Source organism: Solimonas aquatica, assembly GCF_900111015.1.
In the GTDB taxonomy this organism is placed as follows: domain Bacteria; phylum Pseudomonadota; class Gammaproteobacteria; order Nevskiales; family Nevskiaceae; genus Solimonas; species Solimonas aquatica.
In genome coordinates this window covers 223,771-281,441 of record NZ_FOFS01000003.1, presented here as the reverse complement: position 1 = coordinate 281,441, position 57,671 = coordinate 223,771, and the positions used below count along the sequence as shown (strand labels likewise).

Below are 57,671 nucleotides of genomic sequence, written 5' to 3'. Positions count from 1 at the left end.
CACAAGGTTCTGCCAAGATGAGAAACGAGGAGCACGATCCCTCGCGGATCGAAGCAAGCGTGGCACTCCAGGGCGGCGCGGCGGTTCGCGGCCGGACACTGCAGGGCTTCCATGACCTGGTACTCAGCCTCAAGGGCGATCCCGGGGTCTTGCTGCGCGAGTCCGGCATAGACGCAGCGGCGCTCGATGACCAGCACGGCTTCATCGCCTTCCCGGCCATGAGGCAGCTGATGGAGCGCGCCGCGCTGGAGCTGAATTGCCCCGACTTCGGCCTGCGTCTGGCCGCCTTGCAGGCGGCGCAGGGCGCCACCCGCATTCTCGGGCCGCTGGATGTGGCGATGCGCAACTCGCCCACCCTGGGCGATGCCTTCCGCTACTGCGCCGAACACATGAGCGCCTGCAGCACCGCCATCCGCATCGCACTCGAAGAACTGCCGCGCGAACGTCGCGTGTTGATGCAGTTCGAGCAGCTGGCGAGTGCCGAAGCGGCGATGCCGCAGAGCATCGAGCACGGCCTGGCCGCCACCCAGTACGCCACGCGCGCCTTGAGCGGTGGCCGCGCCAATGCAAGGGAAGTCTGGTTCACGCATGAGCCGATTGCGCCGATGGCGGTGTACCGCGCCAGCTTCAACGCCACGGTGCGCTTCAATCAGAGCGTGACCGGATTGTTCTTCAACGCCCAGGATCTGGCCCTGCCGGTGCCGGAAGCCGACCCGCAGCTCTACGAAATCGCCACCAGCTATATCGACGACCGCTTCCCCGCCGCGACCAGCAGCCTGGGTTCACGGGTGCGGGCGATGATCTCGCGCCTGCTGATCGAAGGCGACTGCAGTCCCGAACGCGTCGCCTCGGCGCTGGGCCTGCATCTGCGCACGCTGCAAAGACGCCTGCGCGAGGAAGGGCTGTCCTTCGAGGCCATCAAGGACGGGGTGCGTCGCGACGTGGCCCTGCGCTATCTGCAGCAGCCCGACATCCCGCTGGTGAAAGTCACGGAGATTCTCGGCTACTCGGAAACCTCCGTGCTCTCGCGCAGCTGCCATCGCTGGTTCGCGGCCTCGCCACGCCAGCTGCGCAATGAGCTGACGCGCTGAGCGCGCGCGCCGCGTTCAGAACACCTCGGCCAGCAAGCCCTGCATCGCCGCCCAGGAACGCCGATCCGCGGCGGCGTCATAGGCCATGGCCGGCGACTGACGGGTGGCGGCATCGCGATTGGTGAAGCTGTGCACGGCATTGCCGTAGACGATGAGCTGCCAGTCCACGCGGTCCCGGCGCAGCTCCGCTTCCACCGCCGCCATGTTTTCCTTCTTGATCAGCGGATCGTCCGCGCCCTGGCAGAGCAGCACCTTGGCCTGGATCTTCTGCTCGTCGCCTGGCAGCGGCGCCAGCACGCCGGCGTGAAATCCGACGATGGCCTTCAGCGGCGCGCCGCAGCGCGCCAGCTCCAGACAGGTGGCGCCGCCCAAACAAAACCCGATCGCGGCCAGGCGCTGCGCATCCACCGGCGTCTGCGCCTGCAGGGCCGCGAGCGCGGCCTGCGCGCGGGCGCGCCAGTCGGCGCGGTTCTCGAACAGGGGCTGCAGATGGACGCGCATGCTGGCCACGTCCTCATACACCGCGCCCTCGCCGTGCAGATCAGCGGCCAGCGCCACATAGCCCAGCTGCGCCAGACGCTGCGCCCGCTCGCGGGCGTGGTCGGCCAGGCCGAAGGCATCGGGAAACACCAGCACGCCGGGCGCCGGCTGCGTCGCGGCTTCATCCCAATACAGCTCGCCCAGGAAGCGCCGGCCGGCGCCGCGATACACGACTTGCTGTGATTTCATTTCCAAGCTCCTCGGACGCACCGCTCAGTCTTGCGGCAAGGCCTCCAGCACCGCCCGCGTATCGCGTCCCAGCTCCGGCGGCGCGCCGGCCACCGCACCGGGCGTACGCGAAAACCAGGTGGGCACACCGGGAAAACGCATCTGGCCCTGCGGCGTATCCACAGACTCGAAGAAACCGATGGCATTCAGATGCGCATTGTCGAACAGTTCCCCGGGCGTCCGCAGCGGCGCGGCGGGAATGCCCAGCTCGCGCAGCAGGTCCAGCCACTGCTGCGTGCTGCGCTGCGCGAAGGTCTGCGCCAGCAAACCGTAGACCCGGTCGATGCATTGCGCGCGCTGCGCCAGGGTCGCCAGTTCCGGCGTCGCCCAATCCGGTTTCACGGCTTCGACGAACAGCGACCAGTGCTTGTCGTTGTAGATCAGTGCCGCGATGTGGCCATCGCGGGTGCGGTACGGACGCCGGTTGCGCGCCACCGCGCGCGGATAGTGCGCCGCGCCCAGCGGTGGCGTGAACAGCGCGCCATTGGCATGCTCCACCAGCATGAACGAAGCCATGGTTTCGAACATGCCCACTTCCACCTCCTGTCCTTCGCCGCTGCGCGCGCGATGAAACAGCGCCATCATCGTGGCATACAGCACGGTCAGGCCCGCCACCTTGTCGGCCATGATGGTGCCGACGAAACCGGGCTCGCCGGTCAGCATCTGCTGCACGGCAGTGAGTCCGCACTCGGCCTGGATGGTGTCGTCGTAGGCGGGCTGATCCGCCTCCGGACCACGGCGGCTGTAGCCGTAGCAATTGGTGTAGACGATGTCGGGCCTGAGCGCCGCCACCTGCGCGTAATCGAAACCCAGCCGGGCGATGGCCTTGCCGCGCATGGAGTGGATGAACACATCGGCGGTCTTCACCAGCGCGCGCAGCGCCGCCTTGCCGGCCTCGCTGCGCAGATCCAGCACCACGCTGCGCTTGCCGCGATTGACGTTGGCGAACACCCCGCTTTTGCCCGGCACCGGCGCCACCGAGATATAGCGGGTGTTGTCGCCCTCGGGCGGCTCGATCTTGATCACCTCCGCGCCCATGTCGGCCATGATCTGCGTGCAGTACGGACCCATCACCATCGCCGTGAGATCCAGCACGCGCAGACCGGCCAGAGGCCCCCGCCGCCCTTGGGAACTCGCCATGAAACCGGCTCCTCGACTGATTGGAAGTGGCGGCGATTGTTTCACGATGGCCGTACCGATTCCAGTTCACTGGTTTAATATCCGTACATCATTCCTTTCGCAGCGCGAGACCCAGACCATGGACTTTTCCCTGAGCGGCGACCAGCAGAACATCCGCGACACCGTGCTCAAGCAGTGCCAGCAGTTCAGCCCCGAGTACTGGCTGGAACGGGACCGCGACGGCGTGTTTCCCCACGAATTCTTCAAGGCCATGGCCGAGGCCGGCTGGCTGGGCGTGGCGATGCCGGAGAACGTGGGCGGCGCCAATCTGGGCATCGCCTCGGCGGCGATCATGATGCAGGCCGTGGCCGAGGCCGGCGGCGGCATGAGTGCGGCCTCGGCGATCCACGGCCCGGTGTTCAGCATGCAGCCGGTGGCGCTGTTCGGCAGCGAGGAACAGAAGCAGCGCATGATCCCGCCGGTGCTGCGCGGCGAGCAGCGCATCTGCTTCGCGGTCACCGAGCCCAATGTCGGCCTGGATACCACCAGGATCAAGACCCGCGCCGAAAAGCGCGAGGGCGGTTATCTGGTCAACGGCGAGAAAATCTGGATTTCCGTGGCGCAGGTGGCCAACAAGATGATGCTGCTGGCGCGCACCACGCCGCTGGATCAGGTCAAACGCAAGACCGATGGCCTGTCACTGTTCTTCACCGATCTGGACCGCAGCAAGATCGAAGTGCGGCTGATCCACAAGATGGGCCGCCATGCGGTGGATTCCAACATGCTGTTCATCAATGATCTGTGGATTCCGGAAACCGACCGCATCGGCGGCGAAGGCGATGGCTTCAAGATCATCCTGCATGGCCTGAATCCCGAGCGCATCCTGCTCGGGGCCGAGGCCATCGGCATCGGCCGCGCCGCGATTGCCCGCGCCGCGCAGTACGCACGCGAGCGCATCGTCTTCGACCGTCCCATCGGCATGAACCAGGGCATCCAGCATCCGCTGGCCAAGTGCTGGGCACAGCTGGAAGCGGCCAACCTGATGGTGCTGAAGGCCGCCACCCTGTTCGACCAGCATCAGGATTGCGGCGTGGAAGCCAATGCCGGCAAGTACCTCGCGGCCGAAGCCGCCTTCGAAGCCTGCCACACCGCCATGCTCACCCTGGGCGGCATGGGCTACGCACAGGAGTACCACATCGAGCGCCTGCTGCGTGAAGTGCTGATTCCGCGCATCGCACCGGTGAGTCCGCACATGATCCTGAACTTCCTGGCCGAGAAGGTGCTGGATCTGCCGAAGTCCTACTGAGCCACGCGCACGGCACGGCCCTGCGCAATGGCGCGCACCGGGCGGTGCGGAATGGATTTTCCGGTAAGACAGCGGCAAGCCGGCTGGCCTACCATGTGCGACGTCGTGTCGCTGCGAAACCGGAGAGCTGCCATGTCCAAGTCGAGACTGCTGACGCTGCCACTGTTCGTTGCCGCCCTGATTCTGATGGGATGCCTGATGTCATCGCCGCGGGCCGTTGCCGAGGGCAGCGGTCAGGTTACCGAACGCACCCTGCGCATCGGCGGCCTGGACCGTACGTATCTGCTGTATCGCCCCACCTCGCTGCCGGCCGGCAAGCCCGTGCCGCTGGTGGTGGCCCTGCACGGCGGCGTCGGCACCGGCAAGATCATGGAAGACATGACGCACTTCGATAATGTCGCCGACGAGCACGGCTTCATGGTCGCCTATCCCGATGGCATCGCCCGCGCCTGGAACGCCGGCAGCTGCTGCGCCAAGCCCATGCAGGACAATGTCGACGACGTCGGCTTCGTCCGCGCGGTGATCAACGATGCAAAAGCCATTGCCCCCATCGACGCGCGTCGCGTGTACGGCACCGGCTTTTCCAACGGCTCCATGCTGCTGCACCGCATCGCCTGCGAAGCGCCGGACACCTTCACCGCCATCGCCGCCGTCTCCGGCGGCATCATGGTGCAGAGCTGCACCCCCAAGCGCGGCATCCCCGCCCTGCTGATCCAGGGCCGCGCCGATCCGCGCATTCCCTGGGACGGCGGCGTGTTCGAAGGCAGCTTCCGTCCTTCCATCGCGCAGATCGTGCAGAGCCTGGGCCAGCGCAATCAATGCAGCACGCAGGACGATGTGGTCTCCGAGGAAAGCGGCGTGCAGTGCCGCACCCTGCGCGGCTGCGCCAGCGGCGACGAGGTGACCTGGTGCGGCATCGCCGGGGCCGGCCATCAATGGGCCGGCGGCCGCACCTTCCTGCCGCGCTTCCTGGGCCAGAACAATGATCGCTGGGACGCCAGCGAAAAGATCTGGAGCTTCTTCTCGCGCTATCCCAAGAGCTGAAAGCCGCCACACGCTGCTGGCCACGACAGCCCGGCTTTTCAGCCGGGCTTTTTATTGCCCGCCGGGACACAAATCGCAGCCTTCACAGAGCGCCTGCCCGGACGCGAGCCCGGACATACTCCGCCGCAAGCGTCCGCAGCGCCGCGCCAGATCGAACGGGCGCGCCGCACGGACCAGACCCGCCGGCCACGTCAGCAGGCAACAAGGGCCTCGTGAGGAGAACAACATGCGATACCAGTGCCGGCGCCGCCCGGCAGCGTCTGTCCTGCTCGCCGCACTCAGCATCAGCCTCGGCGCCTGCGGCGGCTCCAGCCCGGTGGACCAGCCTGCACCCAGCGCCAGCGTTCCCGGGAGCAGCGCCGCCAGCACACGCTGCACCGCGCTGGCCGCGCTGCAGTTGCCCGACACCACCATTGAATCCGCCAGGCTCGATCGCGGCGGCGTGGTGCTCAAGTATCTGCAGGCCGGCAGCATGCCGGAGAACTGCGTGGTCACCGGCACCATCGGCGCCTATACCTCCGCGTATACCAATCCCGACACCGGCAGCAATGCATACGGCACACGCTTCGAACTGCGTCTGCCCAGCAACTGGAACGGCCGCTTCTTCTTCCAGGGCGGCGGAGCGGCCGATGGTTATCTGGCACCGGCGCACGGCCCCATTCCCGGCCAGACCGCCACGCTCACCGGCAATTCGCCGCAGACGCCCGCACTCTGGCGCGGCTACGCGGTGGTGAGCACGGATGGCGGCCACGACAGCGGCAGCACGCAGGCCGCCTCGCTCAAGGCCGGCTTCGGCGTGGACCCGATGGCGCGCATCAATTACGGCTACGGCGCCATCGGCCAGGTGACACCGATCGCCAAGCAAGTCATCCAGCAGTACTACGCCAGCGCGCCCGCCTACTCCTACTTTCTCGGTTGCTCCAAGGGCGGCCAGGAGGCGATGCAGGCCCTGCAGAAATACGGCGATCAGTTCGATGGCATCGTCGCCGGCGATCCGGGTTTTCGTCTGCCGCATGCCGCCGTCGCCGAAGCCTGGACCACGCAGGCGCTGGCCGAAGTGGTGCTCACGGATCATCCAGGCGCGGTGGACAGCAAGGGCCATGCGCTGCTGTACAGGGCTTTCTCGAACGCTGATCTGGAACTGATCCGCAAGAGCGTCCTGGAAAGATGCGACACGCTCGACGGCCTGGCCGACGGCATGATCTTCCAGGCGCAAGCCTGTCTCGGCCAGTTTGAACCCGCCAGCCTGCAATGCACGGGACGCAAGACCTCGAGCTGCCTGAGCGCCGCACAGGTGCAGGGCCTGCACACGATCTTCGCCGGCGCACAGCGCCGCGATGGCAGCGCCATCTACGCCGCCTTTCCCTACGACACCGGCATGAACGGCAGCAATGGCTGGGACCTGTGGAACCTGGGCGCACTGCCGCTGGGTTTCAACACCGCACTCAATGCCACGCTCGCGCAGCAATCCAGCGCTTATGTGTTCAGCACGCCGCCCAATCCCGATCTGGACGTGTTCAGCGTGAACATCGACAGCTTCGCGCAGTCCATCACCGCCACCTCCGGCGACTACCGCACGTCCGCGATCGGCTTCATGGCAGCCACGTCCACCGATCTGCAGAAATTCCGTGCGCACGACGGCAAGGTGATCTTCTTCCACGGCGGCAGCGATCCGGTGTTCTCGCCGCTGGACACCATCGACTACTACCAGTCGCTGAGCAAGACCTACGGCGGCAGCACGCGCGACTTCGCGCGCCTGTATCTGGTGCCGGGCATGAACCACTGCTTCGGCGGCGATTACACCGCCGACTACTTCGACACCCTGGATGCGATCAGCAACTGGGTGGAGAACGGCGAGGCGCCGGAGCGCATCATCGCCAAGCCCAGCACCGCCTCATCCAGGCTGCCGAAGCAGCTCACCCGCCCGCTCTGCCCTTATCCGCAGTATGCGAAGTACGAGGGCAGCGGTGCGGTGAACGACGCCGCCAGCTTCAGCTGCGCGGCGCCTTGAAGCCATCACGCGCCTGATCGCAGGGACAGGCAAAAGCGCGGGGATGCGCTTTTGCATCACCTTCATCAAGGATTCGGATTCACCGCGCGTTCTTCGGACTTGGCGTCCGACTTCGCGGTGGCGACATCGGCCTCAGCCTGCTTCTTGCAGACGCTGCGCTGATCGCCGCTGAACGCGCCGCACTTCTCGATGGCCACCTGGTAGTCGGCATCGGCCTGGACGATGCGGACCTTGCGCGTGGCCTCGGCCGATTCGCGCGTCAGCCGTTCGTTGGCCTTGTCGGCCTTCTGCTGCGCGTCCATCGTGCTTTCGTTGGCATCGCGGGCGGCCTTGGCGATCTTCTCCGCGCCCTTGACCTGCGCATCCACCACTGCCGCCTGCGTCTGCTCGGCCGAGACCTGGCGATCGCAGCCGGCGGTGGCGAAGCTCAAGATGCCGATGGCAAGCAGCGCGACCGGGCCTTTCTGGATGGTGTTCATCGTCATTCCTTGGAGTAGTACTGGAGTCCTGCAAATCGATCGAGGGCTTCCGCGACGCGCTCAGTCCTCGCCCGATACGTTTTTCATCAGCCCGGCGGTATCCGGATGCGAGTGCACGCCGTAGTCGCCGGGCTGCAGCGGACCGTGCGGATTGCTGGAATAGCCATTGCCGCGATCCGTCGCCGGCGCCTCGCGCGGGCTGCCGACATGCTCGGTTCTGACGCCGGCGATGGTGATGTCGACACCGCCCCACTCGGCATGCTCGCTGAGCTGGATCGGCAGAAAGAATTTCAGGGGTTCGCCGCGTTCGAGCATCGCCTTTGCCATCGGGCTCTTCAGGAACGATTCGGCGAACAGGGTCGCGTCGGCGGCGCTGATGCCGAGCGCATAGCCGGCGGCGGTGAGCACGCCACCCGCACCGTCGCCATTGCTGGCGGGAACGGGATGATGTCCGGACGGCGTCGGCGGAAATTCCGCACGAGCCTCATGCCAAGTCTGGGCGATGGTCGCCATGATGATCCTCTCTTTCGTGGAGGCCGGCGCTGCTGCGCAAGCGCGGGAAGAAACCGACGGCAGGCGGCGCAGTACCACTGCCACCTTCAGCCCGTCACCCGAAGCCATCGCGACTGGCGGATGGACTCAAGGCCAATCTAGGCCCTTGCGGAAGGCAGGTCTGTGCGCCGCCACGCTTAGTCCTGCCGGTCTTGCGCACGCCGCGCTGCCGCCGCGCACCGCGGCGCTGTGTACGCTGGCAGACAGACGCGCCCCCGGCCGCAACGGTAAACATGACGCCGGCGCCGAAGCGCGCTCGCCGTCATGAACACGCCGGCCCGGCCACTGCGGGCAGGGCATCGAGTCGTGCAGAGCCCCGGCGCCCAAGGCCCGCGAGCCGCCGCAGGCAGCGCCCCTTCCCGACACAGGACAGACCATGCCTTCCCACGCCAGTGCGCAGCCGATGCCGGCCGGTGTCGTGGCTTGAGCCAGGCCCCGCCCACCGTCAAGGGTCTGGCCGGCGCGGCGCGCCTGCGGCGGGCCGCGGCCGCAGGCCAATGGCTGCTGCACCGGACTGCCGCGCCGCGCCGCTGGCTCGGCGGATCCCGCACGGCGAGCACGCAGGAACAGACACCGCTGCGCGCCGAGCTGTTCAGCGCCGATCAGATGGAGCAGCACGGCAAGGCCCTGGCGGCGACGCATCGTCTGCACCGCGCCGCGCTCTGCGACCGCCTGCTGCGGCGCCTGGATGACAACGAACAGCAGCTGATCGCCGCATGCCGCCTGCTGACCACGGCGGTCAAGGCGCGCCAGCGCGTGGCGCCGGCCGGCGAATGGCTGCTCGACAACTTTTATCTCATCGAGGAACAGGTGCAGATCGCCAGACGGCATCTGCCGCGCGGCTACAGCCGCGAGCTGCCGCGTCTGGCGCAAGGCCCTTCCGCCGGCTTGCCGCGCGTCTATGACCTGGCCCTGGCCGCGATCTCGCACGGCGACGGCCGCGTCGATGCCGGCACGCTGGCGCGCTTCGTGGCGGCGTATCAGACCGTGACGCCGCTGACCCTGGGCGAGCTGTGGGCGATTCCGATCATGCTGCGCCTGGCGCTGATCGAGAACCTGCGCCGTGTCGCGGCGCGCATCGGCGCAGCGCGCCTGCATCTGAATCAGGCGCAGGACTGGGCCAACCGCATGATGGAGATCGCGATCAGCGATCCGAAAAGCCTGATTCTGGTGATTGCCGACATGGCCCGCTCCGACCCGCCGATGGCCAGCGCCTTCGTCGCCGAGCTGGCGCGCCGCCTGCAGGGTCATGGCCAGGCGCTGGCCCTGCCGCTGACCTGGATCGAGCAGCGCCTGGCGGAATCGAGTCTGACCATCGAGCAGCTGGTGCAGTCGGAAAACCAGCAGCAGGCCGCCGATCACGTCTCGATCAGCAACAGCATCGGCAGCCTGCGCTTTCTCGGCGCCACGGACTGGCGCAGCTTCGTCGAGTCGCTGAGCCTGGTTGAACAAGTGCTGCGCCAGGACCCGGGCGGCTGCTACGGCGCGATGGATTTCGCCACGCGCGACCGCTACCGGCATGTGATCGACCATCTGGGCCGGCACAGCGCCGCGCGCGAGATCGAGATCGCGCGCGCGGCGCTGCTTCTGGCGCAGCGCGGCGCCGCCGCCGACGCGGCCAAGGAAGGTGAAAGTCACCTCGCCCACGTCGGCTTCTACCTGATCGATCAGGGCCTGCCGCAGCTGGAACAGGCCGCCGGCCTGCGCCCGAGTGCCGCGACACGCCTGCGCCGCGCCTGCGCGCGCCAGGCCCTGACGCTGTATCTGGGCGCGATCCTGTCGCTGAGTCTGCTGTTCACCGCCGGCCTGCTGCTGCCGGTGCAGGCGCAGGCCATCGCCTGGGCGCGACTGTTGCCACTGACCCTGCTGGCGCTGCTGGCGGCCAGCCAGCTGGCCACGACACTGAGCAACTGGCTGGCCAGCCTGATGAGCACGCCGCAGCTGCTGCCGCGCATGGATTACGCGCGCGGCCTGCCGCCGCCGCAGCGCAGCCTGGTGGTGATTCCCACCCTGCTGGACAGCGCGCAGGGCATCGAGACGCTGCTGGAGTCGCTGGAAGTGCATTTCCTCGGCAACCGCGATCGGCAGCTGCATTTCGCCCTGCTCAGCGATGATTGCGATGCGCCGCAAGCGCGCATGCCGGAAGACGAGGCGCTGCTGCGTCAGGCGCGCGAGGGCATCCGCCGTCTCAACCGCGAGTATCCGGGCCCGGACGGCACGCCCTTTCATCTGCTGCATCGTCCGCGCCAGTGGAATCCCGCGCAGGGCGTGTGGATGGGCCGGGAACGCAAGCGCGGCAAGCTGGCCGATCTGAACGCCTTGCTGCGCGATCAGACGCGCACGCAGTTCGCGCTGCTGGAAGGCGACACCGCCGCGCTGATCGGCGTGCGCTACGTCATCACCCTGGATACCGACACGCAGCTGCCGCGCGATGCGGCGCGGCAGTTCATCGCGGCCATGGCGCATCCGCTCAACCGGCCGCGCTACGACGAGCGGCGCCAGCGCGTCGTCGCCGGCTACGGCATCCTGCAGCCGCGCATGGCCGCCAGCCTCGTCGGCGGCCGGCGCTCGCGCTATGCGCAGCTCTGCGGCAGCGAGCCGGGCATCGATCCTTATACGCGCTCGGTCTCCGATCTTTACCAGGATCTGTTCGGTGAGGGCTCGTTCATCGGCAAGGGCATCTACGAAGTCGAAGCCTTCGAACGCGCGCTGGGCCAGCGTTTTCCCGACAACCGCATCCTCAGCCACGATCTGCTGGAAGGCTGCCATGCGCGTTCGGGCCTGCTCAGCGATGTGCATCTGTACGAGGAATATCCGGCCCGCTACCTGAGCGATGTGCAGCGCCAGCGACGCTGGATGCGCGGCGACTGGCAGATCGCGCACTGGCTGCTGCCGCGCGTGCCCGGCGCGGACGGACGCAGCCGGCGCAATCCGCTGTCGGCGCTGTCGCGCTGGAAGATCTTCGACAATCTGCGGCGCAGTCTGGCGCTCATCGCCCTGTGCCTGCTGCCGCCGCTGGGCTGGGCGCTGCTGCCCCGGCCCTGGTTCTGGACGCTGGCCACGGCCGGCCTGCTGCTGATGCCGCCCTTGCTGCTCGGCCTGCTCGATGCCTTGCGCAAGCCGGCGCAGCTGCGCCTGGGCGAACATCTGCATGCCGTGCTGCAGGCCGCCGCTCGCGGCCTGTCGCTGGCGCTGTTCAGAATCGCCTGCCTGCCTTACGAGGCGCTGTGCGCCGCCGATGCGCTGCTGCGCAGCAGCTGGCGCCTGCTGATCACGCAGCGCCATCTGCTGGAATGGCGCAGTTCCGCCGAGCAGGAGCGCGGACATCGGAATGCACGCGAGCGCGGACTGGCTGCCAGCTACCGCAGCATGTGGATCGCGCCGCTCGCCGCCCTGACGGCACTGCTGGTGTCCCGCGATGGCGAGGCCTTGCTGGCGGCGACACCGATTGCCGCGCTGTGGCTGCTCGCACCCGCGCTGGCCTGGTGGCTGAGCCGGCCGCTGCGCCAGGAGCAGCTGCGGCTGCGCGCGGAGCCGACGCGGTTTCTGCGCGCCGTGGCGCGCAAGACCTGGCGCTTCTTCGAACACTTCGTGAACGCCGCCGATCATCATCTGCCGCCGGACAATTTCCAGGAGCATCCGGGCCCGCTGCTGGCGCATCGCACCTCGCCCACCAACATCGGCCTGTCGCTGCTGGCGAATCTTTCCGCCTGCGACTTCGGCTTCATCAGCACCGGCACGCTGCTGCGGCGCACCGCGGATACCTTCGCCACGCTGGCACAGCTGGAACGCCACCAGGGACACTTCTTCAACTGGTACGACACACAGTCGCTGCAACCGCTGCCGCCGCGCTACATCTCCTCGGTGGACAGCGGCAATCTCGCCGGCCATCTGCTGACCCTGCGTGCCGGCCTGCTGGCCCTGCCGGAGCAGAAGATCGTCGGCGCACGCCTGTTCGAAGGCCTGGCCGATACCCTGGCGCTGCTCGTCGAGGCCGCGCCGGTGCGTGCACGCGGCGCGCTGGCGCCGCTGCAGGCACAGCTGCAGCGCGACTGCGCCGCGCCGCCGGCGACGCTGGCCGCCGTGCTGCACAGCCTGCAGACCCTCGCCGAACGGGCCCAGGCCCTGCAGGACGGCGGGCAGCTGCCGGCCAGCGGCGAAGCCGCCGACTGGGCCCTGGCCTTCGCGCAGCAAGGTCAGGCCGCGCTGGAGGAACTGCTGTTTCTCGCACCCTGGCTGACACTGGGCGCGCACGGCGCCGGCTTCGCGCCGCTGGCATCCGGCGGCGTGCCGAGCCTGCGCGAGCTGGCGCAGGACGCGCAGCAGCAGCTGCCCGCACTCAGCGCCGATTCGCCGCAGACGCCGGCCCAGCGCGAGGCGCTGCTCACCGCCTCGACGCGCGCCGCCGAGCGCATCGCCCGCTGCGAGCAGCTGGCCGCGCAGGCCAGCGGCTTTGCCAGCATGGCTTACGGCTTTCTCTACGATCAGGAGCGCCAGCTGCTGGCCATCGGCTACAACCTCGATGAGTTCCGTCGCGATACCAGCTTCTACGATCTGCTGGCCTCGGAAGCACGGCTCTGCAACTTCGTCGCCATCGCCCAGGGTCAGCTGCCGCAGGAAAGCTGGTTTGCGCTCGGACGTCTGCGCAGCGGCGCCGGCGGCGAGCCGATCCTGCTGTCCTGGAGCGGCTCGATGTTCGAGTACCTGATGCCCTTGCTGGTGATGCCGGCTTACGAGGGCAGCCTGCTCGAACAGACCTGCCGCGCGGCGGTGGCGCGGCAGATCGCCTACGGCAGGCAGCGCGCGCTGCCCTGGGGCGTTTCGGAATGCGGCTACAGCACGGTCGATGCCGGCCTGCATTACCAGTACCACGCCTTCGGCGTGCCCGGGCTCGGCCTCAAGCGCGGCCTGGCGGACGACAGCGTGGTGGCGCCCTATGCCAGCGCGCTGGCGCTGATGGTGGCGCCGGACGCGGCCTGCGCCAATCTGCAGCGCCTGGCCGGCGACGGCCTGCTGGGCCGCTATGGTTTCTACGAAGCCATCGACTACACGCCGGCGCGTCTGGTGCGCGGCGAGTCCAGCGTGGTGGTGCGTTCGTTCATGGCGCATCACCAGGGCATGAGCCTGCTGGCGCTGGCGCATCTGCTGCTCGACCGGCCGATGCAGCGCCGCTTCGAGTCGGACCCGCAGTGCCAGGCCACGCTGCTCCTGCTGCAGGAGCGGATTCCCCGGCACACGGCGCGGCGCGGCCGCCATGCCGAAGCCGCGCAGGGCAGCGTGTTCTACGACAGCGCCGCGCCGGTGCACACGCCGATCGGCGCGCGCACGCCCAGCCCCGAGGTGCAGCTGCTGTCCAACGGCCGCTACCACGTCATGCTCAGCAATGCCGGCGGCGGCTACAGCCGCTGGAAGGATCTGGCGCTCACGCGCTGGCGCGAGGACAGCACCTGCGACCACTGGGGCAGCTTCATCTATCTGCGCGATCTGGGCAGCGGCCAGGTATGGTCGGCCGCGCACCAGCCGACGCTGCGCCAGGCGCAGCGCTACGAGGCGATGTTCTCGGAAGGCCGCGCCGAGTACCGGCGCCGCGACCAGGACATCGAAACCTACACGGAGATCGTGGTCTCGCCGGAAGACGATATCGAGCTGCGCCGGCTGCGCCTGAGCAACCGCTCGGCGACACGCAAGACCATCGAGATCACCAGCTATGCCGAAGTGGTGCTGGCGCCGCCGGCGGCGGACCTGATGCAGGCCTCGTTCGGCAATCTGTTCGTGCAGAGCGAGCTGCGGCCCGCGCAGCACGCCATCCTCTGCACGCGGCGGCCGCGTTCCATCGGCGAGGCCACGCCCTGGATGTTTCATCTGCTGGCCGCGCACGGCGCCGAGACCGGCGAACTGTCCTACGAAACCGACCGCATGCGCTTCATCGGTCGCGGCAACAGCCGCGCCGCGCCGCAGGCGCTGCGCGAGGACGGCGCGCTGTCCGGCACCGCCGGCTCGGTGCTCGATCCCATCGTCGCGATCCGCTGCCGCGTGGTGCTCGAAGCCGGGCAGTCGGCGAGCCTGGATCTGGTGTTCGGCGCCGCCGACAACCGCGAGGCCTGTCTGGCGCTGGTCGAGAAATACCAGGACCGCCATCTGGCCGACCGCGTCCTGGACCTGGCCTGGACCCACGGCGGCGTGACCCTGCGCCAGCTCAATGTGCTGGCTGGCGACGCGCAGCTCTACCGGCGCCTGGCCGGCTCCGTGCTCTATGCCAATGCCGCGCTGCGCGCCGAGGCCGCGGTGCTGACGCAGAACCGGCGCGGTCAGTCGGGATTGTGGGGCTATGCGATTTCCGGCGATCTGCCGATCGTGCTGCTGAAGATCGCCGACAGCGCGCAGCTGGAGCTGGCGCGGCAGCTGATCCAGTGCCACGCCTACTGGCGCCTGAAAGGCCTGGCGGTGGACCTGGTGATCTGGAACGAGGATCACCTGGGCTACCGGCAGCAGCTGCAGGATCAGATCATGGGCCTGATCGCCACCGGCACCGAGGCGCATGCCATCGACCGCCCCGGCGGCATCTTCGTGCGCGCCGCCGAGCAGATTCCCAGCGAAGACCGCATCCTGCTGCAGGCGGCGGCGCGCGCGATCATCAGCGACCGTCACGGCAGCCTGCTGGAGCAGCTCAGCCGCCGCAGCCTGGTGGACGAGCAGCGCGTCGCGCGCCTGATCCCGCTGCGCACGCCACGCGTGGAATCGTCGCAGCCGGAGGCGCTGCCATCGCCGCCGCTGATGCTGGGCAATGCCCTGGGCGGCTTCAGCGCCGACGGCAGCGAGTACCACATCCGCAGCGCGCCGGGTCAGCGCACGCCGCTGCCCTGGTGCAATGTGCTGGCCAATGCGCAGTTCGGCACCGTGGTCTCGGAGAGCGGCCTGGGCTACACCTGGAGCGAGAACGCCCACGAATTCCGGCTCACGCCCTGGCGCGAGGATGCGGTGGGCGGCGCCGATGGCGAAGCCCTGTATCTGCGCGACGAAGAGAGCGGACAGTTCTGGTCGCCCACGCCGCTGCCCGGCGGCGACAGCGCGCCCTATCTCTGCCGGCACGGCTTCGGCTACAGCGTGTTCGAGCACAGCAGCGGCGGCATCCACTCCGAGCTGTGGGTCTATGTGGATCTGGAAGAAGCGGTCAAGTTCTCGGTGCTGACCGTGCGCAACGACTCGGGCCGCACGCGGCGGCTCTCGGCCACCGGCTATGTCGAATGGGTGCTGGGCGATCTGCGCGCCAAATGCGCCATGCAGGTGATCACCGAAATCGATGCCGTCAGCGGCGCGCTGTTCGCGCGCAATGCCTACAACACCGCGTTCTCCGGGCGCGTGGCGTTTCTCGATGTCGACGATCCTTCGCGCAGCCTCAGCGGCGACCGTGGCGAATTCCTCGGCCGCAACGGCTCGCTGCGTCATCCCGAGGCGATGCGGCGCACGCGCCTGTCCGGCCGGCTCGGCGCGGCCCTGGACCCTTGCGGCGCGATCCAGGTGCCTTTCGAACTGCTGGCCGGCCAGCAGCGCCAGATCATCTTCCGGCTCGGCGCCGGCCGCGATCTGGTGCAGACGCGTGAGCTGGCGCAGCGCCTGCGCAAGCCCGGCGCTGCACGCGCGGCGCTGCAGAAAGTGCGGCACTACTGGCAGCGCACGCTCGGCAGCGTGCAGATCGAAACCCCGGATGCGGCGCTCAATGTGCTGGGCAACGGCTGGCTGCTCTACCAGACCCTGGCCTGCCGCCTGTGGGCCCGCAGCGGCTTCTACCAGTCGGGCGGCGCCTTCGGCTTTCGCGACCAGCTGCAGGACGCGATGGCGCTGCTGCACGCGCAGAGCGGCCTGCTGCGCGCGCACCTGCTGTCGTGCGCGCAGCGCCAGTTCCCCGAGGGCGATGTGCAGCACTGGTGGCATCCGCCGGCCGGACAGGGCGTGCGCACGCGTTGCTCGGACGATTATCTCTGGCTGCCGCTGGCCACCTGCCGGTATGTCCTCGGCAGCGACGACACGCAGGTGCTCGATGAAGCCCTGCCCTTCCTGCACGGCCGCGCACTCGGCGCCGACGAGGAGTCGTACTACGACCTGCCCGGCCGCAGCGGCGAGACGGCGAGCCTGTACGAGCACTGCGTGCGCGCCATCCGCCATGGCCTGCGTTTCGGCGAGCATGGTCTGCCGCTGATGGGTTCCGGCGACTGGAACGACGGCATGAATCTGGTGGGAATCCACGGCAAGGGTGAAAGCGTATGGCTGGGATTTTTCCTGTACGAGGTGCTGAGCCGTTTCGCGCCGCTGGCGCAGCGTCACGGCGATGCGGTGTTTGCCGAGCACTGCCGCAGCCAGGCCGCGCAGCTGCGGCAGAACCTCGAACAGCATGGCTGGGATGGACAGTGGTATCGCCGCGCCTGGTTCGACGACGGCACGCCGCTGGGTTCCTCGGTCAACAGCGAATGCCGCATCGATTCCATCGCGCAGAGCTGGTCGGTGCTCTCCGGTGCCGGCGAGGCGACGCATGCGCGCCAGGCGATGGACGCCGTGGACCGTCACCTGGTGCGCCGCGAAACCGCCGCGCCACCGGGCCTGATCCAGCTGCTCGATCCCCCCTTTGATCACTCGCCGCTGAATCCGGGTTACATCAAGGGCTATGTGCCCGGCGTGCGCGAGAACGGCGGCCAGTACACGCATGCCGCGATCTGGGCGGCGATGGCCTTCGCCAGACTGGGCGACAGCCGCCGCGCCTGGGAACTGCTGGACATGATCAATCCCGTGAACCATGCGCAAAGCGCGCAGGCGGTGGCGATCTACAAGGCCGAGCCCTATGTGGTCGCCGCCGATGTCTACGCCGTCGCGCCGCACGTCGGTCGCGGCGGCTGGAGCTGGTACACGGGCTCGGCTGGCTGGCTGTACCGCCTGCTGCTGGAATCCTTGCTGGGACTCAATCTGGAACACGGCCGCCTGCGCTTCGCGCCCTGCCTGCGTCCCGGCTGGCCACAGGTCTCGCTGCGCTATCGGCATGGCGACACGCCGTACCGCATCGTGCTGCGCCAGCTGCCGGCGGTGCAGGCGATCACCGTCAGCCTCGACGGCGTGCCGCAGGCCGATCAGACCATCACCCTGGTGGACGACGGCCAAGTGCACGAGGTGGAGGTGCAGCTGCCGGATGCGGGCTAAAAAAAACCGCAGGCCGGCAAACCGGCCTGCGGGATTTCGCGCGGCGTGTTTAGCGCGGCGCGTCCTGGATGATCACTTCGACACGGCGATTGGCCTGACGGCCCGCATCCGTGTGATTGTCGGCGACCGGCGAGTTGTAACTGTCGCCGACCGAGGTGAGGCGACTGCCGTCGATGCCGCGTCCGGTCAGATAGCGGGCCACCGATTCGGCGCGCTTCTGCGACAGGGCCTGATTCAGTTCCTGACCGCCGCGATCATCGGTGTGGCCTTCGATTCTGACGCTGCGTTCCGGCGCCTGATCGAGAAAGCTGACCAGCCGGTCGAGATTGGCGACGCTGCCGGCCTTGAGATCGGAGCGGCCGCTGGCGAACAGCACATCGCCCAGCGTCAGCACCATGCCACGGTCGGTCTTCTTCGCCTGCAGGGCCAGCAGCTGCGCCTCCAGCGCCGCGTTACGACGCTGGTCGGCATCGCTCTGCGCCCTGGCGGTATCGGCTTCGGCCTTGGCGCTGCCGGCTTGCGCCTTGGCCGCATCGGCTTCGCTGGTGCGCGCATCGAGCTGCATGCGACCGTTCTGCTCGCTCAGCGCCTTGCGCTGATCGACGGCGTACTGGGTCTGCGCCTGCGTGCGGGCGATCTGCACGCGACGCTCTGCGAGATAGCCGCGATGCTGCGCCAGCGGCGCATCGTCGCGCGTCTGCTCGGCCGCCTGCACCGCCACTTCGGCATCATGGAGGGCCAGCGGCGCACGACTGGCCAGTTGCGGATCGGCCTGCAGCTGACTGAGGTCGGCGCGCGCCCGGGCCACAGCCGGGTCCTTGACCGCATCGGCCGCACAGGCGGACAGCAGCACGCCGGCACCACCCAGGGTGAGGCCGGACAAGGTGCCGCGCACGAGATTTCTGATCTTGTTCATGTTCAAACTCCGGGACCGCGCTGGATTTCCTGACGCAAGCTGTTGCTGCTCTTCTGCAGCTCCTGATTGACCGCTTCGGTCCTGGCCAGGCGCGCCTTGGCCGAGGCCAGCTCGGCATCGGCGCGGGCTTCATCCGCCTGTCGTCGCGCCTGTGTCATGCGCTTGCCGTCGGCCTGCTGCGCATCGCCATGCGCGGCGGCGAGCTTGTCGTGCGCGCTGCGCATTTCCAGCGGCGCCGCCTCGGCGGCGTGTTCGTTTTCAGCGTTGGCGAGGGCGATGTCGGCGGATTGCAGGGCGTCGCTGGGCGGCGCCGGCACCGAGACGCAGGCGGCCAGCGCGAGTACGCCGCCTGCGAGGAGAATCTGGATGGAGACGCTTGCTGGTTTCATGGGGAGACCTTTGACCGGATGGATGGACATCGGCAGCGGACCCGGCCTGTGGATGCGAAGCATCCGGCGCGGACTCGTCCCGGTTCATGTGCCCTGAGCTTGTACGCGCGATGCAGGGCGATGTCGGTCTGACAGCACACATAGCTCGCCGCGGCCTGCGCAGGCACGCGCTGAGCTGAGGTGCGCGGACTTGGCCATGGCAGGCGCCTGGCAAGGCCGCGTCTTCTCACCGCGACAGGAAAAATGCATGGCTGCGCGCTGGCATCGCTCTGCCATGTGCGGTGGAAGACATCACATGCCGCGACTTCGACTATGCTTTGGCACTACAGGAGCTTGCTTCTGTGGTTCCCATACCACCGGTGGCCGAGATGAACGAACCCTCCATGCCACAAAAGAATCATCTCCTGCAGGCACTGCCTGTGGAGGTGCGCCATCGCATCTTTCCGCATCTGAAGCTGGTGCCGCTGACACTGGGGCAGGTGCTGTATGAATCGGGAGACGCGCTGCGCCACGTCTACTTCCCGACCGACGCCATCGTCTCGCTGCTCTATGTGATGGAAAGCGGGGCCTCGGCGGAAATCTCGGTGGTCGGCAACGAAGGACTGATCGGCATCGCGCTGTTCATGGGCGGCGAGAGCACGCCCAGCCGCGCCATCGTGCAGAGCGCCGGCCATGCCTATCAGCTGGCCGGACAGCGGCTCAAGGATGAGTTCAACCGCCACAGCGAGATGATGACGCTGATGCTGCGCTACACGCAGTCGCTGATCACGCAGATGGCGCAGACCGCGGTCTGCAACCGGCACCACAGCGTGGATCAGCAGCTCTGCCGCTGGCTGCTGCTGTCGCTGGACCGGCTGCCGAGCAACCGCCTGACCATGACCCAGGAGCTGATCGCCAACATGCTGGGCGTGCGCCGCGAAGGCGTCACCGATGCCGCCGGCAAGCTGCAGAAGCTGGGCGTGATTTCCTACAGCCGCGGCAAGATCACGGTGCTGGACCGCCCCAGGCTCGAAAGCCTGAGCTGCGAGTGTTACGCAGTGGTCAAGAAGGAAACCGACCGCCTGCTGCCCTACATCTCCGGACACTGAGCCGGCGCGACCCCGGGGCCGCGCCGGAACCGTTCAGGACGGCTTGCGGCCCTGACTCATGATGTCGTCATCGCCCTTGGCTGCGTGCGGCTCGGACTTGCGCTCGTCGCCGACCGGTGGCGACTGCACTGCGGGCTTGGGCGCAACGCGGTCGATGCTGCCCGGCGAACCGGGTTTGGCCTGCTGTGCGCGCTTGGGCGTCTGCGCCGGCGGCGCGGGATCGTTCGCACGTCCGGCGCTGTGGCTGGGATGGTGACTGCTGTTCGGCTGGCCTGGCTTGTTCATGATCTTCACCTCGCGAATCCTTCGTCCTGCGAAATTGCCGGACGCCAGGATCGCTGCATGCCGCGCAGCCTGCGGTGATGGCGGCAGCGCCGTCTGTGCGCTGCCACGCCCGACCATCAAACCCGGCCGTGCGCCTGCGTGCGGCACCAGACAGACCGGCCGGCACACGCTGAGGCATCGTGCCTGACGATGCCCGGTCAAGTCGGCCGTGTCACGCCTGCTCCAGGAGCCTGTCTTGAAAACCTGCCCCCACCAGACCACGGCTGCCGGCACGCCGGTGACGGACAACCAGAATTCACAGAGCGCCGGGCCGCGCGGGCCCTTGCTGATGCAGGACTATCAGCTGATGGAGAAGATGGCGCACTTCAACCGCGAGCGGATGCCGGAGCGCGTGGTGCATGCCAAGGGCGCCGGCGCGCACGGCACGCTGACCATCACCGGCGATCTCTCGCGCTACACCTGCGCCAAGCTGTTCGCCAAGGTGGGCAACAGCTGCGAGATGTTCGCGCGCTTCTCCACCGTGGCCGGCGAAATGGGCTCGGCCGACACCGCACGCGATCCGCGCGGATTCGCCCTGAAGTTCTATACCGAGGAAGGCAACTGGGATCTGGTGGGCAACAACACGCCGGTGTTCTTCGTGCGCGATCCGCTGAAGTTCTCCGACTTCATCCATTCGCAGAAACGCGATCCGGCCACCGGCCTGCGCGACAACACCATGCAATGGGATTTCTGGAGCCTGTCACCGGAATCGCTGCATCAGGTCACCACGCTGTTCTCCGATCGCGGCATCCCCGCCAGCCTGCGCCACATGAATGGCTATTCCAGCCACACCTACAGCCTGTGGAATGCCGCCGGCGAACGCCACTGGGTGAAGTGGCACTTCAAGACCCTGCAGGGCAACAAGACCTTGAGCAACGAAGAAGCAGCGGCCATCGCCGGTCGCGATCTGGATCATCATCGCCGCGATCTGCACGCAGCCATCGCGCGCGGCGAGTTTCCCAAGTGGCAGGTGCAGATCCAGATCATGCCGGAGCGGGATGCCGACACTTACCGCATCCATCCCTTCGATCTGACCAAGGTCTGGCCGCATCGCGACTATCCGCCGATGGACGTCGGCATCATGGAACTCAAGCGCAATCCCCGGAACTACTTCGCCGAGGTCGAGCAGGCGGCGTTCGAGCCCGGCAACATGCCGCCCGGCATGGGCGCTTCGCCGGACAAGATGCTGCAGGCGCGCCTGCTGTCCTATCCGGACGCGCACCGCTACCGCATCGGCATCAACTACGCGGCGCTGCCGATCAACAAGCCGCATTGTCCGATCAGCACGTATCACCGCGACGGCCAGAGCCGCTTCGACGGCAACGGCGGCGGCGCGGTCAACTATCAGCCCAACAGCTTCGGCGGTCCGGTGGAAGCGTCCAGCGTGAAGGAACCGCCCCTGCGGCTTCAGGGCGACGCCGGCCGCTACGACCATCACGACGGCAATGACGACTACCAGCAGGCCGGCGATCTGTTCCGCCTGATGAGCGGCGGACAGCAGGCGCAACTGCTCGGCAATCTCGCCGAGGCGCTGCGTCCGGTGCCGCGCTTCATCCAGCTGCGTCAGCTGCTGCAGTTTTATCGCGCCGACGCCGCATACGGCAGCGGCGTCGCGCAGCGCCTGGGGATCGCGCTCGACGAAGTCATCGGCAAGGCGGCCTGACCAGGCCCTCAATTGCAGCAGCCACAGCGGAGAATCGGCGTGGACACCATCGAACACGGCAAGGCCAGCCTGGCGCGTCAGTACGACGCGCTGGCCCATCAATTCAACCAGCTCTACCAGCAAGGCAGGGAACGCGGCCACGCCGCGATGCAGGCCGCGCTGGAGCAGGCCCGCGAGCAACTCACCGCGCTCGGCGAGTTCGGCGCCGAACAAGGCCAGGAGCTGAAACGCTATCTGGCCCGCGATCTGGAACAGACCATCCGCGAAACCGAGCAGCTGGGCGACAAGGCCAAGGAATGGCTCAATCCCGCGCGACTGGGCGCCGGCGCGCTGGCCTCCCTGGCTTCGGCGCTGTCAGCCAGCGGCGATGCACTCAGCTCCCTGGGCAAGAAGACCCGCGAGGCGCTGAGCTATCACACCGGCGAAACCACTTCCGCCGGCACGCTGACCTGCAAGTCCTGCGGACAGACCGTGCAGCTCAAGGCCACCGGCCATGTGCCGCCCTGCCCCAAGTGCCATGCCAGCAACTTCAGCAAGGGCTATTGAGCAGCGCCGATCAGGCCTCGCCGCCGCCGCTGGCACCGACGCGCGCCCGCATGCCATCGCGCCGATCGCATCGTGAGCGTCATCGCACGGCGCGGATCGGCTGGCTGCGCGCCGCCGTGCTCGGCGCCAATGACGGCATCGTCTCCACCGCCAGCCTGCTCGCCGGCGTGATGGCGGCCGGCAGCAGCGCGCACAGCGTGCTGATCACTGGCATCGCCGGTCTGGTGGCAGGCGCCATGTCGATGGCCGCCGGCGAATATGTGTCGGTACATTCGCAGTCCGACACCGAGCACGCCGATCTGGCGCGTGAGCGCGCGGAGTTGCACGACGATCCCGCCAGCGAGCGCCGCGAACTGGCGGCGATCTACCGCAGCCGTGGCCTGGAAGCACTGCTGGCCGATCAGGTGGCGACGCAGCTGATGGCGCACGATGCACTGGGCGCGCACGCGCGCGACGAACTGGGCATTCACGAAGCGCTCGCGGCAAAACCGCTGCAGGCGGCGCTGGCTTCGGCCCTGAGCTTTGCCCTGGGCGCGGCGCTGCCGCTGCTGGTCATCGTGCTGGCGCCTGCGAGCGGGGCGCTCATCATCCTGTGCGCGATGTCGCTGCTGTTTCTCGCGGTGCTCGGCGCAGTGGCCGCGAGGATCGGCGGCGCCGATCTGCGCCGCGGCGCCTTGCGGGTCGCGTTCTGGGGCGCGCTGGCCATCGCCAGCACGGCGGGCGTGGGCTCGCTGTTCGGCGCCGCGCCCTGATGGCCGACCATGCGAAGCGCGCCGCAACGAATGCCGCATTGAGCCTGCGCGCGCCGCGCTCTGCCAGCGGTAGCCCGCCGGTAGCAGAGGACGCCGCCTGGCACCGGCGGCTGCGCACGCTGTCGCTGATGTTTTTCACGCTGGGCGGACTGGCGCTGTGCTACACCCTGGCCGCCCCCTTCCTGCCGGCCGCGAGCTGGGCGCTGGCGCTGGCCGTGCTGTTCGCGCCCTTGCAGCGCCGTCTCGAAGCCCTGCTCAAACTGCCGGGACTCGCCGCGCTGTTCTCGTTGCTGATCATCGCCCTGATCGTGGTGGTGCCGGGCAGCTTCGTCGTGCAGCAGCTGCTGATGCAGCTGATCAGCGGCGCGCAACTGGTGCAGGCCAAGGTCCAGTCCGGCGAATGGCAGCGTCTGATCGAAGCCCAGCCGCGTCTGATGCCGCTGGTGGCCTGGGTGGAGCAGCGCATCGATGTGGCCGGCGCCGTCGCCACCCTGAGCAGTCGCCTGACGGCGGCCGCAGGCCCCCTGGTGCGCGGCTCGGCCTACCAGCTGCTGGGCTTCTGCCTGAGCTTCTATCTGCTGTTCTTCTTCCTGCGCGACCGCCACAGCGCGCTGCACGCGATGCGCCGGCTGCTGCCGCTGCGCGATGCCGAAATGGATCATCTGTTTCTGCGCGTGGACGACACCATCGTCGCCACGGTCTACGGCACGCTCGCGGTCGCCCTCGCGCAAGGCCTGCTCGGCGGTCTGATGTTCTGGTGGCTGGATCTGCCGGCGCCGCTGCTGTGGAGCCTGGTGATGAGCATCCTGGCCGCGGTGCCGATGCTCGGCGCCTTCGTCGTGTGGCTGCCGGCCGCCGTGTTCCTGGCGCTGCAAGGCAGTCCGGGCAAGGCGCTGATTCTGATCCTGTGGGGCCTGATGGTGGTGGGCACCATCGACAATCTGCTGCGTCCGATCCTGATCGGCCGGCGGCTCAAGCTGCACACCGTGCTCGCCTTCATCTCACTGGTGGGCGGGCTGCTGCTGTTCGGCGCGGCAGGCCTCATCCTCGGCCCGGTGATCCTCACCGTGACGCGGGTGCTGCTGGAGATCTGGCAGACCCGCAGCCAGACCGCCGACGCGATCCCAGCGTCGCCAGACGCCGGCGACTGAAGCCCGCAGCGATCCGGTCCCGCCGTGTCTTCGTGCCGGCCGCATGCCGGCGCATGGCGTGGCGAGCGGCGCTGCGCCGATCTTCATCTGCGCTCGCCAAGAGCCCCTTGCGCACCATGACTCTGCCCGGCCGCGCCGGCAGTGCTTCGTCCATAGGGCGGGTTAGGCGCGATAGCGCCGTAAGCCGCCGTGGCTGCAGTATCCGACCCGACTGCCGGCGTGTCATGGACACAGGCTGCCGCTATGCCGAGGATTCAAGCAGCGATGTTCAGTCGTTCATACTTCACAGAGGCAACACCAAAGCAGCGAACACAGCCAGCACTCACCCCCGACATGAACATCCTCGGCCTCTGCGGAAGCCTGCGCGCCGCGTCTTTCAACACCGCCTTGCTGCACGCGGCGTCGCGCCTGATGCCTGCGCAGACGCGCCTGCAGATCTACACGGGGCTGGGCGATTTGCCCCTGTTCAATCCCGACCTTGAGCCGACGGCGCCGGGTAGCGTCATCCGCTTTCGTGACGCGGTGGCCCAGGCCGATGCCTTGCTGATTGCCAGCCCCGAATATGCGCACGGCATCACCGGCGTCATGAAAAACGCACTCGACTGGCTGGTCAGCGACGAGCGCTTTGCGTTCAAGCCGGTGGCGGTGCTGAACGCCTCGCCGCGCGCGCAGCATGCCGATGCTGCCTTGCGCGAGGTGTTGCGCACGATGTCGGCGCGCCTGATCGAGCCCGCGTCCCTCACCGTACCGGTGCTCGGCTCCGGACTCGATGCGGAGGGCATGGTGCACTCGCCCGAAATCTCGCAGCGTCTGAGCGAGGCGCTGCGGCAGTTGCTGGACGCGGTGCGGGCTTGAGGCGGCGGCTGCGCCCTGGTTGCGCGGTGCCTTCGGCGCAGCCGGTGGCGAGGTGAGCGAACCGAGCAGCCTGTGGTAAAAACGCGCTTTGATCCAGCACTCGGGGAAGACCATGCGTAGCGAGCTCAGCTTCATTTCGGAAGGCCTGCGCTGCGCAGCCTGGTTCTATCAGCCTGCCACCCAGACGCCTGCGCCGGTGGTGGTGTTGGCGCACGGCCTGGGCGCGGTGCGGCAGATGCGCCTGGACGCCTACGCGGAGCGCTTCTGCGCGGCGGGCTATGCCTGTCTGGTGTTCGACTACCGCCATTTCGGCGACAGCGAGGGCGAACCGCGCCAGCTGCTGGATATCCGGCTGCAGCACGAGGACTGGCATCGCGCCATCGCGTACGCGCGCACGCTGCCGGGCGTGGATGCCGGCCGCGTGGTGTTGTGGGGCTCCTCGCTCAGCGGTGGACATGTACTGAAGGTGGCGTCCGAGGCTGCGAACATCGCGGCGGTGATTGCGCAGGTGCCGCATCTGAGCGGGCCGGCTTCGCTGCGCCTGAACAGCCTGGGCAAGATCCTGCAGCTCTCGCTGCATGGCAGCTATGACCTGGCGCGCGCCATCGTCGGCTTGTCGCCGCATTACATTCCGTCCAGCGGCGGGCCCGGCGAGCTGGCGCTGATGACGGCGCCGGGCGAGTCGGAGGGCTATCTGAATCTCATGCCGGCGGGGCAGGTGCTGGACCGCCGCGTGTCGGCGCGCTTTGCCCTGCAGATCGGTCTGTATTCGCCGGTCACGGCCTTGCGCAAACTGAAGATGCCGGTGCTGCTGCAGGTGGGCGACCGCGACCTCACCACGCCGGCTGCGCCCGCCATCGCCGCCGCACGCGGCCTGCGCAATGTCACGCTCAAGCGCTATGACACGGGGCACTTCCAGCCTTATGTGGAGCCGATGTTCAGCACCATCATCGAGGACCAGCTGGCTTTCTTGAAAGATGCGCTGGGCAGCCCTCTGCCGGCATGACTCACCTCCTCAAGCTCTGGCCTCACCATGGCAAGCTTTGCCTAACGATGGCCGAGGCTGGATCACCGGACCTAGGCCGGAGCCGAGCTTGATGGGAAGGCGGCTCACGCGCCGCCGCCGTCATCCTGCCGTGCAGTTTGTCATTCAGCGCGAGCCTTCGGCTTCGGCGACGTGCATCGAAGACGGAGCGGCCGGCGCGCGGCGCTGCGCGAGCCGGCGCAGCACCACGTAGAACAGCGGCGTGAAGAACAGGCCGAAGAAGGTCACGCCGATCATGCCGAAGAACACCGCGATACCCATCGCCTGGCGCATCTCGGCGCCGGCGCCGCTCGCCACTGCCAGCGGCAGCACGCCGAAGATGAAGGCGAACGAAGTCATCAGGATCGGCCGCAGACGCAGGCGGCAAGCCTCCAGAGCCGCCTCCAGCGTCGCCATGCCGCGCGACTCCAGTTCGCGCGCAAACTCGACGATGAGAATCGCGTTCTTCGCGGCAAGGCCCACCAGCACGAACAGGCCGATCTGCGTAAAGATGTTGATCTCGCCCTTAATCAAGAAGACGCCGGCGAGCGCCGACAACAGCGTCATCGGCACGATCAGGATCACCGCCAGTGGCAACACCAGGCTCTCGTACTGCGCGGCGAGCACGAGGAACACGAACAGCACGGCGATCGGCAGCACGATGGCGAGCGCCTGCGCCGCGCCGATCTGCTGCAATGCCAGTTCCGTCCATTCGATCCCCGCCCCTGGCGGCAGCGCTTCCCGTGCGACACGCTCCAGCGCCGCCATTGCCTGCCCGGAACTGTAGCCCGGCGCCGGACCGCCGTTGATGTCGGCGCTGGGAAAGCCGTCATAGCGCTCGACCATGTTCGGACCGAAGGTTTCCTTGAGCCTCAGGATCGAACCGAGCGGCACCATCTCGCCTTCGGCGTTGCGCGTCTTCAGCAACAGCGCATCCTGCGGCTGCCCACGGTAATGCCCATCGGCCTGCGCAATGACGCGGAAGGTACGGCCGAATTCGTTGAAGTCGTTGATGTAATAGGAGCCGAGATAAATCTGCATGGTGCGGAACACCGTGTCGAGATCGATGCCCAGGCGCTTGGCCTTGACGCGGTCGATATCGGCGTACAGCTGCGGCGCATTGACGTCATACGTCGAGAACACGCGCGCCAGCTCCGGCGTCTGCCGCAGCTTGCCGACAAAAGCCTGCGTCATGTCGTACAGCGCGGCCGGCCCGGCATTGCTGCGATCGACGAGACGCGCCTTGAAGCCGCCGGACGTGCCGAGGCCGAGAATGGCCGGCGGCAGCACCGCGATCACCAGGGCGTCATCGATCTGACCCAGTTTCTGGTTCAGCTGCGCGGCGATCTGCGGACCGCGCAGACTCCCGCGCTCGTTGAAGTCCTTGAGCGGAAAAAACACCACCGCCGCATCCGAGGAACGGGTGAAGCCATTGATCGACAGTCCTGGGAACTGTACGGCATGTTCGATGCCGGCCTGTGTCAAGCCAATCTCGCCCACGCGCTTGACGACCGCCTCGGTGCGCTCGATCGATGAGCCCGGCGGCAGCTGGATCACGGTCACCAGATAGCCCTTGTCCTGCGACGGGATGAATCCGTCCGGCGCTTTCACGAAGCCGATGCCCGTCAGCAGCACCAGCCCGCCGTAGACGAGCAGGCTCAGCGCGGTGAGTCGCAACACCTTGCGTACGCCGCGTTGGTATCCCCCGGCGCCCATGGCGAACGCGCGATTGAACGGGCGGAACAGCCAGCCGAGCGCGGCGTCGATGACGCGCTGCGGACGATCCGGCGCTTCGTCATGCCGGCGCAGCAGCAGCGCCGCGAGCGCCGGCGACAATGTCAGCGAGTTAAAGGCCGAGATGATCGACGCGAACGCGATCACCAGCGCGAACTGCCGGTAGAACTGGCCGTTGAAGCCGCCGACGAAGGCCGGCGGCACGAACACCGCGCACAGCACCAGCGAGATCGCGATGATAGGCCCGGCCACCTCGTCCATCGAGCGGTGCGCCGCCGCGCGCGGCGTGAGACCTTCAGCAATGCCGCGCTCGATGTTCTCGACCACGACGATGGCGTCGTCCACGACGATGCCCACCGCGAGCACCAGCCCGAACAGGGTCAGCGTGTTGATCGAAAACCCGAACGCGGACATCGCCGCGAAGCTGCCGACGATGGCGACCGGCACGGCGATGATGGGAATCAGCGCCGCGCGCCAAGTCTGCAGGAACAGTACCACGACGAGGACCACCAGCAGCAGGGCTTCGAGCAGTGTTTCGATGACCGCGTGGATCGACTGGCGCACGAATACCGTCGGATCATAGATGATCGAATAGTCGACACCTTGCGGAAACTGCTTCTTCAGCTCGGCCATCGTCGCGCGCACGCCGTCGGCGAGTTCGAGCGCGTTGGCGCCCGGCTGCAGGAACACCGGCAGCGCAACCGCCGATCGGTTATCCAGCAGCGAACGCAGTGCATACTCGCCCGCGCCCAATTCGATGCGTGCCACGTCGGAGAGGCGCGCAAGCTCGCCGTCGGCGCCAGTCTTGATCACGATATCGCCGAACTGGCGCTCGTCCTGCAGACGGCCGCGTGCGTCGATCGCCAGCTGGAAAGCCGGATTATTGTCCAGCGGCGGCGCGCCGACGCTACCGGCCGCAACCTGCACGTTCTGTTCACGCACCGCTCCGACCACGTCATCGACGGTGAGATCGCGCGCAGCGAGTTTCTGCGGATCGAGCCACAGACGCATGGCGTAGTCGCCGGCTCCGAAGATGCGTACATCGCCGGCGCCCGGCAGGCGCGCAAGACGGTCGCGCACCTGGATCACGGCATAGTTGCGCAGATAGAGGCCGTCGTAACGGCTGTCCGGCGAGTACAGATGCACCACCATGGTCAGGTTTGGCGAACTCTTGCGCGTCGTCACGCCGGCGTTGCGCACTTCTTCCGGCAGGCGTGGCAGCGCCTGCGCGACGCGGTTCTGCACCTGCACCTGCGCGCGGTCCACATCGGTGCCGAGCTTGAAGGTCACCGTCAGCTGCAAGGTGCCGTCCTGCTGCGCCTGCGAATTCATGTACAGCATGTCCTCGACACCGACGATCTCCTGCTCCAGCGGCGTCGCAATCGTCTCGGACAGCGTTTGTGCCGTGGCGCCCGGATAGCTTGCGGTGACGACGACGGTCGGCGGCACCACCTGCGGCAGTTCGGAGATCGGCAGACGGAAGACCGCGATGAGGCCGGCGACGAAGACCAGGAAAGAGAGCACACCGGCGAAAATCGGCCGCTCGATGAAGAAGTGAGTCAGTTTCATGGCAAGCCCTGGAAGTCCTCTGCGCACACCGTCATCGCCAAGCACGCTGCGATAAAACCATTCCGCGATGCCGTCCCGACCACGCGACACCAGCGCATGGTGTCAATGCGCAGGCGGCGGCAACACCCGTCCACGCATCCGTTCAATTGACGGCGAAAGCCGTTGCCTCGCGCGCATCGGCGCTTGGCTGAGGCGCGGCTTCGATCCTGGCAGTGACGGCGGCACCAGGCTGTACACGCTGCTGGCCGGCGACGATCACGCGCTCGCCGGGTTTCACGCCGTTGCGGATCACGCGCAAGCCGTCGTGGACGCCGCCCAGCGCTACCGCGCGATACTCGACCTTGTTCTGCGCATTGACGACATAGACGAATTTCCTGCTCTGATCAGTACCGATGGCGCGCTCGTCGAGCAGCGTCGCCGCGTAGCGACCGCTGCCGACCAGCTGCAGGCGGGCGAACAGACCTGGCGTGAAGCGGCCGTCCGGATTCGGCAGCACGGCGCGCGCGCGGATCGTGCCGGTTTGCGGATCGAGCGCGTTGTCGATGAAGTCGATCCTGCCGGCATGCGGAAAGCCGTCTTCGTTGGCGAGACCGACAAACACCGGCAGCGCAGCTTCGCGCTCGCTCAGCCGTTCGCCCCGGCTCGCCTGCCCCGCGTACTTCAGATAACTCTGCTCGTCGCTGTCAAAGTAGACGTAAATCGGATCGACGGAGACCACCGAGGTCAGCACCGTCTGGCCGGCTGCCACGTAGTTGCCGGCGGTGACGGCGGCACGTGAAACGCGGCCGTCGATCGGCGCAGTGACGCGCGTGAAATCGAGATCGAGCCGCGCCGCTTCGACGGCGGCGCGCGCGGCGCGCAGTCCGGCCGTCATCTGTCCGCGATTGCTCACCCGCGCGTCATACTGTTCCCTGGAGATGGCGTGCTCTTGCCAGAGATCCCTGGCGCGGGCCGATTCGCTTTCGGCAAGCTCGCTTTGAGCCAGGGCGCGCGCCAGTTCGGCCTCGGCCTGATCAAGCCGCGCCCGGTACGGCCGCGGGTCGATCTGGAACAGCAGTTCACCTCTCATGACGATCGTGCCTTCATCGAAGGCGATGCGGTCGATATAGCCGGTGACACGCGGCCGCAGCTCCACACGCTGCGCGGCTTCGAAGCGGCCGGTGTAGTGATCCCAATCGACGATCTGCTGCTGCACGGCGGCACGCACCGTGACTTCCGTCGCCGCGGGTGCCGGCGCGGCATCGGCCTGAGACTGGCAGGCGGACAGGCCGGCGGCGGCAAGCACCGACAGGGCCAACGGCAGCAGCTCGAAGACTGCATTATTCATGACGCGGTCGATGAAGGAACGGGCTTGCGAACTCATGCGCGCGTCTCCGGCAAGCGGTGTGCCCGGGGGAGCACACAGGGGAATGGGCTGCGGTTTTCCCCTGCCATCCAGTCAAAGTCTGCGCCGGAACGGGAAGAAGCCGCTTGCGTTACCGATCGGTAACGTTCGATTACGTTACTGATCGGTAACATCTCTTGTCAAGAGACGCCGGTGAAAGAAGGCGAGTGGCGGCAGCGCAAGCGCGCGCAATTCCCGGATAAGTTCTTACGCCTACGAGGTGATGTAACAGCTCGTCCGTGACATTTGCATGTCACTTCGGGAAGGCGCGGCTTTTCTGCGCTCGCGTAAATCGCTCGTTCAAGCGCGCCTGATTTGCGTCGGCACATCCCGGTGCCGGATGTACGGCGACCGGATGCTTGAGGCCCAGTGCTTATTCGTAGCCGTAGCGGCGCGCCAGCGCCTTCACTTCTTCGGCAAAGCTGGCGCCATCGGGGCGCCAGGGCAGCGGTGCGCTCATGCTCAGCTGCGTGGCGAGCCGCTCGTCCGCTTCGGGAATATCGGCCCAGACATCGGCTTCCAGGCCGCCGGGGGCTTCGCGGCAGCCGCGCTGTGCGTAGGGCCAGCGTGAGGGATCCCCCACGCGTCCGCTGAGGCCCAGACGCATGGCCAGCCGGTCCACGCTGCCTTGCAGATCGTGGTCCAGATCCTCGCTGCGCACGCGGTGCACGCGATCCGCCGGCCACTGCGCGATCAGGCGCTCGATGTTTTCATTGGCGCGCAGCCAGGCGATCTGCGGATCGGGGCACGGCGGGAACAGCGCATAGTCGCGAAAGTCCGTGGGCACGAAGATGCATTCGCGCAGCCAGGCGGCGAAGCGGCAGCCTTGCGACCAGGGATGGCGCACCAGATGCACGAGATCGGCCTCGGGATGCATGCGCAGCAGGCGCCGCGTGTAGATGGGCCGCAGCGGCGTCTCGCAGTCGGCGTAGAGCAGGCGCTCGGGCGCGACGGTGGCGGCGATTTCATCCAGCACCTCGGCCACGCTGCGCTGCTCGCGGGCCTGCAGCCATTGCTGCGCGCGGGCGATGGCGGCGCTGTCCTGGCCGCCGCAGTAGAGCTGGCCCACCAGACGCAGCAGACCGTCGCCGTGCTCGTCCTGGCCCAGCCGGAAGATTTCCATCAGCTCGCCGCAGTTGTCGGCCAGATACGGAAACAGCTGCGGCACGGCACAGGCGCCATGCAGGGTGCCGAGCACACCGGCCAGCCAGGAGGCACCGGAGAACGGCGCGGCGAGAATGACGATGGGTCTCACGCCTCACCCAGCAGTTTTTCGTGCACGTGCGATTTGCTGCCCAGCCAGATTTCGCAGCCGCCGCGCGGGTTGTTGACGTATTGCCAGAGATTGTCGCGCAGCACCGCGCTGCGCGGCCCGAAGGGATTGGCGGTGCCCACGAACAGGCCGTGCGGCGTGGAGGCAAACGTGCGTCCGCCCCAGTTGTACTTGTTGCCGAAGCCGTCGCGCGTCACCGGCTCCCAGTGGATGCCGTCGTTGGTGCGCCAGAGTTCAAAGCCGGCGCTTTCGGTGAGGCGGTTCACGCCCCAGCGACGCAGCACGGCGCTGACATCCGGCGGCCAGGCGTAGGTGGGCAGGAACGGCAGCAGCATGGCCCAGGTCATGGTCGCGGCGTACAGCCAGCCATCGTGCACATGCATGCGCCAGACGTAGCCGTTGAAGATGTTGTCGAAGCCGGGCGTCATGCCGGACAGCGGATACTTCAGGCCCTGACGCGTCTGCCGCGCCTCGCCCATGATCAGATCCCAGCTCTTGTCCGGCCACACGCGGATGATCTCCGCAGCAGCGGGGCCGATCTTGAAGGCACGGTGATAACCGCCGTTGATCACGCCCAGGGCCACATACAGCGCGCCCTTGAACTCGCAGAGCGTGCCGGCCACTTCGTTGTGCACGCCACGGTCGGCGCCTTCGGTGATCACCGGCTCCCATTCATAAGGCAGCGAGCCGCCACGCGTGCGCCACAGCTCGCCGCCGGTGTAAGGGTTGGCGGTGCCGCCGTAGAGATGGCCGTCGTACACGGTCATCTCGAACACGGTGGAATTGTTCTTGTTGCCGAAGCCGTCGGCGCTGGCCGCTTTCCAGCTGTCGCCCAGCAGATCGTCGGCGCAGTAGATCACCGCTTCGGAGGCGAGGTCCTGATTGAAGCCCTTGGCAGTGCCGGTGGCGGTGGCGGAGAGATGCACGCGGCCCTGGAAGGGCTGCACGGTACGGAAGGAACGCACCGTGGGATTGAACGGCGGACGCTTCACCGGCTTGAAGGTCTGCCCGTCCTCGGTGCGCAACAGATCGGGCGAATGCGCCAGATGCGGCGACCAGGTGGCCACATACAGGCAGGGCTCGGCATCGCCGCGCGCCTGGAACACGGTCATGCCGCGATAGCCCACGTAGCTGGGCACGCCGGGGCGGCCGTTGACGCCGGTGACCGTGGGCGAGCGGAAGGCCAGACGCCACTGCGTGGTCTCGGGCGTGTATTCCCAGATCTCCGCGCAGCGCGGCAGCGAGTACAGATCCTCCGAGCACTCGATGGGCCAGGGCTTCATGTCCGGCAGCGGCACGCTGAGCTTCAGGCCCGCCATGGTGGCGCGCGTGGTGCCCACGTACAGGCGGTTGCGGAACCAGGCCATGCTGTGCGCGTAGTGGTTCCAGCCATCACCGAAGCCATTGGGCCCGGTGAGGCGGAAGTCCTCGCGCAGCAGTGACTGACCGCTCGCGCTCATTACGGAATCCAGGACCACACTTCAACCAGGAAGAAACGCACCAGCGCGCGGGTGAACACCACCGCCGCCGGATACCAGTGACCCTGCAGCTTGGCATTGCCGGTCATGCCGGGCAGCAGCCGATGATCGGGGTCCTGCAGCTCCACCTGCACGCGCACCACCTTGCCGTAAGGGCCGTCCTCGGCATTGGGCGCGATGCTCAGCACCTTGCCGCCGAAGCTGCTGGAGGGAAACGCCCAGACCTTGGCCCAGGCCGACTTGCCCACCTGCACCTGATCGATGCCGGCTTCCGGCAGCTTGACCTCGGCCAGACGCTGCTCGGTGCTCTCGATGGTGGCGAGCTGATCGCCGCGATTGAGATAAGCACCCAGTGCAAACTGCAGCGAACCGGACACCACGCGGCCGGCGATGGGCGCCTTGATCTGCGTGTACTCCAGCTGTGTCTGCGCGTAATCCAGCGCCGCCTGCGCCTCGCCGACCTGCGCCTTGATCGAGGCGATGACATCGGAGGCCGCGGCGCTGCGCACCAGATTCAGGCGGCTGCGCGCCTCCTCCAGCGAACGCTTGTCGATATCGGCCTGGCCACGCATGCGCTCGTATTCCTGCGCGGTCACCGAGTTGCGCTTGTAGGCGGCGGCCAGGCGCGCGGCCTGCTCGGCGGACACTTCCGCGCGCTTGCGCGCGGTTTCCACGGCGCTCTCCGCCACGCTGACTTCTTCAGCCTTGCCGCCCTTGCCGGCCAGCGCCAGATCGGAATTGAGCTTGGCGAGCTTGGCCTTGGCACTGGCCACTGCGGCGCGCTCCTCATCATCGGAGAGCCGTGCCAGCACTTCGCCGGCCTGCACCGCCTGCCCTTCCTTGACCAGCACCTCGCGCACGTCGCCGGAGATCAGCGCGCGGACATCGGCGCGCGCACCGGGCAGCACCAGGAAGTCACCGGAAGGATCGTAGCGATACGGCACCGCCGCCACGATGGCAGCCAGCGCCAGCCAGGCCGCGCGCCGCTTGTACCAGGGTTTGCGTTTGACGGCGCCCAGATCCAGGTTGCTGCCCTCACGCGTCGTTTTGAACGTCTGACTCACGATAACCCCCATGACCACCAACAAGACAAAACCGGCGCCGCCGTAATGTCGCAGGAACAGCCGCAACGACAGCGACCAGAAATAAATCAGCACCGCGAAGTACAGGCCCACCAGCACCCAGTACAGGCGCAGCACGTTCTTCGGCAGCACCCGCTTCTGCGCCACCCAGCCGCGCCGCAGATAGTTGAACCAGGCGGCGCCGGCCTGCTCGCGCAGATCGGCGATGCCCACCCACTGCGCCAGCAGGAAGTAACCGTCGCGGCGCACCAGCGGATTGAGCCGGAACAGCAGAAAGCCGGCGCCCACCACCGCGCAGGCCAGGCTGTAGGCGGAAATCAGCGGATGGGTGCTGTGGCTGAGAAACCAGCAGAAGATGCCCGCGCCCATCAGCGCGCCCATCGCCGACAGGCCGCTGCCGATGATGCGCAGGCGCTGCGCCAGCGGCGCGCGCTCCACCGGGCCGCTGGTGTCCACGCGCAGATGCGGAATGTGCAGCTCGTTGAGGCGCAGCTCGATGGCCGGCGCCACGCCGGCGAAGTCGGCCACCGCCGCCGCACGCGCCGCCGCGCTGAAGCTCTGCAGCACGGCCCAGGCCAGCGGCAGCAGAATCAGCAGATGCAGCGGATTGCGCAGCAGCAACAGCGAGACGGCGCCGCGCAGATAGTGCTGCTGCAGACCGAACACCAGCGCCAGCAGCAGCGCCACGAACAACAGGGCAGTGAGCGGGCTGTGCAGCGGCCAGTTGAGCAGACGTCCGCACGCCACCCACAGGCGCGGCTGCAGCTGCAGCAGCGGCGGCTTCTGCTCCCGGCGCGCGTCGGTGACGATCTCCAGCAGGCCGTCCATGAGGCCCGGGCCGGTCAGTGAACCCGGCGCAGTGGACGGCAGCAGCGGGCCGCTGTCCGCCGGGTCCACGCGGGTATCGAGCTGCGGCTCCAGCAGCGTCACCGACGGCAGCGGCTCGGCATAGCCGGCCAGCAGCACGCCGGTCACCGCCAGCTGCGCGGCGAAAGCCTCCAGCGCGCGCCGCGAGGGCCGCGTGCCGAACTCGGCTTCGACACGCGCGCAGATCGCCTCGCCGCTGCTGCGCCCGTCGAACATCTGCGCGATGCGGTAGTGATCCGCCGTCACGCGCAGCGGCGCCTGCTGCGGATCCGGGCCGGCCAGCTCCTGGCCGCCGTCCGGCAAGGCGCTGTAACGCGCCACCTGCAGCTTGCGATAACGACTCGTGTACATGCGCGTCGCGTTTAGAACTTATCCGTGAATTGCCCGCGCTTGCGACGGAGGACGTTTTGCCGCAGGGCAAGACGGCAGACGCGCCGCTTGGTGATTCCAAGCCAGCGGCTGCCAACGCCGCCCTGCGGCCCCAGTAGTCCACCGGGGGCCCCGTCCCTTCGGGTTGCGCCGAAAATCGCGCCGCGCGGCGTTGGGAAACTTGGCCTTGGCCCCGTCAATCGCTTTTGGGCCAAGGCCTGCGTTTCGCGCCTTGCCCGGCGCGATTTTCGGCAGCAACGCAAGCGTACGTAATTCACGGATAAGTTCTTAGGGCACTTGCGCCAGCGGCAGCATGCTGTCCTGCAGGAGTTGATTGATCTGCGCCAGATCGGCGGTGAGCAGATTGCCCGCCTGCTGCTTGAGGCGCAGGGAATTGATCAGGAACTGATAGCGCGCGGCGGCGTAGTCGCGTTCGGCGCCGTAGCGCTTCTCCACCGCGTCCAGCACATCGGTGTTGTTGCGGGTGCCGGACTCGTAGCCGGCGCGCGCGCTCTGCTCGGCGTCCACCGCCGCCTCCACCGCGCGCTTGAGGGCCTGCACGCGGGTGAGTCCCGTGGAGGCGATCAGATAGGCGATGCGGGTGTCACGGGTGACGCGGGCGCGCGTGGCTTCCACGTCGGACACCGCTTTTTCCTTGAGGACATCCGCCTGCCGGATGGTGGCGCTCACCGTGCCGCCGGAGAACAGCGGCACATTCATGCGCAGGCCGATGCGCTCGTCATCCTCGCGGCGCTTGCCGGGAATGCCGCTGCCGCTGTCGTCGCTGTTGAGCGCATAGGCGGCGCCCACCAGGTCGATCTGCGGATAACGGGCACCCCGCGCCGCGCGCGCCTCGACCTTGGCCACCTCCATCGCCGCCTGCTGCGCCAGCACCGAGGGATTCTGCGTGCCGGCACGCGTGACCCAGTCCTGCTCGTTGAGCGGATTGGGCGGTGTCAGCCGCACCTCGTCCGGCAGCACCTTGAGCTTGGCGTAGCTCTTGCCGGTGATCGCCTCCAGGCGCATCTGCGCGGCCCTGAGGGTATTGCTCGCGTCCGCCAGATCGGCGGCGGTGATTTCATAGGAGGCCTGCGCGGTCTTGACGTCGGCCAGCGTCGCCAGCCCGGCGTCGGCACGGGCCTTGACGTGATCCAGCTGCTCCTGCACGGCCACCGTCTTGGCCTTGGCCACGAACAGCGCGTCACGGGCGCCGAGCACCCCGAAATAGGTCTGCGCCACTTCGATCAGCAAGGCATCCTGCGCGGCACTGAGCGAGTACTCGGCCTGCTTGACCTTCAGCTCCGCCGTGGACAGCCCGTAGAACAGCTGCGGCTTGAACACCGCCTGGGTGAGCTGCGCACCGTAGTAGTAGCGGCCGAAGGTGTCGGTGTTGTCGACCCCGGGAAAGCCGAACAGCGTGCCCTCCACGTGCTGGCGCTGCCAGTCGTAGGCACCGGATGCGGAAAGCTGCGGCAGCAGCCGGCCTCGCGCCTGCGGCACCAGCTCCTGCGCGGCCTCGTACGCCTTGACCGCCGACTGATAGGCGGCATTGAGCTGCAGGGCCTCGGTGCTGATCGACAGCAGATCGGCGTCGGACGCCGTCGCTGCCGGCTCCGTCGTCTGCGCCGCCACGGCACAGCTGCCGGCCAGCAACGCCGTGGACATCCAGAGCTTGTAGCAGCGGCCGAACGAAAAGCGGCGCGTCCGCCGTGACGATGACATCGATGGCGAAGACATTATCACCCTCAGGAGCAGAGCTCGCCGCCGGCTTCGCCAGGGTCTGTTGACATTCACTTTGCCCGCTGCGACGGAGGTCGTTTTGCCGCAGGGCAAGGCGGCAGACGCGCCGCTTGGTGGTTCCAAGCAAGCGGCTGCCAACGCCGCCCCGCGGCAAAACGGCCCCGTCCCTTCGGGTTGCGCCGCAAATCACGCCATGCGGCGTTGCGAAACTTGGCTTTGGAACCACCAAAGCCTGCGTTTCGCGCCTTGCCTGGCGTGATTTGCGGCAGCAACGCAGTGGGCAAAGTGAATGTCAACAAACCCTAAGCGAGTCCCCTCCGGCGAAGAAAACGTTCTTATCTAATAGATTTGCATTATGAGCAAGCCTGTGGGGCTTGTCGCGTCGGATTTTCGCGCGAAAAACCCGTCGCGCGATGTCAGGGCTTTCCCGACCCGGGGCCTGCTCGTGTCCAGCGCGGCAATGATGCACGCCCCTGGACGAAAAAGCCCGGATGACGTCTGTCATCCGGGCTCCGGAGTCTGGCCGCACCCGCCCCTTCAGTGTCGCGGCTTGAACACCGGCTCCTCGCCGGGCGCCAGTTCCTTGGGCTTGATCAGGAAGGAGGCGATGGCCGGCAGCAGCAGGATGGCGCCGAACATATTGGCGGTGAACATGAACACCAGAAGCTTGCCCATGTCGCGCTGGAACTGCAGGCCCGACCACAGCCAGGTGGCCACGCCGATGCCCAGGGTGATGCCGGTGAACACCACCGCCTTGCCGGTGAGCTTCAGGGTCTTGAAGTAGGCATCGCGCATTTTGAAACCGCCCGCCGCCGCATCGGCCAGCGTGGCGTAGACGTAAATGCCGTAGTCCACGCCGATGCCCGCGGCCAGCGCCACCACCGGCAGCGTGGCCACCTTCATGCCGATGCCGAGAATGGTCATCACCGCATAGGCCATGAACGAGACCAGGGCCAGCGGCAGCATGATCGAGACGATGGACTGCCACTCGAAGAAGGACAGGAACACGCAGACGATGATGCCGGCGTAGACGATGTACAGGATCGGGCGCTCCAGACGATGCACTTCCTCGTTGGTGGCCGCCATCACGCCGACGTTGCCGGTGGCCAGCGCGAAGTTCACCGGGCAGGCCTTGTCGAAGCTGGCGAACTTCTCCTTGGCGGCATCGGCATCCTTCTGCAGGGCCTGCACCGCCTTGTCGGCTTGCAGCTCGCTTTCACCGATGCCGTGCTTCTGCTTCTTGAGCTTCTCCACGTACTTGTCGAGCTTGACGCGCGCGGCACCGACATCGCGACGCGCCTGCAGCTTGTCGGCGCAGTACTTGTCGTTGACGTCCGGATGCGTCTCGTAGAACTCCTTGGCGTTGTCGACGTTGAAGGCCTTGGTCTTCTCGACGATGCGCTCCAGCGTGGCGGCGGTGTGATCCTTGGTGAACACGAACACCGCCAGCGCCGAGCAATTGGCATTGAGCAGGCCCGAGGAGGTGGGAATGGGCGTGATCGCCTGCACCATCACCTGCTGGTTGCGCGGCAGCACGCGGAACTTGGGCGAGGCTTCCGAGAACGCCGAGTTCACCTGCTTGGCCGCCCAGGGCAGCGAGAGGATGCCCTGCACGCCCACGGTGTTTTCCATGTGCGCGTCGAAGCGGTCGATCTGCTCCATCATGTCGTAGCGCACGCAGGAGTCGGCGTCCATCTCGGCGACGATCTTGAAGATGTCGGTGCCGATGGTGAAGTTGCGGTTGATGGCCGCCATGTCCTGGTTGAAGCGCGAATCCGGCAGCAGCTCCGGCACGCCGGCCTGGCTGTCGCCCACCTGCAGGCCCTCGCCCTTCCACAGGCTCCAGCCGAACAGCGCCGCGCCGATCAGAATCGCGACGATCGCCGGCTTGGGGCTGACCATGTTGGAGATCAGCCGCCACAGCGGATCGAACACGCTGTCGCGCTTGTCCTGCTTGTCCTGGAAGGCCACCGGATCGCCGATGTCCACCCAGGTGAGCATGATCGGCATCATCACCTTGTTGGTGATGATGATCGCGGCCATGCCCAGCGTGGCGTTGAGCGCCATCTCGCGGATGATGTCGATGGGGATCAGGCCGATCAGGGCGAAGCCCACCACGTCGGTCATGATCGCCATGGTTCCGTAGATGGCCAGACGCCGCCAGGTCTCCAGCGAGGCGTCGAAGCTGTTGCGGCGGTTCATGGTGATCTCGCCGACCCAGGCGTTGACGTACTGCACGCCATGGCTGACCGAGACCGCGAGAATCAGGAAGGGCACCAGAATCGCGAAGGGGTCCAGGCCCTTGCCCATCAGGCGCAGCAGGCCGAACTCCCAGATCACGGCGGTGACCGAGCAGATCAGCGGCAGGATCGCGAGCTTGAAGCTGCCCACGTACAGCCACAGCAGAATCAGCGTCATCACCAGGGTGAGCAGGAAGAACAGCACCACCTGCATGGTCGCGTCGATGACATCGCCCACCACCTTGGCGAAGCCGACGATGTGCACGGACAGATCCGGGTTGTAGTCCGGGTTGTCCACGGTGTCATAGCTCACCTGGGTGCCGGAGACCTTGATCGGCGGCGCGCCCTCGCCGCCCTTGGGATCGGCGACCTCGAAGCTCTGCAGCGCCAGCTTCCAGCCGTAGTCCACATAGCCCTCGCCGACCACGCTGCCGGCCTTGAGCGGGCCCTGGTCCTTCTTGAGCTTGTAGATGTACTTCTTCGGGTTCATGAAGTGGCCGCGCAGCTTTTCCTCCAGGCCGCGCGCCACTTTTTCGTAATCGAGCTTCTCGCCGGTGACCGGATCGACTTCGAGCAGCTCGGAGTAGATCATCGCGCCGTCCTGATTCTTGGCGACATAGCGGCCCACGTGGCCGCCCTTGCCGACATTGGCGCGCACCACGTCGAAGTAATGCTGCGTGGGCGCGTAGTCGGCCGGGATCACGTTGCCGCCGGAGAAGCCGCCTTCCACCACTTCGATGTAGCGCACGTCCGGCGTGAAGATCGAGGACACGCGCGAGCGGTCCACGCCGGGCAGGAAGAACAGCTCGTCGGTGGCCTGCTTGAGTGAGCGCAGGAACTTCTCGTTGTAGATGTCGCCCTTGCCGTCCTTCTGGATCAGCGCCACCAGCACGGTGTTGGCGCCGCCGAACTCGGCCATGTACTGCTTGAGCACCTGCATGTAGGGATGCTCGAGCGGGATGGACTTGTCGAAGCCGGCGTCGCGGCGGATCTGCACCATCTGCCAGGCCAGCAGCAGCGTCGCCACCACCAGGATGGCCATGGTCAGGGTGCGCCGCGCGTAGATCAGCGGCTCGATGGCGCGCAGGATGCGCTGCGTGCGGGTCAGCTCGGCGGAGCCGTGTGCGTTCTCGGTCATGGTATTCGCCCGCTTGGAATGCTTTTAGGGATGCGCGCTGAGCTTGACGCCCTGCACGCCGGACTCGCCGACCGCCAGGACTTCATTGCCATTGACGCCGACGATGCCGGACAGCGGCGTGCCGGCCTCTGCGCGCAGGCGCTGCACGCTGCCGTCGGCGGCGACCACGAGAATCGCGCCATTGAGGCCCACCAGCACATCGCGCTCGCCCAGCTGCGCGCCGCCGAACATCGAGTCCACGGTGCCGGTGTCCAGCGCCGTCCACTTGCCGCTGCGGGCGTCCTCGCTGACATAGACATTGCCGCGCAGACCATAGATCAGCGCGCCGCTGGCGCCGCGTGGCAGCACGCCGAAGAAGGAACCTTCGTACGGCGATTCCTGCTTCGTCCAGGTCTGGCCCTGGTCCGTGGAATACGCCAGCAGGCCCTGCTCGCCGGCGACGAACAGATCGCCATTGGCCAGTTTGGCGATGGCGTTGAGATGCAGCTCGTCCGGATCAAAGCCCAGGGTATCGACCTCGTTCCAGGTCTGGCCGCCGTCGGCAGTGCTCAGCATCAGGCCGTAGGCGCCCACCGCAATGGCGTGCTGCGCGTCCAGCGCCAGCAGATCCAGCACCGGCTTTTCCAGATCCGGCTTGAAGTTCTGCAGCGTCCAGCTGCGGCCGCCGTCGCTGGTGTGCAGGATGCTGGCGTCATGGCCACCGGCCCAGCCATTGCGCGCATCGGCAAAGGCGATGGCGGTGAGCGTGGCGCGCACCGGCACCTGCACCTGCGCCCAGTCGCGGCCATTGGCGGAGACGATGATGGCACCGCGCTCGCCCACCGCGAACAGCCGGCCATCGTTGCGCACGATGTCCAGCAGCAGCGACTTGGGCGTCAGCGGCAGAATCTCCGAGGGCCTGGGCTTGATCAGCGGCTTGCCCGCGCCACCCTCGTCCTGCGCCAGCGCCAGCGACACGCCGCTGCCCAACAGCAAGGCCAGCAGTGTCCGGCGCCAGAACGCGCGACCCGGCTTGTTCTTGTGCATGTATCCCCCAGCAACTGACGCATGAGGTCCGCGGCTGCGGCCCCGTGGATGAACGTCGTTTCGCATCACTTCTGCAGTTCCCGGCTACGTCGCGAGATCGCGGATGGCTTGAAGTCCCCGGGCTCCAGATCCGGATATCTCACTTCGGGCTCCTGATTGTTGAGCGCCTCGACAAGATAACGGCGGTCGCGCAGATCGTATACGGTCAGCGCCGCCGGCATTTCATAGAGCTGGTCATAGGCCATCAGCGTGTGCGCCTCCTGCAGGCGCCACAGCTCGCCGTGTTCGTCGCTGTTGTCGACGATGCGGATCTGCCAGCCGTCCTCATCGACGTAGAAACGCCGGTGACGATAGGAATGGCTCAGGCCGCGCCGCACCGTGGCGTCCACCACCCACACGCGGCGCAGCTCGTAGCGCAGCAGCTCCGGATTGAGGTGATGCGCCCCGACGATGTCGTGATACGAGAGCTTGCCGTCGTGCAGCGCATAGCTGTTGGCGGGCACCAGCAGTTCCTGCTTGCCGCGCAGCTTGAAGTCGTAATAGTCGGTGGGGCCGAAGAAGCTGTCGATCTGATCGTTGCTGCGCAGGCTCATGCTGGCCTGGCCCGGCGTGTCGTAGGCGAGATTGGGCGCGCGCCGCATGCTGCCTTCATCGGGGCTGCGCTGCCAGCTGTTGCGCGCCATCTCCTGCGGCTGCGCCATGTCGGCGATCAGCATCGCGCTGCCGGCCAGGCGCGTGGGCGCCTCGATGATCTGCGCCAGCTGGCTGAGCATGCCCTTGGCCTTGTCCAGCGCATAAGCCGGCGCGCCGTAGGCGAAGCGCTGCAGCTCGCGCACTGCCACCTGCAGGTAATCGCCATTGGCCTCGACCGCGAACTGCGCGGCCTGGCGCTCGCTGTACAGCGGCCGGTAGCGCAGGCGGTGATTGCTGATGACTTCGGCGCCGTTGGCCGGCTGCGGAAAGGGCACGCCCTCGCCGGCCTTGCTCAGCACATCGCCATCGAGCACGGCCTTGCCGGCGTTCTGCTCGGTGGCGGCATAGATGCGCGCCGGATTGGCAAAGCTGCGGCGCGTGGCGAACACGCGCATGCGCCAGCTCTTGGGATAGGCCGCGAACAGGGCGCGCTGACCGGGGCTGAGCAGCGCCGCGTATTGCGCCAGGTTATCGGCGGTGACCACGTACAGCGGCTGATCCTCGGGATAAGGATCGCAGTAGCGGCTGCCGGCACCACGCCAGCAGGACGGCGGCGCGCTCAGGCCGCCGCTCCAGGCTGGAATGCTGCCCGCATCATTGCCGGTGGCCTGCGCACCGTAGACCGTCAGCGGCACCGGCTTGGGCGGCTCGGCGCTGGGCGGCGGGGTCTGTTCCTCATCCGGCAAGGCATCGACATCCGGCTCCGCCTGCGGCGGCGCAGACGTCTCGGCCTGCGGCCCGGCGGCGGCCGGCGCTTGCGCAGCCACACTCGCGCCGCCCAGCAAAGCGGCCAGCGTGATGAGGCTCAAAAATGATGCGGCTGCCCTGCGCCTGTGGCTGCGAGCGGCGCCGCTGTCTCCTCCGCGACGGATCATGGATTCAAGTGTAGTCGGCTGTTGAAAGGGGCGTCATTGCCAGCGCGCAGCGTCGGAAGGTCAGCCGGGCAAAGCACGCCAGATCAGCGTGGCCATGCGTCCGGTCTCCGGCGCCTGCCGATGACAAGCGCGACGAAAGGAATAGAAGCGTTGCGCGTCGGCGTAGGTGCACAGACCGCCGCCGTAGACCCGCGACACTCCGGCGCGCGCCAGGCGCAGCCGCGCCAGCTGATAGAGATCGGCCTGCCAGCGTCCGTCATGTCCGGGCGCAAAGGCCATGGCGTCTTCCTCATGGGCCTGCACGAAGGCCGCGCGCACTTCCGGTCCCACTTCAAAGTGCGCAGGACCGATGGCCGCGCCCAGCCAGGCCAGCAGGCGCGCCGGCGGCCGCGAGGCACGCGCCAGCGTGGCTTCCAGCACCCCGGCCGCAAGGCCGCGCCAGCCGGCGTGCGCGGCGGCCAGCCACTGCCCGTCGTCGCTGCAGAACAGCACCGGCAGACAGTCGGCGGTGAGCACCGCGCAGACCACGCCGGCCTGCGTGGTGCAGGCGGCGTCGGCGCAGGGCGGCTCAGCGGCAATGTTCACCGCCTCCTGCACGGTCACGCCGTGCACCTGCCGCAGCCACAGCGGTTCGGACGGCAGACCCAGCTGCTCGCGCAGACGGCGGCGGTTTTCGGCGACATGCGCCGGCTCGTCACCGGTGTTGCCGCCGAGATTGAGCGTGTCATACGGCGCCGGCGAGACGCCGCCGGCGCGCGTGGTCTGCAGGGCGTGGATGCCCGCGGGCGCCGGCCACTGAGCCAGCAGCGGCGCCAGCGCGCTCACGCCTGACCGGCCTCGCGGGCATGCGCGCGCAGGGCGCGCAGCAGTTCCTGCATGTCCTCGGGCGGCTCCACCGTCCAGCTCACGGGCTTGCCGCTGCGCGGATGGGTCAGGCCCAGCTCGCGCGCGTGCAGGGCCTGGCGCGGGAAGTTCTGCAGCAGCTCGCGCAGCGCGGTGGGCAGGCCGGCGCCGCGCATCGGTCCGCCGTAGAGGAAATCACCGACGATGGGCCGGCGGATGTGCGCCAGATGCACGCGGATCTGATGCGTGCGGCCGGTCTCCAGGCGCACGCGCAGATGCGTGTGCTGCGCAAAACGCTCCTGCACGCGATAGTGGGTGACGGCCGGACGGCCCTTGTCCACCACCGCCATCTTCAGGCGTTCGCGCGGATGGCGGCCGATGGGCTCGTCGATGCTGGCGCCGGCAATCAGCTCGCCCTGCACGATGGCGTCGTATTCGCGCTTGAACTCGCGCCGGCCCAGCTCGTCCACCAGCTTGTGGTGCGCGCTGAGCGTGAGCGCCACCACCAGCAGGCCCGAGGTGTCCTTGTCCAGGCGATGCACGATGCCGGCGCGCGGCACGGCCGCGGTCTGCGGGAAGTGATGCAGCAGCGCGTTCTGCAGGGTGCCGTCGGCCTGGCCGGCGCCGGGATGCACGGTGAGGCCCGCCGGCTTGTTGATGATGGCGATGCTGGCATCGGCATGCACCACGTCCAGCGGCAGGTCCTGCGGCAGCACGCGGGTGTCGGCCTCGGGCTCGGCCAGCAGCTCCAGCACGTCGCCGGCACTGAGCGGGGTTCGGGTCTTCTCCACCACCTGGCCGTTGACGCGCAGGCGGCCGGCCTCGATCCAGCTCTGCAGACGCGAGCGGGACCAGCTGTCGAAGAGCTTGGCGCAGACCAGGTCCAGACGCGCGCCGGCCAGCGCCGCGGGAACCTCCGCGCTGTGCAGCAGGTCTTCTTCCTCGTCGCTTTCGGGACGCTGTGAACTCATCGGCTATACTCGCCGCCTTACGCAGGTCATCGTCATCTCTTTCATGAACTACAGGATTATGGCTGCGGCCGTGCTGCTCATCGGCCTCAGCGCGTGCAAATCGAACCCGGACAAGCTGCCACCCGGCAATCCGTTCAAACCGGATGAGCTGGGCCTGCGCGAACAGAAGCTGCAGGCGGCGGCATTGTACAAGTCGGCCCGCGAAGCGCTCGACTCCTCGGACTTCGGCACCGCCGCCAAGCGCTACGAGACCCTGGCCACCAAGTTTCCGTTCACGGACTACGCGATCCAGGGCCAGATGGAGAAGGTTTACGCCGAGTACCGGGCCTACCAGCCGGACGAGGCCCTGACCGACGCCGAGCACTTCCTGCGCGACTACCCGCGCCATCCGCGCGCCGACTACGTGCAGTATCTCAAGGGCCTGATCAACTTCGACCGCGACCGCGGCCTGGAAGCGAGCCTGGGCTTCTCCACCGACAAGCGCGACGTGACCAATCTGCGCCGCTCCTTCGACGACTTCTCCACCCTGGTGCAGAAGTATCCGAAGAGCGTCTACGTGGGCGACGCGCGCCAGCGCATGATTGCGCTGCGCAACCAGATCGCCCGTCACGAAGAGACCATCGTCGACTACTACATCCGTCGCGGCGCCTGGATCGCCGCCGCCAAGCGCGCCGAGCAGATCGTCGCCCAGTATCCGGGGGCGCCGGTGATCATCGAGTCGCTGGCGCAGCTGGAACGCGCCTATCAGGAGCTGGGCCTGAAGGATCAGGCCGACGACGCCCGCCGCCTGCGCCAGGCCTACGAGCTGGCGGAAAAGAACAACAAGGACCAGAAGGCCGAAGCCCCGGCCGCCCCCCAGCTCGCCGCCGCGCCGGCAGTGCTGGCGACGCCGTAAGACAGCCCCGCCCGAGCACGAAAAAGCCCGCGATCCTCGCGGGCTTTTTTATTGTGGGTGAGGCAGCGGCGCTCGAATGTCCGAAGGACATTCCCGCTGCCGAACGCCGCGCCAAGGATGGCGCGGCAGGGCGTCAATCCGAGCGCTGCCGTCGCGCCAGGGACTGCGGCTCAGATGTCGCCATAGACAGCGGTAATTGGCTGAGGCAGCGGCGCTCGAATGTCCGAAGGACATTCCCGCTGCCGAACGCCGCGCCAAGGATGGCGCGGCAGGGCGTCAATCCGAGCGCTGCCGTCGCGCCAGGGACGGCGGCTCAGATGTCGCCGTAGACAGCGGTGATCGGATACCGACGCTCGCGCCCGAAAGCCCGCCGCGTGATTTTCGGTCCCGGCGGCGCCTGCCGGCGCTTGTACTCGGAGCGGCGCACCAGACCGGCCACGCGCTTGACCGTGGCCTCGTCGAAGCCGCGCGCGACGATCTCGGCAATCGACAGCTGGTCCTCGACATAGGCCTCGAGAATCGGGTCCAGCACCTCGTAGGGCGGCAGTGAATCGGAATCCTTCTGATCCGGACGCAGCTCGGCGCTGGGCGGACGCGTGATCACGCGCTCGGGAATCACCGGCTGTCCCGGCGGCGCGATGCTGTTGCGGTACACCGCAAGCCGATAGACCAGGGTCTTGTAGACGTCCTTGATCGGCGCGAAGCCGCCGCACATATCGCCGTAGAGCGTGGCGTAACCCACCGCCATTTCCGACTTGTTGCCGGTGGTGAGCACCACCGAGCCGAACTTGTTGGACAGCGCCATCAGCAGCACGCCGCGACAGCGCGACTGCAGATTCTCCTCGGTGAGATCGACCTTGCGGCCGGCGAAGCTCTCGGCCAGCGTGGCATTGAAGGCCTCGAAAGCCGGCTCGATGGGCAGCAGGGAATAGCGGATGCCCAGGGCCTCGGCTTCCAGGCGCGCATCGTCATTGGACATGTCGGCGGTGTAGCGCGAGGGCAGCGACACGCCCCAGACGCGCGCCGCGCCCAGGGCATCGCAGGCGATGGTGGCGATCAGCGCCGAGTCGATGCCGCCGGACATGCCGATCAGCACGCCGGGAAAGCCGTTGCGGTTCACGTAGTCGCGCACCGACTGCACCAGACCCTGATAGACCGTGGCCTCGATGCTCTGCGGCGCACGCTGCACGCCCTGCGACCAGCGCCCGCCGGCAAAGCTCAGCGCATACACGCCTTCGCTGAACAGCGGCGCACTCAGCGCCAGGCTGCCATCGCCATTGCGCGCGGTGGAATCGCCGTCGAACAGCACATCGTCCTGCCCGCCCACGCAGTTGACATAGGCCAGCGGCAGACCGGTTTCGGCGATGCGCGCGGCGAACACGCGGGCGCGATCCTCGTGCTTGTCCAGATCGAAGGGCGAGGCGTTGATGTTGATCAGCAGCTCGGCGCCGGCGGCCTTGGCGGCGGCGGCGGGATTGGCGCCCCAGATGTCCTCGCAGATGCACAGGCCGATGTTCACGCCGCGATGCGCGAACACCAGGGTGCCGCCGCGACCGGCGCGGAAGTGGCGGCGCTCGTCGAACACGCCGTAATTGGGCAGCAGCTGCTTGCGGGTGCGCGCGATGATCGCCCCGTCGCGGATCACATAGGCGGCGTTGTAGATCACCGCCTCGCCGGCCTCCTGCACGTATTCGGGCAGACCGACGATCAGGCTGATGCCGCGCACCTCGCGGCACAGGCGCTGCACGCCCTCCTCGATCACGCCCGGCATCGCCGAGCGCAGCAGCAGGTCATCCGGCGGATAACCGATCAGCGACAGCTCGGGGGTGGCCAGCAGATCGGCACCAAGCTCATCGCGCGCGCGCGCAGCGGCATCGATGATCTTCTGCACGTTGCCTTCGACATCGCCGACCCAGAGATTGAGCTGGGCCAGGGCCAGGGTGAATCGACTCGTCGGCATGCGCGGCTGCTGCGGATTATGGCTTTGACATGAAGGCCGGAATCTTAAAGGCCCCCCGTCAGCGGCACAAATATTGCCATCAAGCCAGTTGCTGACATCCGTCTGTCCGAGCCCTGACAGTTCATCCCCGACACCCGAATTATCATCGCTGCACCGCTCTGCCTGACAGCGCGGTATCCGTCTCCCTCCGAGCCCGACTTCGACACCACATGCGCTCACCTTTCCGCAGCTGCTGCGTGATGCTGGCCCTCGTTGCCAGCAGTGCTGCCGCCGCCAACGATCTTCTCCGCACCTATGACGCGGCCCTGCGCAACGACACCACGCTGCGCGCCGCGCACGAGGCGCGCGAAGCGGCCCTGCAGAACGAGCCCAAGGCGCGTGCACAGCTGTTGCCGCAGGCCGCGGCCAGTTACAGCTACACGCGCAACAAGGCCGACGCCACGGTGGTGGTGGATACCGCCGGCACCGCCACGCCCATCGGCCGCAAGATCGACGGCACCGACAAGCTGCTGGCCGTCACCCTCACCCAGCCGGTGTTCGACCTGGAGGCCTGGTACCGCCTCAAGCAGGCCGACGAGCAGACCGTGCTGGCCGATCTGAATTACCGCAGCGCGGAGCAGAACCTGCTGCTGCGCGTGGCCGAGGCTTATTTCGGCATGCTGCGCGCCGAGGACCTGCTGCGTTCGGCGCAGGCCGAAAAGACCGCGCTGGCGAAGCAGCTGGATCTGGCCAACCAGCATCTGCAGGTGGGCATCTCCAGCCTGATCGACGTGCAGGAAGTGCAGGCGCGCTACGACCTTTCGGTGGTCAGCGAGCTGGAGGCGCAGCAGAGCCGCAGCGATGCGCAGGCCAATCTCGACAAGCTGACCCGCGACACGCCGGCGGCCAAGCAGGAGGCGCGGGTGCGCGTGGTGCCGCTGAACGAGCCGCCCGCGCCGCCCGCCGCGTCGACGCTGGCGCCGCTGCGTGACGAGATCATGCTGCCCTCGCCTGCGGTCGGCGAGGTCGCGCAGTGGATCGGCCATGCCCGTCTGGAGAATCCCGACGTGGTCGCCGCCCTGCTCAACTACCGCATCGCCGCGCGCGGTCTGGATGCGGCGCAGGCGCACCGGCTGCCGACGGTGCAGGCGCAGGTGCAGTACAACGACAGCAACACGGAGTCCGGTTCTTTCCCGTATCAGCTGCGCGGCACGTCTTATGGTCTGAACTTCAAGCTGCCGCTGCTGGCCGGCGGCGGCATCAATGCCGAGGTCCGGCAGAACCGTGCGCTGCGCGATCAGCGTCAGGCCGAATACGAGGGCGCGCTGCGCGAAGCCGAGAGCAGCATCCGCAAGGCCTACTCGGCACTGGCCATCGGCGCTTCCCGCATGCGCGCCTACAAGCAGGCCCTGGCCTCCAGCAGCAGCGCGCTGGACGCCGCCGACACCGGCCTGTCCATCGGCACGCGCTCGGCGCTGGACGTGCTCAACGCGCGTCAGCAGCGCTACGAGGCGGAGCGCAAGTACGAACAGTCACGCTACGACTATCTGCTCGCCGCACTGCGCCTGAAGAGCGCCGCCGGCGCGCTGCGCGTGGATGATCTGGCGCGCATCGACGGACTGCTGGAAGGATACTGAAGCGCTGCGCGCTTCCTCGGCCAAGCCATCCGGCTGCTGCAATCATGTCGCAATCATGTCGGGCGGGTTAGGCGCGTCGGCGCCGTAACCCGCCGGGCTTTGCTGTGGCTTGCCGCGTGGGTGCTCGATTGGGCCTTGGTTTCGTGCGCCTCCGGCGCCCGAGGTACTTCTCTTTGCTCGTGCAAAGAGAAGTACCCAAGAGAAAGCACGCCCTACGCCTCGCATCCGTCGCCGCTGTCGCGGCGGCGGAAGCCTGCGCTGCTCGCGTGCTCGGGGCCGTCGCATACAGGCCATCCATGGCCTGTATGCAACTGAATCGAACATCCTGTTCGATTCTCCCACTGCGCTCGCTGCGCTGCTCGGTGCGAGGCAAAGGGGTTAAAGGCAACAGCAAAGCACAGCGCGGCGACGCGCATAGCTCGAAGCTGCTGTTGCTTTTGACCTTGGGGTCCCCGTCTCTGGCGCTGAGCTGTGCGGCGAGCGCAGGGGAGAGCTGCCCAGGATGGGCAGCTCAGTTGCAGCCACGCCATGGATGGCGTGTCTGCAACGGCCCCGAGCACGTTGCACAGCGAAGGCACCCGCGCAGCGGGCGCCAGAGCCGGGGTGTGCTTTCTCTTGGTTACTTCTCTTTGCACAAGCAAAGAGAAGTGACTCCACCGCCGAAGGGCGGTGGAAGAAGGCAATAGATCGAGAGACACACGCAGCAACAACCAGCAAAGCCCCGGCGGGTTACGGCGCTCACGCGCCTGAGCTGCCCTACGATGCTCGCAAGCAAGACGATGATGGCAGGGCTGCGCAGTCACGTCGCTGCCCAAGCCGTGCGAGCAGGGCTCAGCTTGCGAAGCGCTGGCGCACGTAGGCGATCAGATCTTCGAAGCGGCCGTCGCCGGCGCGCTCCTCGGTGACGGTGATGCTCATCTGCACCTCCTCGCCCACACAGGACAAGCCCACCATCGCACTGCCCGCGATCGGCACCGCCCACACCGCCTCGGCAACAAAACCCGGCGCCGACAGCGGCACCGGATCGAACTTGCCGATGTTGGAAATGACGATGCTCTCCAGAATCTTGCGCTTGGCAAAGTTGCCGGGCGTGCGGCCCATGAGACGATCGACCAGCTTCAGCGGCAGCAGCTTGAAGATGCTGATGATGCGCGGGAAGTAAGCCTCCATGCGCTTGTCCAGCATCTCGCGCAGACGCTGCCGGAAATGCTCGGCCGCATCGCCGCGATGCATCGGCACCAGCAGCATGGTCGCGAAATTGGCCGTGGTGCGTAGACCCGGCGCGTGGCGGCGCAGATCCACCGGCACGCCGATCAGCGCCGGCTTGTCGCTGTGCTGATGCACATAATCGGCCAGCACCGCCGCCAGCACCGCCAGCTGGTTCTTCACCGGCTTGCCCAGCGATACCACCTGCCAGCGATCACCGATGCGCTCGCCGCGCACCTCGCCGGTGATGGCCTCGGTGGGCAGATGCTTGGATGTGCTCTCCTTCACCTTGCAGGAACGCATCAGCTCCACGTCGCTGAAACTGGCGTTGCTGCCCAGCAGCGGCTCGCCACGCAGGGCGCGGAAGATCTCGTTGTAGAAATGCATGGTGCCCAGGCCGTCCATCACCGCGTGATGGGTGCGCAGCACCAGCGTGGTATGACCATCCGGCTGCGGCAGCACCACCAGCTCCACGCTGCGGCCCTCGCGCAGCGACATCTGCGTGCGGTACAAGACCTCCGCGCCCTTGTTGGAGCGCCCGTCCCAGCCGGTCTCGACGCGTACCTGCGGCAGCGGCGCATCGTCCACCCAACGCGCCCAGAAGCTGTCACCGACCAGCCGCAGCCGCGCACCCGGATTGGCGGCGGCGGCGGCGTGCAGCGCGCGACGCCACTCGGCCTCCGGCAACAGCCCCAGACCGTGCACGATGATGCTGTTCTCGCGCGGCTTCTCCAGCGTGCGGCCGCTGCAGCCGACGGAGGCGTGGTAGTACTCCGGCATCGACAGGCGACGGCGGAAATGCTGGATCGGCTGCGCCGAAAGCCGGAAACGGTCCCTGGCGGAGCTAGACAGAGCGAAGCGCATCAACGATCTCCAATCGCGAAGCCCGGATGGCCGGCAGCACACCGCCCAGCACGCCCATCAGGACCGAAAACATCAGGACTTCCGCTGCGATGCCCAGCGTCAGCCGCAGACGGAACACCACTTCGGAAAAGGTCTGCACATTGGTGGTGGATATCTCCACCAGCTGCATGAAGGACGCGGCGAACAGTCCGGCCAACCCGGCCACGCCGCCCAGCAGCATCGCTTCCTGCAGAAAGGCCATGACGATGTTGCCGCGACGAAAACCCAGCGCACGCAGCGTGCCAATCTCGCGCGTGCGGTTGGCGACGCTGGCGTACATGGTGATCATCGCGCCAATGATCGCGCCCAGGGAAAACACCACGGTGATGGTCTTGCCCAGCACGCCGATGAAGTTGGCGAGATTCTCCGACTGGTCGGCGTAGAAATTCAGCTCGCGCTTGATGTCCACCTTCAGCTGCGGCTGCCGCGCCACCGCCGCCGCGAAGTCGGCGTAGCTCTCGGCATCGCGCAGGCCCGCCACCAGCGAGGAATAGGCATTGCGGCGGAAGGCCTGCAGCATCTGCCCGCTGTCGCCCCACACTTCCGAATCAAAGCCGCTGTGTCCGGCGTCGAACACGCCCACCACCGTCCACTGCCGCATGCCGAAGGACAGGCTGTCGCCCAGCGCCATGCCCAGCTTGCCGCGGGTCAGCGCCGCGCCGACCATGATTTCCGAGGAGCCGGGCCGGAACGCACGGCCGGCAATCACCTTGGCCTGCGGGCGCATCCGCATGCCCACCGGCGTGGTGCCGCGCACGATGACATTGGCCAGACCCTTGCCATCCTTGCGCGGCATGTTGACCAGCACCATCACCTCGCGGGTCAGGCGCAGCTGGCCGTCGCCGTCATTGGCCAGGCCCGGCAGCGTCGCCACCAGATTGGCCTGATCGAAACTCAGGGTGCTCTGCACCTCGGTCTGCGAGCCGGCGCGGATGATCACCACATTGTTGTACGAGCCGGTGCCGCCCAGCGTTTCACGCAGGCCCTCGGCCATCATCAGCACCGTGGCGAACACGAACACCACCAGCGCCATGCCTGAAGCCGTGAGAATGGTGGTGAGCTTGCGCGCCATCAGATTGCGCAGCACATAGGAAAACGACAGGCCGGTGTTCATGTCACCGCCCGCAGGCCATCGACGATCTGCACGCGCCGGCTGCTCAGCATCGGCGCCAGCGCCGCCGACACACCGATCAGCAGCGCGGCCGCCAGCTGCAGCAAGACCGTCAGCGGCTGCACCTGGAAGATCAGGAACAGATCGCGCGTCGCCGAATGAAAGGCGTTCGCCGCCGGATAGGTGAGCAGGATGCCCAGTGCGCCGCCGGCCAGGGACAGGCTCAAGGATTCGCCCAGAATCAGCATCGCGACGAAGCCGTCGCGAAAGCCCAGGGCCTTGAGCGTGGCGTATTCGCGGGTGCGCTCGCGCGCCGCCATCGCCATGGTGTTGGCCATCACCGCCATGATGATCAGCACCACCACATAGGCCACGGTCTGGATCGCCAGCAGGATGGTATCGACCAGGGCGATGAAGCCCAGCTGGAATGCCTTCTGGGTTTCGGTGCGCGTCTCCGCCAGCGAGTTGCGGAAGCTGCTGTCGATGGCGGCGGACACCGCCGCCGCCTGCGTGGGTTCGCGGATGTCGACGATGAAGGCGCCCACCCGCTCGGCCTGCGCGGGCAGCGTGTTCTTGATGGTTTCGTTGACGTAATCCCAGTGCACCAGGAACTGGTTCTCGTCGGTCTTGTCGTCGGCGCCGCGATAGATGCCGCGCACCACGAAGCTCCAGTTGCCGGGAAACAGCGTGCCCTGCAAAGGCACCGTGTCGCCGATCTTGAAACCGTACTTGGCGGCCAGCTTGCGCCCCACCACCGCGCCGCGCCGGTCGTGCTGGAAGGCGGCGCTCTGCTCAGGGCTGAGCAGATATTCCGGATACAGGTTCAGATAGCTGCTGGCATCAACCGCGAGCTGCGAGAAGAAATGCTTCTCGTCGATGTAGATGCCGCCGAACCAGCTGGCCCAGGTCACCGCGCGCACGCCCGGCGCGCGGCGGATGCGCTCGGCATACGTCACCGGCAGCGAGAAGCTCAGCGAGGCGGCATTGCGCGTCACCAGACGCCCGGCCGCGCCCAGCTCGGCGCCGGCGTACCAGGAATCCACCACCGTGCGCAGCAGACCGAAGCTGACGATGGCGATGGCGATGCCGGCCAGGGTCAGGCCGGTGCGCAGGCGATGCCGCAGCATGTTCTTGCCGGCCAGACGCAGCACATAGCCCGCGAGCATGGCTTTTAGTGCTCCGCGTCGGCGTCGGCCAGCAGCACGCCCTTTTCCAGATGCACGCGGCGGCGCGCGCGCGCCGCGCACTTGGGATCGTGGGTGACCATGACGATGGTCTTGCCCAGCTCGCCGTTGAGCCGGTCGAGCAGATTGAGCACATCGTCGGCGGAGGTGCGATCCAGATCGCCGGTGGGTTCGTCGGCGACGATCAGGGTGGGATCGGTGATCAGCGCGCGGGCGATGGCCACGCGCTGCTGCTGACCGCCGGAGAGTTCATTGGGATGATGGTCCATGCGATCAGCCAGACCCACCATCGCCAGCGCCACCTCGACGTGCTCGCGGCGCTCGGCCTTGGACAGATTGGTGAGCAGCAGCGGCAGCTCCACGTTCTCGAAGGCGTTGAGCACCGGCATCAGGTTGTAGAACTGGAACACGAAGCCGACATTGGCGGCGCGCCAGGCGGCGAGTTCGTTCTCGCCCAGGGCCGCGATGTCGATGCCACCGATCAGCAGGGTGCCGCTGCTGGGCTTGTCGATGCCGGCGATCAGATTCAGCAGGGTGCTCTTGCCGGAACCGGAAGGCCCCATCAGCGACACATAGTCACCTTCGGCGATTTCCAGATCGATGCCCAGCAGCACCGGCACCGGCTGGTTGCCGCGCCGATAGGTCTTGCTCAGCTCGCGGATCTGAATCAGCGCGGTCATCGGCTCACTTGGCCTCGGCCAGCTTCAGACGCTTGCCATCGCTGACCTGCGCGGCATTGAGCACCAGCAGCGTGCCGGCGCTGAGTTCACCGCTGACTTCACGCACGCTGCCCAGCTCCGCGCCGGGCTTCACCGGCACCGCGTGGGCGCGGCCGTCGTCGCCGATGCGGTACACCAGCGACTGGCCATCATGCTCGACGATGGCCTGCGGGTTGACGGCCAGCACCGGCTTGTCGAGCACCGGCACCGCCTGCGACAGGAAGCTCACGCGCGCACTCATGTCCGGCAGAATCGCCGGATCGGCATCGAGGATGCGCACCCGCGTGGTGACGGTGGCGCTGGCGCGGTTGATGGCCGGCACGATCACCGCCACCTCGCCGCGAAAGCGCCGCTCGGGAAAGGCGTCGAGTGCAATCTCGCAGGGCTGGCCGATGCGCACTTCCGCCAGCGAGGACTCCGAAACATCCGCCGCCACTTCCAGGGTGCTCATGTCGGCCACCACCAGCAGCGCGCCCTTGCCGTCGGCGCTGACCATGCCGGGCGAGACGATGTCGCCGACATTGGCGCCGCGCGCAATCACCACACCGTCGAAGGGCGCGCGGATCTGCGCGTATTCCAGCGTGGTGCGCGCCACTTCCTCGTTGGCGCGCGCCGCCGACTGCGCGGCCTTGGCGCTGGCCACGCCGGCCGAGGCGCGTGCCAGACGCGAGCGCGCATCCTGCAGATTGAGCAGCGCCACCAGTTTCTTCTTGAACAGAATCTCCACGCGATCGACATTGCGCTGCGCATCGTCCTGCTCGGAAGCGGCGCTGAGCACCGCCGCCGCCGCACCCTGCGCATTGGCCTTGGCGGCCTCGTAGCTGGCCGCCAGATCGCGGCTTTCCAGGCGCGCCAGCAGCTGGCCGCTCTTCACCGCATCCCCCTCGTTGACGCCCAGCCATTCGAGACGGCCGGCGGTCTTGGCGGTGATGGCGGCGCGGTTGCGCGCTACCACGAAGCCGGTGGCGTTGAGCCTGGCGTACTGCTGCGAAGGCCAGGCGCTGACCACCTGCGTGGTCTGCACCGGCGCCGCCGAGGGCTTGAGCAGCAGCACCAGCAGCAACAGCACGCCGAGGCCGATCAGCACATTGCGGCGCGACAGCGGCAGACGCGGGCGCGGCGCGGCCGGCTTCGGCGCGCTGCTGTTGCGCTCGACGCGCAGCTTGCCGAGGTCAAGGTCTTTCAAGGCGTGCTTCCTGATTGCGAAAAATGCTGGCGGAATGCGGCAACCAGCTCATCGAGCTGGCCGTCGTGATTGTAGGCAGCCGGTGCCGCGAAGCAGGCCGCGATGTGATCCGGGTAATTGATGAACACCAGATTGAGCTTGCCCACCGCACCGGGAATGCCGAACAGGCGCGTGGCGGTGAAGCCGGGGAAGTGGAACTGCTCGGCCTTGACGTTGCCCATCGAGACCACGCCGCCGCTGGGCAACGCCGGCGTCACGGTATGCAGGATGGCGTCGATCTTCGGGCGCAGCTGGCGGGTCATGAACCACACCGGCAGCCAGAACAGCACGCGCACGCCGGGGAACTGCCGGCAGTCGGCAAAGGCCTTGAGGCGCTGGTTGAGCTGCTGCACCAGCGAACGCGGCGTGGCCTGCTCGTCCACGCTCAGGCGCACGTAGCCGGTGAGATTGCCCACGCCCATCTCCTGCACGCGAAAGCCGCGATAGTCCACGGGAATGGTGAAGCCCACCGGCCCGGTCTGCTGGCGCCGCGCCCACTGCGCGAGAAAGGCCGCGGCCTTGGTCAGCAGATTGGAGACATTGCGGTCGATGATCACGCGCCGCCAGACGAAGCGCAGCGGCAGATGTTCCTGCGGCGAAGGCTGCAGCACCGGAATGCAGGCCGGCGGCGGGGTTTCCGGCTCCGTGGGAATCTGCGCCTTGTACTGCTCCTGCACGTCCAGATCGGTGAGCCGCGAGTCCGAGCCCAGCAGCGGCTCGCCGCGCAGGGCGCGACAGACTTCGCCGATCCAGTGCAGGCAGCCGCGTCCGTCGATGGCCGCGTGCAGGGTGCGGAACACGATGCGCGTGGCGCCGTCACGGCAAGGCACCAGCAGCACATCGGCGATCGGCATGCCGCGCCGTGGCGCGAGCTTTTCTTCCAGAAACGGCGCGCCCTGCTCGCTGGCGCCGTCCCAGTCGGACAAGGGCATCACGCGCACCTGTGGCGCGATGCCGCTGTCCACCCAGCGCGAGAACGCCAGAAAGCCGCGAAAGCGCACGCGGATGCCGGTGTTGGCGGCGGCGGCGCGGTTCACCGCCTCCTGCAGCTTCTGCGGTGAAACCTCGCCCTGGCCTTCCAGCACGCCATCGACGTGATAGCGGTACACGGCATTGAGCACCAGCGAGTAGCGCTCCAGTGCCGAGACGCGGCGGCTATAGCGGCCAGCAGTCATGCAACCTCCCCAGACTTACGATTCATCGAGAAATTCACGCAGCGCCGCGAGCAGGGCCTGCGGCGCTTCCTCCGTGATGTAGTGCCCGCAGTCGAGCAGCACGCTCTGCACATTGGGCAGCACCGCGCGCA

Annotated in this window: 40 protein-coding genes (1 of these 40 running past the window's edge); 14 read left to right on the top strand and 26 right to left on the bottom strand. The window is 67.4% G+C overall.

Going from position 1 to position 57,671, the window contains the following annotated elements; genetic code table 11:
- Positions 1-17 precede the first annotated feature (17 nt).
- On the top strand, positions 18-1,091 hold the full coding sequence (locus BMY12_RS05380) for an AraC family transcriptional regulator (protein ID WP_093283058.1): 1,074 nt from the start codon (positions 18-20) through the stop codon (positions 1,089-1,091).
- Between the two features lie 15 nt (positions 1,092-1,106).
- On the opposite strand, the gene BMY12_RS05375 is transcribed toward BMY12_RS05380, so the two are convergent.
- Positions 1,107-1,820, bottom strand: a complete 714-nt coding sequence (locus BMY12_RS05375) for a dienelactone hydrolase family protein (protein WP_093283054.1) — start codon at positions 1,818-1,820, stop codon at positions 1,107-1,109.
- A 24-nt stretch (positions 1,821-1,844) separates the two neighbouring features.
- Positions 1,845-2,999: a CaiB/BaiF CoA transferase family protein gene (locus BMY12_RS05370; RefSeq protein WP_093283052.1), complete on the bottom strand. Its 1,155-nt coding sequence runs from the start codon at positions 2,997-2,999 to the stop codon at positions 1,845-1,847.
- 118 nt (positions 3,000-3,117) lie between these two features.
- Between BMY12_RS05370 and BMY12_RS05365 the strand changes: the two genes are divergently transcribed.
- The 3 genes from BMY12_RS05365 to BMY12_RS05355 all read left to right on the top strand — a co-directional run bounded on the left by BMY12_RS05365 (position 3,118) and on the right by BMY12_RS05355 (position 7,339).
- Positions 3,118-4,284: an acyl-CoA dehydrogenase family protein gene (locus tag BMY12_RS05365; protein WP_093283049.1), complete on the top strand. Its 1,167-nt coding sequence runs from the start codon at positions 3,118-3,120 to the stop codon at positions 4,282-4,284.
- Between the two features lie 132 nt (positions 4,285-4,416).
- Positions 4,417-5,328: a CE1 family esterase gene (locus tag BMY12_RS05360; protein ID WP_177188856.1), complete on the top strand. Its 912-nt coding sequence runs from the start codon at positions 4,417-4,419 to the stop codon at positions 5,326-5,328.
- Between the two features lie 226 nt (positions 5,329-5,554).
- The gene (locus BMY12_RS05355) at positions 5,555-7,339 is read left to right on the top strand and encodes a tannase/feruloyl esterase family alpha/beta hydrolase (protein WP_177188855.1); all 1,785 of its coding nucleotides are present in this window, start codon (positions 5,555-5,557) and stop codon (positions 7,337-7,339) included.
- Positions 7,340-7,404: 65 nt separating this feature from the next.
- Here BMY12_RS05355 and BMY12_RS05350 read toward each other — a convergent pair whose 3' ends face one another.
- The gene (locus BMY12_RS05350) at positions 7,405-7,818 is read right to left on the bottom strand and encodes a hypothetical protein (protein ID WP_143068851.1); all 414 of its coding nucleotides are present in this window, start codon (positions 7,816-7,818) and stop codon (positions 7,405-7,407) included.
- A 60-nt stretch (positions 7,819-7,878) separates the two neighbouring features.
- A complete protein-coding gene (locus BMY12_RS05345; RefSeq protein WP_093283037.1) occupies positions 7,879-8,331 on the bottom strand; it encodes a hypothetical protein in 453 nt (150 codons plus the stop codon).
- A 645-nt stretch (positions 8,332-8,976) separates the two neighbouring features.
- Between BMY12_RS05345 and BMY12_RS05340 the strand changes: the two genes are divergently transcribed.
- Positions 8,977-17,556 (top strand): glycoside hydrolase family 94 protein, encoded by an 8,580-nt coding sequence (locus tag BMY12_RS05340; RefSeq protein ID WP_093283239.1) that lies wholly within the window; start codon positions 8,977-8,979, stop codon positions 17,554-17,556.
- A gap of 49 nt (positions 17,557-17,605) precedes the next feature.
- On the opposite strand, the gene BMY12_RS05335 is transcribed toward BMY12_RS05340, so the two are convergent.
- The gene (locus tag BMY12_RS05335) at positions 17,606-18,472 is read right to left on the bottom strand and encodes an OmpA family protein (protein WP_093283034.1); all 867 of its coding nucleotides are present in this window, start codon (positions 18,470-18,472) and stop codon (positions 17,606-17,608) included.
- 2 nt (positions 18,473-18,474) lie between these two features.
- Positions 18,475-18,861 carry a DUF4398 domain-containing protein gene (locus tag BMY12_RS05330; RefSeq protein ID WP_177188854.1) on the bottom strand — a complete coding sequence of 129 codons (387 nt, stop codon included), beginning with the start codon at positions 18,859-18,861 and terminating at the stop codon, positions 18,475-18,477.
- Between the two features lie 368 nt (positions 18,862-19,229).
- Between BMY12_RS05330 and BMY12_RS05325 the strand changes: the two genes are divergently transcribed.
- Entirely contained in the window at positions 19,230-19,949 is a 720-nt protein-coding gene (locus BMY12_RS05325; protein ID WP_093283030.1) for a Crp/Fnr family transcriptional regulator, read from the top strand.
- A 33-nt stretch (positions 19,950-19,982) separates the two neighbouring features.
- On the opposite strand, the gene BMY12_RS05320 is transcribed toward BMY12_RS05325, so the two are convergent.
- Positions 19,983-20,234: a hypothetical protein gene (locus BMY12_RS05320; protein ID WP_143068850.1), complete on the bottom strand. Its 252-nt coding sequence runs from the start codon at positions 20,232-20,234 to the stop codon at positions 19,983-19,985.
- A gap of 235 nt (positions 20,235-20,469) precedes the next feature.
- Between BMY12_RS05320 and BMY12_RS05315 the strand changes: the two genes are divergently transcribed.
- The 6 genes from BMY12_RS05315 to BMY12_RS05290 all read left to right on the top strand — a co-directional run bounded on the left by BMY12_RS05315 (position 20,470) and on the right by BMY12_RS05290 (position 26,246).
- Entirely contained in the window at positions 20,470-21,936 is a 1,467-nt protein-coding gene (locus tag BMY12_RS05315) for a catalase (RefSeq protein WP_281242403.1), read from the top strand.
- A 39-nt stretch (positions 21,937-21,975) separates the two neighbouring features.
- Positions 21,976-22,482, top strand: coding sequence for a zinc ribbon-containing protein (locus BMY12_RS05310; RefSeq protein ID WP_093283024.1), 507 nt, complete (start codon positions 21,976-21,978; stop codon positions 22,480-22,482).
- A gap of 50 nt (positions 22,483-22,532) precedes the next feature.
- Complete coding sequence (locus tag BMY12_RS05305; RefSeq protein WP_093283236.1) at positions 22,533-23,234, top strand: VIT1/CCC1 transporter family protein; 702 nt, start codon at positions 22,533-22,535, stop codon at positions 23,232-23,234.
- A complete protein-coding gene (locus BMY12_RS05300) occupies positions 23,234-24,385 on the top strand; it encodes an AI-2E family transporter (protein WP_093283021.1) in 1,152 nt (383 codons plus the stop codon). Before BMY12_RS05305 ends, BMY12_RS05300 begins: the two co-directional genes overlap by 1 nt.
- Positions 24,386-24,718: 333 nt before the next feature.
- Entirely contained in the window at positions 24,719-25,240 is a 522-nt protein-coding gene (locus BMY12_RS05295; protein ID WP_093283019.1) for an NADPH-dependent FMN reductase, read from the top strand.
- Between the two features lie 112 nt (positions 25,241-25,352).
- On the top strand, positions 25,353-26,246 hold the full coding sequence (locus BMY12_RS05290) for an alpha/beta hydrolase (protein ID WP_093283017.1): 894 nt from the start codon (positions 25,353-25,355) through the stop codon (positions 26,244-26,246).
- A 144-nt stretch (positions 26,247-26,390) separates the two neighbouring features.
- Here the strand turns inward: BMY12_RS05290 and BMY12_RS05285 are convergent, their stop codons facing one another.
- The 11 genes from BMY12_RS05285 to rluD all read right to left on the bottom strand — a co-directional run bounded on the left by BMY12_RS05285 (position 26,391) and on the right by rluD (position 45,546).
- Positions 26,391-29,567 (bottom strand): efflux RND transporter permease subunit, encoded by a 3,177-nt coding sequence (locus BMY12_RS05285; RefSeq protein ID WP_093283014.1) that lies wholly within the window; start codon positions 29,565-29,567, stop codon positions 26,391-26,393.
- A 142-nt stretch (positions 29,568-29,709) separates the two neighbouring features.
- Complete coding sequence (locus BMY12_RS05280) at positions 29,710-30,894, bottom strand: efflux RND transporter periplasmic adaptor subunit (protein WP_436278857.1); 1,185 nt, start codon at positions 30,892-30,894, stop codon at positions 29,710-29,712.
- A gap of 430 nt (positions 30,895-31,324) precedes the next feature.
- On the bottom strand, positions 31,325-32,206 hold the full coding sequence (locus tag BMY12_RS05275) for a sulfotransferase (RefSeq protein ID WP_093283009.1): 882 nt from the start codon (positions 32,204-32,206) through the stop codon (positions 31,325-31,327).
- Positions 32,203-33,684, bottom strand: a complete 1,482-nt coding sequence (locus BMY12_RS05270) for a hypothetical protein (RefSeq protein WP_093283007.1) — start codon at positions 33,682-33,684, stop codon at positions 32,203-32,205. Before BMY12_RS05270 ends, BMY12_RS05275 begins: the two co-directional genes overlap by 4 nt.
- Positions 33,684-36,002, bottom strand: a complete 2,319-nt coding sequence (locus tag BMY12_RS05265) for an HlyD family secretion protein (protein ID WP_093283004.1) — start codon at positions 36,000-36,002, stop codon at positions 33,684-33,686. Before BMY12_RS05265 ends, BMY12_RS05270 begins: the two co-directional genes overlap by 1 nt.
- Positions 36,003-36,308: 306 nt before the next feature.
- Positions 36,309-37,685 (bottom strand): TolC family outer membrane protein, encoded by a 1,377-nt coding sequence (locus tag BMY12_RS05260; RefSeq protein WP_177188853.1) that lies wholly within the window; start codon positions 37,683-37,685, stop codon positions 36,309-36,311.
- 612 nt (positions 37,686-38,297) lie between these two features.
- Complete coding sequence (locus BMY12_RS05255; protein ID WP_093283000.1) at positions 38,298-41,138, bottom strand: efflux RND transporter permease subunit; 2,841 nt, start codon at positions 41,136-41,138, stop codon at positions 38,298-38,300.
- A 24-nt stretch (positions 41,139-41,162) separates the two neighbouring features.
- On the bottom strand, positions 41,163-42,164 hold the full coding sequence (locus BMY12_RS05250; protein WP_177188852.1) for a YCF48-related protein: 1,002 nt from the start codon (positions 42,162-42,164) through the stop codon (positions 41,163-41,165).
- A 65-nt stretch (positions 42,165-42,229) separates the two neighbouring features.
- Positions 42,230-43,666, bottom strand: coding sequence for a DUF1329 domain-containing protein (locus tag BMY12_RS05245; RefSeq protein WP_177188851.1), 1,437 nt, complete (start codon positions 43,664-43,666; stop codon positions 42,230-42,232).
- Between the two features lie 126 nt (positions 43,667-43,792).
- Positions 43,793-44,548 (bottom strand): peptidoglycan editing factor PgeF, encoded by a 756-nt coding sequence (pgeF, locus tag BMY12_RS05240; protein WP_093283234.1) that lies wholly within the window; start codon positions 44,546-44,548, stop codon positions 43,793-43,795.
- Between the two features lie 5 nt (positions 44,549-44,553).
- On the bottom strand, positions 44,554-45,546 hold the full coding sequence (rluD, locus tag BMY12_RS05235; RefSeq protein ID WP_093282992.1) for a 23S rRNA pseudouridine(1911/1915/1917) synthase RluD: 993 nt from the start codon (positions 45,544-45,546) through the stop codon (positions 44,554-44,556).
- Between the two features lie 43 nt (positions 45,547-45,589).
- On the opposite strand from rluD, the gene BMY12_RS05230 reads away from it, so the two are divergent.
- On the top strand, positions 45,590-46,441 hold the full coding sequence (locus BMY12_RS05230; protein WP_093282989.1) for an outer membrane protein assembly factor BamD: 852 nt from the start codon (positions 45,590-45,592) through the stop codon (positions 46,439-46,441).
- Positions 46,442-46,754: 313 nt separating this feature from the next.
- Here BMY12_RS05230 and BMY12_RS05225 read toward each other — a convergent pair whose 3' ends face one another.
- Entirely contained in the window at positions 46,755-48,401 is a 1,647-nt protein-coding gene (locus BMY12_RS05225; protein ID WP_093282986.1) for an NAD+ synthase, read from the bottom strand.
- Between the two features lie 209 nt (positions 48,402-48,610).
- Here BMY12_RS05225 and BMY12_RS05220 point away from each other — a divergent pair, with 209 nt between their 5' ends.
- Positions 48,611-50,017, top strand: coding sequence for a TolC family outer membrane protein (locus BMY12_RS05220; protein ID WP_093282983.1), 1,407 nt, complete (start codon positions 48,611-48,613; stop codon positions 50,015-50,017).
- A gap of 831 nt (positions 50,018-50,848) precedes the next feature.
- Here BMY12_RS05220 and BMY12_RS05215 read toward each other — a convergent pair.
- The 7 genes in view from BMY12_RS05215 to BMY12_RS05185 are tightly spaced (at most 15 nt apart) and all read right to left on the bottom strand, a layout consistent with a single transcriptional unit that may run on beyond the window.
- Positions 50,849-52,087, bottom strand: a complete 1,239-nt coding sequence (locus tag BMY12_RS05215) for a hypothetical protein (RefSeq protein ID WP_143068849.1) — start codon at positions 52,085-52,087, stop codon at positions 50,849-50,851.
- The gene (locus tag BMY12_RS05210; RefSeq protein ID WP_093282976.1) at positions 52,068-53,240 is read right to left on the bottom strand and encodes an ABC transporter permease; all 1,173 of its coding nucleotides are present in this window, start codon (positions 53,238-53,240) and stop codon (positions 52,068-52,070) included. Before BMY12_RS05210 ends, BMY12_RS05215 begins: the two co-directional genes overlap by 20 nt.
- On the bottom strand, positions 53,237-54,403 hold the full coding sequence (locus BMY12_RS05205) for an ABC transporter permease (RefSeq protein ID WP_093282973.1): 1,167 nt from the start codon (positions 54,401-54,403) through the stop codon (positions 53,237-53,239). The genes BMY12_RS05210 and BMY12_RS05205 overlap by 4 nt, the downstream gene beginning before the upstream one ends.
- Positions 54,404-54,408: 5 nt before the next feature.
- Positions 54,409-55,101: an ABC transporter ATP-binding protein gene (locus BMY12_RS05200; protein WP_093282971.1), complete on the bottom strand. Its 693-nt coding sequence runs from the start codon at positions 55,099-55,101 to the stop codon at positions 54,409-54,411.
- 4 nt (positions 55,102-55,105) lie between these two features.
- Complete coding sequence (locus tag BMY12_RS05195) at positions 55,106-56,326, bottom strand: efflux RND transporter periplasmic adaptor subunit (RefSeq protein WP_177188850.1); 1,221 nt, start codon at positions 56,324-56,326, stop codon at positions 55,106-55,108.
- Positions 56,323-57,540 carry a hypothetical protein gene (locus BMY12_RS05190; protein ID WP_093282965.1) on the bottom strand — a complete coding sequence of 406 codons (1,218 nt, stop codon included), beginning with the start codon at positions 57,538-57,540 and terminating at the stop codon, positions 56,323-56,325. Before BMY12_RS05190 ends, BMY12_RS05195 begins: the two co-directional genes overlap by 4 nt.
- Positions 57,541-57,555: 15 nt before the next feature.
- On the bottom strand, positions 57,556-57,671 hold the final stretch of the coding sequence (locus BMY12_RS05185; RefSeq protein ID WP_093282962.1) for an alpha/beta fold hydrolase. The gene runs 637 nt beyond the window's last position; 116 of the gene's 753 nt are visible here — the last part of the coding sequence; the start codon falls outside the window, past its right edge; it ends in the stop codon at positions 57,556-57,558.

Bases quoted from the DNA above. Each gene is read 5' to 3' on its own strand.
- BMY12_RS05210 (WP_093282976.1), bottom strand. From the start codon at position 53,240: ATGAACACCGGCCTGTCGTTTTCCTATGTGCTGCGCAATCTGATGGCG.
- rluD (WP_093282992.1), bottom strand. From the start codon at position 45,546: ATGAGTTCACAGCGTCCCGAAAGCGACGAGGAAGAAGACCTGCTGCAC.
- BMY12_RS05220 (WP_093282983.1), top strand. From the start codon at position 48,611: ATGCGCTCACCTTTCCGCAGCTGCTGCGTGATGCTGGCCCTCGTTGCC.
- BMY12_RS05250 (WP_177188852.1), bottom strand. From the start codon at position 42,164: ATGCACAAGAACAAGCCGGGTCGCGCGTTCTGGCGCCGGACACTGCTG.
- BMY12_RS05320 (WP_143068850.1), bottom strand. From the start codon at position 20,234: ATGAACAAGCCAGGCCAGCCGAACAGCAGTCACCATCCCAGCCACAGC.
- BMY12_RS05375 (WP_093283054.1), bottom strand. From the start codon at position 1,820: ATGAAATCACAGCAAGTCGTGTATCGCGGCGCCGGCCGGCGCTTCCTG.
- BMY12_RS05345 (WP_093283037.1), bottom strand. From the start codon at position 8,331: ATGGCGACCATCGCCCAGACTTGGCATGAGGCTCGTGCGGAATTTCCG.
- BMY12_RS05260 (WP_177188853.1), bottom strand. From the start codon at position 37,685: ATGTCCACGGCGTTGCTGGCCGGCAGCTGTGCCGTGGCGGCGCAGACG.
- BMY12_RS05300 (WP_093283021.1), top strand. From the start codon at position 23,234: ATGGCCGACCATGCGAAGCGCGCCGCAACGAATGCCGCATTGAGCCTG.
- BMY12_RS05215 (WP_143068849.1), bottom strand. From the start codon at position 52,087: ATGCGCTTCGCTCTGTCTAGCTCCGCCAGGGACCGTTTCCGGCTTTCG.
- BMY12_RS05190 (WP_093282965.1), bottom strand. From the start codon at position 57,540: ATGACTGCTGGCCGCTATAGCCGCCGCGTCTCGGCACTGGAGCGCTAC.
- BMY12_RS05285 (WP_093283014.1), bottom strand. From the start codon at position 29,567: ATGAAACTGACTCACTTCTTCATCGAGCGGCCGATTTTCGCCGGTGTG.
- BMY12_RS05200 (WP_093282971.1), bottom strand. From the start codon at position 55,101: ATGACCGCGCTGATTCAGATCCGCGAGCTGAGCAAGACCTATCGGCGC.
- BMY12_RS05265 (WP_093283004.1), bottom strand. From the start codon at position 36,002: ATGTACACGAGTCGTTATCGCAAGCTGCAGGTGGCGCGTTACAGCGCC.
- BMY12_RS05325 (WP_093283030.1), top strand. From the start codon at position 19,230: ATGAACGAACCCTCCATGCCACAAAAGAATCATCTCCTGCAGGCACTG.
- BMY12_RS05270 (WP_093283007.1), bottom strand. From the start codon at position 33,684: ATGAGCGCGAGCGGTCAGTCACTGCTGCGCGAGGACTTCCGCCTCACC.
- BMY12_RS05305 (WP_093283236.1), top strand. From the start codon at position 22,533: ATGCCATCGCGCCGATCGCATCGTGAGCGTCATCGCACGGCGCGGATC.
- BMY12_RS05350 (WP_143068851.1), bottom strand. From the start codon at position 7,818: ATGAACACCATCCAGAAAGGCCCGGTCGCGCTGCTTGCCATCGGCATC.
- BMY12_RS05365 (WP_093283049.1), top strand. From the start codon at position 3,118: ATGGACTTTTCCCTGAGCGGCGACCAGCAGAACATCCGCGACACCGTG.
- BMY12_RS05360 (WP_177188856.1), top strand. From the start codon at position 4,417: ATGTCCAAGTCGAGACTGCTGACGCTGCCACTGTTCGTTGCCGCCCTG.
- BMY12_RS05225 (WP_093282986.1), bottom strand. From the start codon at position 48,401: ATGCCGACGAGTCGATTCACCCTGGCCCTGGCCCAGCTCAATCTCTGG.
- BMY12_RS05335 (WP_093283034.1), bottom strand. From the start codon at position 18,472: ATGAACAAGATCAGAAATCTCGTGCGCGGCACCTTGTCCGGCCTCACC.
- BMY12_RS05340 (WP_093283239.1), top strand. From the start codon at position 8,977: ATGGAGCAGCACGGCAAGGCCCTGGCGGCGACGCATCGTCTGCACCGC.
- BMY12_RS05280 (WP_436278857.1), bottom strand. From the start codon at position 30,894: ATGAATAATGCAGTCTTCGAGCTGCTGCCGTTGGCCCTGTCGGTGCTT.
- BMY12_RS05230 (WP_093282989.1), top strand. From the start codon at position 45,590: ATGAACTACAGGATTATGGCTGCGGCCGTGCTGCTCATCGGCCTCAGC.
- BMY12_RS05290 (WP_093283017.1), top strand. From the start codon at position 25,353: ATGCGTAGCGAGCTCAGCTTCATTTCGGAAGGCCTGCGCTGCGCAGCC.
- BMY12_RS05330 (WP_177188854.1), bottom strand. From the start codon at position 18,861: ATGAAACCAGCAAGCGTCTCCATCCAGATTCTCCTCGCAGGCGGCGTA.
- BMY12_RS05380 (WP_093283058.1), top strand. From the start codon at position 18: ATGAGAAACGAGGAGCACGATCCCTCGCGGATCGAAGCAAGCGTGGCA.
- BMY12_RS05205 (WP_093282973.1), bottom strand. From the start codon at position 54,403: ATGCTCGCGGGCTATGTGCTGCGTCTGGCCGGCAAGAACATGCTGCGG.
- BMY12_RS05295 (WP_093283019.1), top strand. From the start codon at position 24,719: ATGAACATCCTCGGCCTCTGCGGAAGCCTGCGCGCCGCGTCTTTCAAC.
- BMY12_RS05255 (WP_093283000.1), bottom strand. From the start codon at position 41,138: ATGACCGAGAACGCACACGGCTCCGCCGAGCTGACCCGCACGCAGCGC.
- BMY12_RS05355 (WP_177188855.1), top strand. From the start codon at position 5,555: ATGCGATACCAGTGCCGGCGCCGCCCGGCAGCGTCTGTCCTGCTCGCC.
- BMY12_RS05370 (WP_093283052.1), bottom strand. From the start codon at position 2,999: ATGGCGAGTTCCCAAGGGCGGCGGGGGCCTCTGGCCGGTCTGCGCGTG.